The sequence below is a fragment of the Paraburkholderia sp. RL17-347-BIC-D genome, from assembly GCF_046027915.1.
Lineage (GTDB): Bacteria > Pseudomonadota > Gammaproteobacteria > Burkholderiales > Burkholderiaceae > Paraburkholderia.
The window spans coordinates 400,828-457,470 of the sequence record NZ_JARESS010000002.1 but is presented as its reverse complement, the minus strand read 5'-3'; the positions used below and the strand labels follow the sequence as shown (position 1 = coordinate 457,470).

At 62.9% G+C, this 56,643-nt stretch carries 51 protein-coding genes (2 of these 51 cut by a window edge); 25 read left to right on the top strand and 26 right to left on the bottom strand.

The window, feature by feature from the left end; genetic code table 11:
- Positions 1–308: the 5' portion of a hypothetical protein gene (locus P0D96_RS05425; protein ID WP_408312284.1), read on the bottom strand. It extends 118 nt beyond the left edge of the window; 308 of the gene's 426 nt are visible here — the first part of the coding sequence; its start codon is at positions 306–308; the stop codon falls past the left edge of the window.
- A gap of 25 nt (positions 309–333) precedes the next feature.
- A complete protein-coding gene (locus P0D96_RS05420; protein WP_408312281.1) occupies positions 334–702 on the bottom strand; it encodes a nuclear transport factor 2 family protein in 369 nt (122 codons plus the stop codon).
- Between the two features lie 274 nt (positions 703–976).
- On the opposite strand from P0D96_RS05420, the gene P0D96_RS05415 reads away from it, so the two are divergent.
- The 7 genes from P0D96_RS05415 (at position 977) to flhC (ending at position 6,121) form a co-directional block, all read left to right on the top strand.
- The gene (locus tag P0D96_RS05415) at positions 977–1,348 is read left to right on the top strand and encodes a type II toxin-antitoxin system RelE/ParE family toxin (protein WP_408312278.1); all 372 of its coding nucleotides are present in this window, start codon (positions 977–979) and stop codon (positions 1,346–1,348) included.
- On the top strand, positions 1,345–1,647 hold the full coding sequence (locus P0D96_RS05410) for an addiction module antidote protein (protein WP_132377695.1): 303 nt from the start codon (positions 1,345–1,347) through the stop codon (positions 1,645–1,647). Before P0D96_RS05415 ends, P0D96_RS05410 begins: the two co-directional genes overlap by 4 nt.
- Positions 1,648–1,811: 164 nt before the next feature.
- Positions 1,812–2,678 carry a helix-turn-helix domain-containing protein gene (locus tag P0D96_RS05405; protein WP_459252699.1) on the top strand — a complete coding sequence of 289 codons (867 nt, stop codon included), beginning with the start codon at positions 1,812–1,814 and terminating at the stop codon, positions 2,676–2,678.
- Between the two features lie 72 nt (positions 2,679–2,750).
- Positions 2,751–3,287, top strand: coding sequence for a GNAT family N-acetyltransferase (locus tag P0D96_RS05400; RefSeq protein ID WP_408281178.1), 537 nt, complete (start codon positions 2,751–2,753; stop codon positions 3,285–3,287).
- A gap of 173 nt (positions 3,288–3,460) precedes the next feature.
- Positions 3,461–4,684, top strand: a complete 1,224-nt coding sequence (locus P0D96_RS05395; RefSeq protein ID WP_408312272.1) for a YeeE/YedE family protein — start codon at positions 3,461–3,463, stop codon at positions 4,682–4,684.
- A 532-nt stretch (positions 4,685–5,216) separates the two neighbouring features.
- Complete coding sequence (gene flhD, locus P0D96_RS05390) at positions 5,217–5,537, top strand: flagellar transcriptional regulator FlhD (RefSeq protein WP_028194930.1); 321 nt, start codon at positions 5,217–5,219, stop codon at positions 5,535–5,537.
- A 14-nt stretch (positions 5,538–5,551) separates the two neighbouring features.
- Entirely contained in the window at positions 5,552–6,121 is a 570-nt protein-coding gene (flhC, locus tag P0D96_RS05385; RefSeq protein ID WP_281001627.1) for a flagellar transcriptional regulator FlhC, read from the top strand.
- A gap of 159 nt (positions 6,122–6,280) precedes the next feature.
- Here flhC and P0D96_RS05380 read toward each other — a convergent pair whose 3' ends face one another.
- From P0D96_RS05380 to P0D96_RS05325, 12 genes are all read right to left on the bottom strand, one after another.
- Positions 6,281–7,609 (bottom strand): Nramp family divalent metal transporter, encoded by a 1,329-nt coding sequence (locus tag P0D96_RS05380; protein ID WP_408249425.1) that lies wholly within the window; start codon positions 7,607–7,609, stop codon positions 6,281–6,283.
- A gap of 60 nt (positions 7,610–7,669) precedes the next feature.
- A complete protein-coding gene (locus tag P0D96_RS05375; protein WP_408312267.1) occupies positions 7,670–8,872 on the bottom strand; it encodes an acyl-CoA dehydrogenase family protein in 1,203 nt (400 codons plus the stop codon).
- A gap of 155 nt (positions 8,873–9,027) precedes the next feature.
- Positions 9,028–9,684 (bottom strand): methionine ABC transporter permease, encoded by a 657-nt coding sequence (locus P0D96_RS05370; protein WP_408312264.1) that lies wholly within the window; start codon positions 9,682–9,684, stop codon positions 9,028–9,030.
- Positions 9,677–10,837, bottom strand: coding sequence for a methionine ABC transporter ATP-binding protein (locus P0D96_RS05365; RefSeq protein WP_408312261.1), 1,161 nt, complete (start codon positions 10,835–10,837; stop codon positions 9,677–9,679). Before P0D96_RS05365 ends, P0D96_RS05370 begins: the two co-directional genes overlap by 8 nt.
- A gap of 15 nt (positions 10,838–10,852) precedes the next feature.
- Complete coding sequence (locus P0D96_RS05360) at positions 10,853–12,259, bottom strand: LLM class flavin-dependent oxidoreductase (RefSeq protein ID WP_408281168.1); 1,407 nt, start codon at positions 12,257–12,259, stop codon at positions 10,853–10,855.
- Between the two features lie 43 nt (positions 12,260–12,302).
- Complete coding sequence (locus tag P0D96_RS05355) at positions 12,303–13,142, bottom strand: MetQ/NlpA family ABC transporter substrate-binding protein (protein WP_408312258.1); 840 nt, start codon at positions 13,140–13,142, stop codon at positions 12,303–12,305.
- A 344-nt stretch (positions 13,143–13,486) separates the two neighbouring features.
- Complete coding sequence (locus tag P0D96_RS05350) at positions 13,487–14,089, bottom strand: PIN domain-containing protein (RefSeq protein ID WP_408174939.1); 603 nt, start codon at positions 14,087–14,089, stop codon at positions 13,487–13,489.
- Positions 14,089–14,556 carry a helix-turn-helix domain-containing protein gene (locus P0D96_RS05345; protein ID WP_408174940.1) on the bottom strand — a complete coding sequence of 156 codons (468 nt, stop codon included), beginning with the start codon at positions 14,554–14,556 and terminating at the stop codon, positions 14,089–14,091. The genes P0D96_RS05350 and P0D96_RS05345 overlap by 1 nt, the downstream gene beginning before the upstream one ends.
- Positions 14,557–14,746: 190 nt before the next feature.
- Entirely contained in the window at positions 14,747–16,354 is a 1,608-nt protein-coding gene (locus P0D96_RS05340; RefSeq protein ID WP_408312255.1) for an efflux transporter outer membrane subunit, read from the bottom strand.
- 13 nt (positions 16,355–16,367) lie between these two features.
- Positions 16,368–19,553 carry an efflux RND transporter permease subunit gene (locus tag P0D96_RS05335; protein WP_132377703.1) on the bottom strand — a complete coding sequence of 1,062 codons (3,186 nt, stop codon included), beginning with the start codon at positions 19,551–19,553 and terminating at the stop codon, positions 16,368–16,370.
- Between the two features lie 56 nt (positions 19,554–19,609).
- On the bottom strand, positions 19,610–20,866 hold the full coding sequence (locus P0D96_RS05330) for an efflux RND transporter periplasmic adaptor subunit (protein WP_408312252.1): 1,257 nt from the start codon (positions 20,864–20,866) through the stop codon (positions 19,610–19,612).
- 45 nt (positions 20,867–20,911) lie between these two features.
- Positions 20,912–21,766 carry an alpha/beta hydrolase gene (locus tag P0D96_RS05325; protein ID WP_408281156.1) on the bottom strand — a complete coding sequence of 285 codons (855 nt, stop codon included), beginning with the start codon at positions 21,764–21,766 and terminating at the stop codon, positions 20,912–20,914.
- 183 nt (positions 21,767–21,949) lie between these two features.
- On the opposite strand from P0D96_RS05325, the gene P0D96_RS05320 reads away from it, so the two are divergent.
- Together P0D96_RS05320 and P0D96_RS05315 are read left to right on the top strand one after the other, a co-directional pair.
- Positions 21,950–22,954: a LysR family transcriptional regulator gene (locus tag P0D96_RS05320; RefSeq protein WP_132377706.1), complete on the top strand. Its 1,005-nt coding sequence runs from the start codon at positions 21,950–21,952 to the stop codon at positions 22,952–22,954.
- Between the two features lie 234 nt (positions 22,955–23,188).
- The gene (locus P0D96_RS05315; RefSeq protein WP_408312249.1) at positions 23,189–23,497 is read left to right on the top strand and encodes a DUF4148 domain-containing protein; all 309 of its coding nucleotides are present in this window, start codon (positions 23,189–23,191) and stop codon (positions 23,495–23,497) included.
- Between the two features lie 222 nt (positions 23,498–23,719).
- On the opposite strand, the gene P0D96_RS05310 is transcribed toward P0D96_RS05315, so the two are convergent.
- A complete protein-coding gene (locus tag P0D96_RS05310) occupies positions 23,720–24,793 on the bottom strand; it encodes a purine-nucleoside phosphorylase (RefSeq protein WP_408174944.1) in 1,074 nt (357 codons plus the stop codon).
- Positions 24,794–25,030: 237 nt separating this feature from the next.
- Between P0D96_RS05310 and P0D96_RS05305 the strand changes: the two genes are divergently transcribed.
- Positions 25,031–26,011 (top strand): aldo/keto reductase, encoded by a 981-nt coding sequence (locus P0D96_RS05305; protein ID WP_132377709.1) that lies wholly within the window; start codon positions 25,031–25,033, stop codon positions 26,009–26,011.
- 16 nt (positions 26,012–26,027) lie between these two features.
- Here the strand turns inward: P0D96_RS05305 and P0D96_RS05300 are convergent, their stop codons facing one another.
- The 4 genes from P0D96_RS05300 to P0D96_RS05285 form a co-directional block, all read right to left on the bottom strand.
- Complete coding sequence (locus tag P0D96_RS05300) at positions 26,028–26,933, bottom strand: cation diffusion facilitator family transporter (RefSeq protein ID WP_408312245.1); 906 nt, start codon at positions 26,931–26,933, stop codon at positions 26,028–26,030.
- A gap of 155 nt (positions 26,934–27,088) precedes the next feature.
- Positions 27,089–31,930: an NAD-glutamate dehydrogenase gene (locus tag P0D96_RS05295; RefSeq protein ID WP_408312242.1), complete on the bottom strand. Its 4,842-nt coding sequence runs from the start codon at positions 31,928–31,930 to the stop codon at positions 27,089–27,091.
- 169 nt (positions 31,931–32,099) lie between these two features.
- Complete coding sequence (locus P0D96_RS05290; protein WP_408312239.1) at positions 32,100–32,900, bottom strand: alpha/beta fold hydrolase; 801 nt, start codon at positions 32,898–32,900, stop codon at positions 32,100–32,102.
- The gene (locus P0D96_RS05285) at positions 32,897–33,931 is read right to left on the bottom strand and encodes a M14 family zinc carboxypeptidase (RefSeq protein ID WP_408174950.1); all 1,035 of its coding nucleotides are present in this window, start codon (positions 33,929–33,931) and stop codon (positions 32,897–32,899) included. Before P0D96_RS05285 ends, P0D96_RS05290 begins: the two co-directional genes overlap by 4 nt.
- A 292-nt stretch (positions 33,932–34,223) precedes the next feature.
- Between P0D96_RS05285 and phnC the strand changes: the two genes are divergently transcribed.
- The 4 genes from phnC to P0D96_RS05265 all read left to right on the top strand — a co-directional run bounded on the left by phnC (position 34,224) and on the right by P0D96_RS05265 (position 38,091).
- Positions 34,224–35,129 carry a phosphonate ABC transporter ATP-binding protein gene (phnC, locus tag P0D96_RS05280; RefSeq protein ID WP_408174952.1) on the top strand — a complete coding sequence of 302 codons (906 nt, stop codon included), beginning with the start codon at positions 34,224–34,226 and terminating at the stop codon, positions 35,127–35,129.
- A gap of 41 nt (positions 35,130–35,170) precedes the next feature.
- On the top strand, positions 35,171–36,148 hold the full coding sequence (gene phnD, locus P0D96_RS05275; RefSeq protein ID WP_342960398.1) for a phosphonate ABC transporter substrate-binding protein: 978 nt from the start codon (positions 35,171–35,173) through the stop codon (positions 36,146–36,148).
- A complete protein-coding gene (gene phnE / locus P0D96_RS05270; RefSeq protein ID WP_408312235.1) occupies positions 36,145–36,987 on the top strand; it encodes a phosphonate ABC transporter, permease protein PhnE in 843 nt (280 codons plus the stop codon). The genes phnD and phnE overlap by 4 nt, the downstream gene beginning before the upstream one ends.
- A gap of 267 nt (positions 36,988–37,254) precedes the next feature.
- The gene (locus tag P0D96_RS05265; protein WP_408174955.1) at positions 37,255–38,091 is read left to right on the top strand and encodes an EamA family transporter; all 837 of its coding nucleotides are present in this window, start codon (positions 37,255–37,257) and stop codon (positions 38,089–38,091) included.
- Between the two features lie 10 nt (positions 38,092–38,101).
- Here P0D96_RS05265 and pdxR read toward each other — a convergent pair whose 3' ends face one another.
- Positions 38,102–39,607: a MocR-like pyridoxine biosynthesis transcription factor PdxR gene (gene pdxR, locus P0D96_RS05260; RefSeq protein WP_408281140.1), complete on the bottom strand. Its 1,506-nt coding sequence runs from the start codon at positions 39,605–39,607 to the stop codon at positions 38,102–38,104.
- 123 nt (positions 39,608–39,730) lie between these two features.
- On the opposite strand from pdxR, the gene P0D96_RS05255 reads away from it, so the two are divergent.
- The 3 genes from P0D96_RS05255 to P0D96_RS05245 all read left to right on the top strand — a co-directional run bounded on the left by P0D96_RS05255 (position 39,731) and on the right by P0D96_RS05245 (position 44,115).
- Positions 39,731–41,014: a 4-aminobutyrate--2-oxoglutarate transaminase gene (locus P0D96_RS05255; RefSeq protein WP_408312231.1), complete on the top strand. Its 1,284-nt coding sequence runs from the start codon at positions 39,731–39,733 to the stop codon at positions 41,012–41,014.
- A gap of 10 nt (positions 41,015–41,024) precedes the next feature.
- Positions 41,025–42,485: an NADP-dependent succinate-semialdehyde dehydrogenase gene (gene gabD / locus P0D96_RS05250; RefSeq protein ID WP_408312228.1), complete on the top strand. Its 1,461-nt coding sequence runs from the start codon at positions 41,025–41,027 to the stop codon at positions 42,483–42,485.
- A gap of 214 nt (positions 42,486–42,699) precedes the next feature.
- Positions 42,700–44,115 (top strand): aminotransferase-like domain-containing protein, encoded by a 1,416-nt coding sequence (locus P0D96_RS05245; protein WP_408312225.1) that lies wholly within the window; start codon positions 42,700–42,702, stop codon positions 44,113–44,115.
- A 32-nt stretch (positions 44,116–44,147) separates the two neighbouring features.
- Here the strand turns inward: P0D96_RS05245 and P0D96_RS05240 are convergent, their stop codons facing one another.
- Positions 44,148–44,336, bottom strand: coding sequence for a DUF2970 domain-containing protein (locus P0D96_RS05240; RefSeq protein ID WP_408174962.1), 189 nt, complete (start codon positions 44,334–44,336; stop codon positions 44,148–44,150).
- 325 nt (positions 44,337–44,661) lie between these two features.
- Between P0D96_RS05240 and P0D96_RS05235 the strand changes: the two genes are divergently transcribed.
- The 3 genes from P0D96_RS05235 to P0D96_RS05225 are packed head-to-tail and all read left to right on the top strand — an operon-like array spanning position 44,662 to position 47,337.
- Positions 44,662–46,452, top strand: coding sequence for a nitrite/sulfite reductase (locus P0D96_RS05235; protein WP_132377722.1), 1,791 nt, complete (start codon positions 44,662–44,664; stop codon positions 46,450–46,452).
- Positions 46,449–46,865, top strand: coding sequence for a DUF934 domain-containing protein (locus P0D96_RS05230; RefSeq protein WP_408312222.1), 417 nt, complete (start codon positions 46,449–46,451; stop codon positions 46,863–46,865). Before P0D96_RS05235 ends, P0D96_RS05230 begins: the two co-directional genes overlap by 4 nt.
- A complete protein-coding gene (locus P0D96_RS05225; RefSeq protein ID WP_408312219.1) occupies positions 46,810–47,337 on the top strand; it encodes a winged helix-turn-helix transcriptional regulator in 528 nt (175 codons plus the stop codon). The genes P0D96_RS05230 and P0D96_RS05225 overlap by 56 nt, the downstream gene beginning before the upstream one ends.
- Before the next feature lie 74 nt (positions 47,338–47,411).
- Here P0D96_RS05225 and P0D96_RS05220 read toward each other — a convergent pair whose 3' ends face one another.
- Entirely contained in the window at positions 47,412–47,738 is a 327-nt protein-coding gene (locus tag P0D96_RS05220; RefSeq protein WP_408174965.1) for a DUF4148 domain-containing protein, read from the bottom strand.
- A gap of 109 nt (positions 47,739–47,847) precedes the next feature.
- Positions 47,848–48,873, bottom strand: a complete 1,026-nt coding sequence (locus P0D96_RS05215) for a GlxA family transcriptional regulator (protein ID WP_408281129.1) — start codon at positions 48,871–48,873, stop codon at positions 47,848–47,850.
- Positions 48,874–49,219: 346 nt separating this feature from the next.
- On the opposite strand from P0D96_RS05215, the gene P0D96_RS05210 reads away from it, so the two are divergent.
- The 5 genes from P0D96_RS05210 to P0D96_RS05190 all read left to right on the top strand — a co-directional run bounded on the left by P0D96_RS05210 (position 49,220) and on the right by P0D96_RS05190 (position 53,845).
- Positions 49,220–50,176 (top strand): choline ABC transporter substrate-binding protein, encoded by a 957-nt coding sequence (locus P0D96_RS05210; protein ID WP_408174969.1) that lies wholly within the window; start codon positions 49,220–49,222, stop codon positions 50,174–50,176.
- A 40-nt stretch (positions 50,177–50,216) separates the two neighbouring features.
- Positions 50,217–51,146 (top strand): 3-dehydrocarnitine:acetyl-CoA trimethylamine transferase CdhC, encoded by a 930-nt coding sequence (cdhC, locus tag P0D96_RS05205; protein ID WP_408174970.1) that lies wholly within the window; start codon positions 50,217–50,219, stop codon positions 51,144–51,146.
- An 86-nt stretch (positions 51,147–51,232) separates the two neighbouring features.
- On the top strand, positions 51,233–52,198 hold the full coding sequence (locus P0D96_RS05200) for an L-carnitine dehydrogenase (RefSeq protein WP_408174972.1): 966 nt from the start codon (positions 51,233–51,235) through the stop codon (positions 52,196–52,198).
- Positions 52,199–52,380: 182 nt separating this feature from the next.
- Positions 52,381–52,890 carry a thioesterase family protein gene (locus tag P0D96_RS05195; RefSeq protein WP_408312214.1) on the top strand — a complete coding sequence of 170 codons (510 nt, stop codon included), beginning with the start codon at positions 52,381–52,383 and terminating at the stop codon, positions 52,888–52,890.
- On the top strand, positions 52,883–53,845 hold the full coding sequence (locus P0D96_RS05190; RefSeq protein ID WP_408174973.1) for an alpha/beta hydrolase: 963 nt from the start codon (positions 52,883–52,885) through the stop codon (positions 53,843–53,845). The genes P0D96_RS05195 and P0D96_RS05190 overlap by 8 nt, the downstream gene beginning before the upstream one ends.
- Before the next feature lie 60 nt (positions 53,846–53,905).
- On the opposite strand, the gene P0D96_RS05185 is transcribed toward P0D96_RS05190, so the two are convergent.
- From P0D96_RS05185 to P0D96_RS05175, 3 genes are all read right to left on the bottom strand, one after another.
- A complete protein-coding gene (locus tag P0D96_RS05185) occupies positions 53,906–55,342 on the bottom strand; it encodes a sensor histidine kinase (RefSeq protein WP_408312210.1) in 1,437 nt (478 codons plus the stop codon).
- Positions 55,343–55,365: 23 nt separating this feature from the next.
- Positions 55,366–56,328 carry a response regulator gene (locus P0D96_RS05180; protein WP_132377737.1) on the bottom strand — a complete coding sequence of 321 codons (963 nt, stop codon included), beginning with the start codon at positions 56,326–56,328 and terminating at the stop codon, positions 55,366–55,368.
- Between the two features lie 301 nt (positions 56,329–56,629).
- On the bottom strand, positions 56,630–56,643 hold the 3' portion of the coding sequence (locus P0D96_RS05175) for an HAD family hydrolase (RefSeq protein ID WP_132377739.1). Its footprint extends 661 nt past the window's final position; the window shows 14 of its 675 coding nt (coding positions 662–675); its start codon lies off the right edge, out of view; its stop codon occupies positions 56,630–56,632.

The following is a 56,643-nucleotide window of genomic DNA, read 5'->3' as shown; positions in this document are numbered from 1 at the left end:
GAGGGTGGCGCGTGGCGGCTGCACGTTGCGTTGCCGGAGCGAGTCGTCGGCCGGACGTTTCGCATCGCCGGTAGAGACTCGGCTGCGCCGCACTGCCAGCGCAGCCAGCCGACCACCGCCAGCAGCACGAGACCCGCGCCGCCCAACACCGGCTCGCGCCAGCCCAGCAGCGCGATGAACATGAAGGCACGCGCACCGGCGAGCAGCGCGAAGCCGGCGATTGCGCTGGACAGCGTGTCGACGGCGCCCGACAGGCGCGCCAACGCGATGGCCGTTTGGGGTGCCGTGGCAGCGGCGGGCTCGTGCATGATTGTCTCCGTAAAAAAACGGTGCTCAGGCGCCGTCCGGCACCTGGTCGAGGAAGCCGGTGACGGCCCGCAAGCGTCCATGCGGATCGACCACGCCGAAGTCGGATCCCTTCACGATCGCGTCGCCCGTGGGCGTGGTCAGTTCCCATGCGAAACGCAGCCGGTCGGCAAAGCCGTCGACCTGGCCCGTACGGCGAAACGTGTGATGCGGGAAGCGCTCGTGCACCGCGCGGATCATCGCGTCGATGCCGTCGTGGCCCGCGCCTGCCAGCAGCGGGTCGCGATAGTCGGCGTCGGCGCTCCATGTCGCGGCGATCAACTCGCGACGGCGCGCGCCGTCGGTTTCGTTCCAGGCGTCGAAATAACGGTCGATCAGATCGGTATGCGCGTTCATCTTGAGACTCCTTCGTTGGCATGACTGAGCACTACGCTCGGCAGACAGGTTGTATGCGGCGGGCTCGGAGTGAAGATTGACGGCTTGGGCGCGGTGCGTCGATTACGCGGGAGGTAAGCATTCGCGCGCGTTTCGTTGTCCGTCGAATTGGCCATCCGGCCGAGTCGTCAGCCGCGGCGGCAGCCGCTAACCTCGTGTGGCGAATGGGGCCGCGCGGCGCGGCGCGCGGCATACGACGTACTCGACCGACACGGACACGGGGGCGCTTTTCAATATGGTTTTCACACTTGCAAAACCGTATCCACACGGATACAATTCTCAACAGATCGGTTCACCACCTGTGTACACGGTCAACCGCACCGAGGAATTCGACACCTGGCTTGCACGGCTCGCGGATTTACGAGCGAGGGCAAAGATACTCGTGCGGATCCGGCGTGCGGAACGCGGGCATTTCGGCGACGTGAAATTGCTGGAAGACGGTGTATCCGAGATGTGCATCGACTGCGGACCGGGGTATCGGGTCTACTTCGCGCGTGAAGGGCGCATGGTGTATCTGCTGCTCTGCGGTGGTGACAAGTCCACCCAGCCGGCCGATATCAAGCATGCCAAAACAATGTGGGCAGCAATCAGAGAGGAACTGTCATGAGCAAGATCAAAACCGCGCGGTTCGACGCGTCGGACTACCTCGATAGCGAGGAAGCGATTGCCGAGTATCTCAACGCAGCGCTTGAAGACGGCGACGCCGACGTCCTGCTCGCCGCTATCGCCGACATCGCCAAAGCGCGCGGTATCGCCCGAGTCGCGGCAGACGCCGGACTCGGGCGCGAAAGCCTCTACAAAACGCTCGCGCCCGGTTCGAAACCGCGCATGGACACGGTGTTCAAATTGCTGCGCGCGCTCGGCGTCAAACTCAACGCGGTGCCGGAAGGTGCGGCGGCGGCCTGAATCGCGTTTGCCGTTCTGCCGGTGCCGCAGTTCACCAGTACGTTGGATTGCTTTGCTATCAGACGCGTTTCCGGGGTTTCGTAGGCGTGGCCGGGTGTATTCCGGGGTATTCCATTACCTCCCAGGTAATGGATCGCTGGCGCGGTTTGGCTATCATCGGTGGCATGAACACACTCTCTCTTGCGCAAACCGTCCCGTCGCATGCGCCGGCGGCCAGCCGCACAGTCGGCGATCTGCTGCGTGAATGGCGTCAGCGGCGAAGAATGAGCCAGTTGCTGCTTGCGGCTGAAGCCGATATTTCGACCCGGCATTTGAGCTTCGTCGAATCGGGCCGCGCGGTGCCGAGCCGGGAAATGGTCATGCATCTCGCTGAACGGCTCGACGTGCCGCTGCGAGCACGCAACGCGCTGCTGGTCGCGGCCGGTTACGCGCCGCTGTTCCGGGAGCGTCCACTATCGGATCCGCAATTGGCCGCCGCGCGCGAGGCCGTCGACCTGGTGCTGAAGGGACACGAGCCCTACCCGGCGCTCGCCATCGACCGGCACTGGACCATCATTGCCGCGAACAACGCGCTCGCGCCTCTGCTGACCGGCGCCAGTCCGGAACTGCTGAAGCCGCCGGTCAATGCGCTGCGCCTGAGCTTGCATCCGGAGGGCATCGCGGCGTCGATCGTCAATTGGCATGCCTGGCGCGAGCACATACTGGCTCGGCTGCAGCGGCAAATCGACGTGAGCGGCGACGACACGCTGAGCGCGCTGCGCGAGGAGCTGGCCACCTATCCCGCGCCGCCGGACGCGGAAGCGGCCGAGCACGACAACGCCGCCGTCAATCAGATCGCGGTGCCGCTGCGGCTGCGCACGCCGATCGGCGTGCTGTCGTTTTTCAGCACGACCACGGTGTTCGGCACACCGGTGGACGTGACACTCTCGGAGCTCGCCATTGAGGCTTTCTTTCCGGCCGATCAGCAAACCGCGGCGGCACTGCGCGAATTCGGCGAAAGCCAACGCGCCGAGGCAGCACGCCAACCGTAGCCCGACAGTAGAAGACGAGGCACACTCCTGCATCGAACCTTTGTCCTTTCACTCGCTGATTTACGCGGAGAGATGCACTTGAACGACAACGCCGTACTCGTACGCCAACTCGGTCCGAATGACCGCGACGACTACTTCCAGCTTCGCCTGCGTGGGTTGATGGCGCATCCGGATTCGTTCGGCCAGAGTTACGAGGAAGCGCTCGCCAAAGGTGCGTCACAACACGAGGCAATGCTGAAGGGCTCGCGTGCGGCCGAAGGCGATTTTTTGCTCGGCGCTTACGCATCGGCTGGAACACCATTGATCGGCGTGGTCGGCCTGATCCGCAACCCTAGCGAGAAGCAGCGGCACAAGGCCGCGGTGATCGGCATGTATGTCGCCCCGGAAGCCGCGGGCCGCGGCGTTGGGCGCGCGTTGCTCAACGAGTTGCTGGCGCGGGCCTCGCGCGTCGAAGGTCTACGGCAAATCCAGTTGCTGGTCGGCAGCCGCAACGAAGCTGCGAGAAAACTGTACGAGTCGTTCGGCTTTCGCAGATATGGCTGCGAGGTCGGCGCGCTGAATGTGGGCGGTGTGTTTCATGATGCGGATCTGATGGCGCTGTTTATCTAGTCGATACTGGGCGCGGCGGGTATCGCCCCTCGTCACTCTCATTCAACCGCCCTGCCGCAGCACGCGATCCGTGCTATCTTTTTTGACTACCTTTTCGCCATACCCGCCCCGACAGTGGCTATCCAGCCGTCATCGGGCTGCCTTCGACCCGTCGCTTGTCAGTCAACTCACACATGTCCGACCTCTCCACTTCGCTCCCGCGTGTGCCACGCCGTTTCGATATCAATCCGAAACCGCTCGGCGCCGCCCTCGTTCTGATCGCGCTCGGCGCCATTTATCTGGCGCAGACGGTCAGCGGCCGCCAGGCGGCGCTCTATCTTGTCGGCGCCCTGCTCGGCATGTCGCTTTACCATGCGGCATTCGGCTTCACGTCGGCGTGGCGGGTCTTTATCGCCGACGGCCGCGGCGCCGGCCTGCGCGCCCAGATGCTGATGCTCGCGCTCGGTGTGTTGCTGTTTTTTCCGGCGCTACAGGCCGGCACGCTGTTCGGCCATCCGGTCGTCGGGCTCGTCGCGCCGGCGGGCACGTCCGTGCTGGTCGGGGCGTTCATGTTCGGTATCGGCATGCAATTGGGCGGTGGCTGCGCGTCCGGCACGTTGTACACCGTGGGTGGCGGTAGCACCCGCATGATCGTTACGCTGGCGGCATTCGTTATCGGCTCGGTCGTCGCGACCGCGCACATGCCGTTCTGGACCGCCTTGCCGTCGCTCAAGCCGCTCTCATTGGTGACCGCGCTCGGCGCGGGCTGGGCCATCGCGCTGAACCTGGTCATGTTCGCGGCCATCGCGGCACTTACCGTTCTGATCGAACGGCGCCGTCATGGCCAACTGATCAATGAGCCGCCGCGCCAGCCGCATACGTCGCCGTGGCTGCACGGTCCGTGGCCGCTGTTCGTCGGCGCGATCGCGCTGGTTCTGCTCAACTTCGCGACGCTAGCGCTCTCCGGGCGCCCGTGGGGCGTGACGTCGGCGTTCGCGCTCTGGGGCGCCAAGTTCTTTGCCGTGCTCGGCATCGACGTGGCCAACTGGCCGTATTGGGCCGCTCACGCCAACGCGGGCTCCCTCGCCGCTCCTGTTACACACGACGTCACCTCGGTGATGGATATCGGCATCGTGCTCGGCGCGATGGCGGCCGCGGCGCTGGCCGGACGTTACGCACCGGTGTGGAAAGTGCCGGCGCGCTCACTGATTGCGGCGGTGGTCGGCGGCCTGATGCTGGGCTACGGAGCCCGTCTGGCCTACGGTTGTAACATCGGCGCCTACTTCAGCGGCATCGTGTCAGGCAGCTTGCACGGCTGGCTGTGGCTGGCCGCCGCCTTTGCCGGGAATGTGCTGGGCACACGCCTGCGGCCGGCGTTCGGTCTCGAAGTCGAACGCGTGCGCGCTAACGGCTGCTAGAAGTTACGCAAGAAGTTACAAATGCGGCTCCGTTTGTAACTGGGGTCGCTCCAACCTGTTACATCTCTGTTTTGTCCCCATAGCAGCGCTTTACAGCGGTATTTATTACTCTATATTGAGCTCGCTTTCTATTTCCTTTCTGCGCTAACCTGGAATTACCGACCGACTTGCGGGCAGCGCCGTTTGCTCATACGAATGAACGAAACGCCCGTCATACAAGGGTTTTCATGGATCAGACAAAAATCCTCGATGGCGGAAAATTCGCTAGGCATCGGCTATTACAGGACCGTGAAAGAGTTACCGAAATTTGATGTATCTTTTTGAGATATTTTTTTGAGAAGGGATTGATTTCTTGTTTTACCCTTCATACAATTCGTCCCAAGCTGTTACGAAATGTAACGCGATGTATCAAAAGGTCGCTGTCTGTATCAGGCGGTGACAGTAGCCGGAGGACAACGTTTCCGGCGAGGCACAAAAGACATAACGGCAAAAAATGCCGACATAGTAATTCGGGGCTTCGGAAAACACAGAAATGGACCGTAGCAGCGAGACGCTGGATTCAATCCGCGAGATCAACTTGTCTTACATCATGCTCGCGCAACGTATGTTGCGCGAGGACAAACCGGTCGGCATGTTCCGGCTGGGATTGTCGTCGGAACTGGCTGATTTGCTTGCCGGGCTGTCGCTCGCGCAGATCGTCAAGCTGGCCGCTTCCGATCAGCTTTTGTGCTTCTTCCGCTTCAACGACCACTCGATGTTGTCGGCGTTGACGCAAACGACGAAGCACGCCGCCGTTGCACCGACTCACGCGGCGATCCTGCTTGCAGGCCAGCCGGCTGAACAGTTCGCTTAATCGAGGTGACTGCGATGCTCAAGCGTAGCCTGACGGAAGACGCACAGGAAGTATTCCGCGCCATTGCGCTGATCGAACTGGGCGCACGCATGCAAGTGCTCGAGAGTGAATTGACGCTCTCGCGCGATCGCATGATCCGCCTGTATCGTGAGGTCAAGGGCGTATCGCCGCCCAAGGGCATGCTGCCGTTCTCGGCGGACTGGTATATGACGTGGCTGGCGAACATCCACGCGTCGTTGTTCTACAACACCTACCTGTTCCTGAAGAACGAAGCGCGCTGCTCGCATCTGGATGCGCTGACCAAAGGGTATCGGCTGTATCTGGAACATTGCCAGCACAGCGAAACCGAACCCGTGCTGGACTTGACGCGTGCGTGGACGCTGGTGCGTTTCTTCGACGCCGACATTCTGCAATTGACCAAATGCTGCCGCTGCACCGGCAAGTTCGTGGCGCACAAGCACGATCTGCAACACAACGTGGTGTGTGGCGCATGCCAGCCGCCGTCGCGTGCCGGCAAGACGAAGAAAGCCGCGGCGGCTCGCCAGGAAGCGCTCGAAGCAGCGCAGGTCGCGCAAGCAGCGTGATCACCTCGAAGAGGGCAGGTCCAGCCCGATTCGAACCGAAGCCTTGATTAGAAAGTCCGCCTCCGCGCGGACTTTTTTTTCGTCCCCTCTCCGCCGCGGCGGTCGGCAGCGGGCAACCAGCGGCCGGCGGCCGCACAAGGCACGCGTCGAAAGGCCGGATCAGCCGGCCAATCCCACCGTCTGCACCACCAGCCACAAATTCGCCGCACTGATCACCACGAACAGCGTCCACGCGACGAACCGCGTCAGCAGCGTGTTGGCGAATTCGCCCATCAACGAACGGTCGCTGGTCATGCGGATCAGCGGATAAAGCGCGAACGGCAATTGCAGGCTCAGCACGACCTGGCTGGCGACCAGCAGTTTGCCGACCGCGCCATTGCCCATCATCTGCACGCCGATCAGGGCGGGGATCAAGGCGAGTGCCCGCGTAATGAAGCGCCGTTGCCAGCACGGAATCTTCAGCTTCAGGAAGCCTTCCATGATGACCTGCCCCGCCACGGTGCCGGTGAAAGTCGAGCTTTGTCCCGAAGCGAGCAGGGTCACGGCGAACAACACCGCCGCGAAACCGGTGCCGACGATGGGCGCGAGCAGCTTGTAGGCATCTTCGATTTCGGTGACCTGATTGTGGCCGGTGGCATGGAACGCCGCGGCGGCAAGAATCAGGATCGCCATGTTGATCAGCAGCGCGAGCACCAGCGCGGCGATCGTGTCGATGCGCGACATGCTGATCGCCGAGCGGATGCTGGCGGGGTCGCGCTTCACCGCGCGTGTCTGCACAATCGACGAATGCAGATAGAGGTTATGCGGCATGACGGTCGCACCGAGAATGCCGATTGCCAGATACATGGGTTCGCGCGAACTCAAAGCCTGCCACGACGGAATCAGCCCCTGCGCGACCGACGGCCAATGCGGCTGCACCAGCGCGAGCTCGATGATGTATCCCACGCCGATGGTCGCGATCAGCCCGAGCATGATCGCTTCGAGGTCGCGAAAGTTCTTGCCCTTCAGGCCGAGCACGATCAGCGTATCGAACGCGGTCAGCAGGACGCCGGTGGTCAGCGAGCATTTGAATAGCAGGTGGAAGGCGAGCGCGCCGCCCAGTACTTCGGCCAGGTCGCACGCCACGATCGACAACTCCGCGAGCAGCCATTGAAAGCGCGCCACAGCCGGCGAATAACGCGCGCTCGACAAGGCCGCGAGATCACGTCCGGTCGCGATGCCGAGGCGCATGCTCAGGCATTGCAGCGCCATCGCCGCGAGACTCGACAGCATGACGACGAACAGCAGGCTGTAGCCATAGCGCGATCCGGCTTCGATGTCGGTGGCCCAGTTGCCCGGGTCCATATAGCCGATCGAGATCAGCAGGCCGGGCCCTGCGAACTGCAGGATTTTCTTCCAGAAAGGCGCGCCTTGCGAGACGGCCACCGAGCCTTGCACTTCGGATGGGCAAAACGGCGCCGTTGCGGTGGTCGGTAATTTGAACTGCAATCCGGGAATCTCTTGAAGGGGATCAAACACGGCGCCTCGTACAGGCCGCCGCGAACCGCCTCAAGTGTACAAAGAAACTTCCGGCAACGCGCCGGTGAGCGCGTACCGGCCGACGTCGCGCACCCGATAGTCGAGCGGATCATGCAGCGTATGCACACGGGCGTTGCGCCAGAAACGGTCGAGCGCGAGCGGCGCGTGCGTGGCGCGGGCGCCACAGGCATCGAACAGTTTTTCGCTGACGTCGAGCGCGGCGCGATGCGCGACGATCTTCGCCTCCGACGTGGCGAGCGCAACCTGCGCGCGTGTTTCAGCGCTAAGCGATGGGCCTTGTTGCCAGGCGTCCTCGAGCAACCAGGCCGCACGCGTGGCCAACGCTTCGGCGCTCACTGCCTGCAGGCGCATCTCGCCGAAACGCTGGATCAGGTAGGGATCGTCGGTGGCCTTGTCGACGCCGGAATAGATCCACGCCTTGCCGTGTTGCGTGACGTAAGCACGCGCTTCGTCGAGCGCGCCTTGCGCGATGCCCACGAACAGATTCGTCAGCACCTGCTGCGAGATCAGCGTGCGCAAACTCGCGTGCGGTGTGTCGGGCCGCACCATCACTTCATCGGGTTCGAGCTTGACCCGCACGAAGGACACGCTGCCGCTGTCGGTTTGCCGCTGGCCGATCGGATTCCAGTCCTCGTGAACGGTGATACCTTCGCGCGTGGTCGGCACCACGCCGAAGACCGGTTTGCCGGTGAGCGGATCGTGTGCGGAAACCGTCATCATGTGCGAGCCACGTGTGCCGGAGCAAAAGCCTTTCTGGCCGTCGAGCAGGTAGCCGCCGTCATCGGTTGCGCTTGCAACGAGTCGCGTGTCGAGCGGATTGACGGCGTTGCCCCACCACCATCGTTCTTTCACGGTGCCGCTTAGATAGCGAGCACGTTGTTCTGGATTGCCCCATACATTGACGCTGACCACCTGCAAGCAGGTGAAGCCCAACAGATGCGCGAGCGCGCTGTCCACTTGCGCAATCTTGCGGATCGTCTCGTAGATGTCAGGCCAACGCGCGCCGAGGCCGCCAAATTCGCGCGGCACCGCGAGCGTGAGCAGCCCCGCGTCGGCGATCCATTGTTTCTCCTGCGCGGCGTGGCCGCCATCGATATCGCGCTGCGCGGCACTGGCGTGCAACGCGTCGAGCAAACCCGTGAGATTGCCCACCTCCGGCGCAGCGAATGCCTGAGGCGTTTGCAACGCATCGGCATGACGAGGATCGTTCATGCAATTTCCACGTGAAAGGTTTTTTGGCGAGCGGCGGCAGGCGGCGCGCCTACGGCGGCGCTCAATGCCGTAGCTAGCATGATAGGCCGTGATGCGAGCGCCGCAAACGTGCACGGCTATTCTTCATGCAAATAGCGGCCGCGCAGTAAATGCCATCACGTCCGCTGCGCAAGCCGCCGCGCGAACCGGTCGCCGACGAACTGCACGGCCGTGACGATCGCGATCAGCAGCACGATCACCGTCACCATCACAGTCGTATCGAAACGCTGATAGCCGTAGCGGATTGCCAGATCTCCAAGGCCGCCGGCGCCGACCGCGCCCGCCATCGCCGACGAACCGATCATCGCCACCACGGTAATCGTGAAGCCGCCGAGAATGCCCGGCAGCGCCTCGGGCAAGAGCACATGCCAGATGATATGCCGGCGTTGCGCGCCCATGGCCTGCGCGGCTTCGATCAAACCGCGGTCCACTTCGCGCAGGCTCACTTCAGCCACACGCGCGAAAAACGGAATCGCCGCGATACTGAGCGGCACGATCGCGGCCCATACGCCGATCGTCGTGCCGATCAGCAAACGCGTGAGCGGCAGCAACGCAACCAGCAGAATGATGAAGGGCGTCGAGCGGAACGCGTTGACGAGCGCACCGAGCGTGCTATTCACCGCCCGCGTCTCGAAGATGCCGCCGCGCGTCGTCGTGACCAGCACCAGCGCCAGAGGAATGCCGACCAGCGCCGCGACGAATGCGGACACGCCAACCATGACGATGGTGTCGCGAATCGCGTCGGCTAGTTCGGAAAGCCACAACTCAGACATAGCCCAATACCTCGACATGGTTGGCGTACCGGCGCGCGCCTTCGAGCAGCGTCGCGATCTGTTTCTGCACGGTGCTGCCCGCGTTCGCACGAACTTGCGCCGACACGACAAGGCGCCCTTGCGCATGCCCCTGAATCCGGTCGATGCCGCCATGCACGAAACTCACGTTTCCGCCTTCGACACTCAACGCCGCGGCAAGGCCACCGAGATCGGGCTCACGCGCATCCACACCGGTGAAACGCACGTCCAGCAGAATCTGCGCATCCACTTGCGCGATGTCGTGCAGCGGCTTGACCCGCTCCGCAAGGTCCGGCGGCAAGTCATGCACCAAGGTCCGCAACAACGCGCGCGTCGCATCATGTTGCGGATCGCCGAACACGCGCCACACGGGGCCGGTCTCCACCACCTCGCCGCGCTCGATCACCGCAACCGTATCGCAGACCTCGCGAATCACCTGCATCTCGTGCGTGATCAATACGATAGTCAGGTTCAGGCGTTGATTGATACCGCGCAGCAGCGCGAGAATGGCTTGCGTCGTTTCCGGATCCAGTGCGGAGGTGGCCTCGTCGCAAAGCAAAATGTCCGGGTCGGTGACCAACGCGCGCGCAATGCCGACGCGCTGCTTCTGGCCGCCGGACAAACTCGCCGGATACGCGTCGCGTTTGGCGGACAATCCCACCAGTTCCAGCAGCGCATCCACCTTTTTATCGATCGCCGCTTTCGGCACACCGGCGATTTTCAGTGGCAACGCGATGTTCTCGCGCACCGTCTTCGCCGAAAGCAGATTGAAGTGCTGAAACACCATGCCGATGCGCCGGCGCAACGCCACGAGGCCGCGCTCGTCGAGTTCGCCGACGCTCACGCCCTTGACGCGCACCGCGCCTGAACTCGGTTTCTCCAGGCCGTTGACGAGCCGCAACAATGTCGACTTGCCCGCACCGCTGCGGCCGATGATGCCGAACACTTCGCCTTGCGCCACATTCAACGTGACGTTGGCGAGCGCCGCAGTCGACGCGCCGCGCGAGTTGGCGAACACTTTGCCGACATCGTCGAATATCACGGCGGCTTGCGTCGCTGTTTGATCCGAACCGGAATGCACAGCGAGAGACGGCGCGTCTTCGATGAATTGCGGCACGTCGAAAAGATTGGCCATGGTTTCGCTCCCCTCTTACGCTTCCGCGGTGGCCGGCGCGGCGGCTTGCACCCGGCGACGATGCTGCGCACCCGTATGTACGCCGGGCAGCCGGGCACGCCCGCTGCCGAACAGTTTCTCGCGCAGGGTCGGCGCAGGATCGTAATCCTCCTTGTACACGCCGCGATTCTGCAATTCCGGCACCACCAGATCGACAAAGTCTTCGAACGATTCAGGCATCACGGTGCGCGTCAGATTGAAGCCGTCGACGCCCGTTTCCTCGATCCACGACACCAGTTCATCCGCGATCTGCTGCGGCGAGCCGACCACCGGCTTCGCGCGGCCGCCGAGCGTCATCTGTTCGAGCACTTTGCGTTTGGTCCACACGCCGCTCACGCTCCTCTTCGAAATCGCCTCGACGGCCGATTGCATCGACTCGGTCTTCACGTAGGAGATCGGTTCGTCCAACTCGTATTGCGAGAAGTCAATGCCGGTCGAACTGGAGAAATGCGCGATGCCGCCTTCGGCGCTCGCATACCGGCGGTATTCCTCGAATTTTTCCTGCGCGGCCCGTTCTGTTTCACCGACTACAACGGTGATGCCCGCGAAGATCTTGATGTCGTCCGGTGCGCGGCCGAAACTCACCGCACGTGCGCGGATGTCATCGACAATCGAGCGCGTCAACTGCTTGTTCTGACCGCCGACGAACACGCATTCCGCGTGACGCGCCGCGAAATCGACGCCACGGCTCGACGAGCCCGCCTGATACAACACGGGCGTGCGTTGTGGCGACGGCTCGCTGAGATGAATCGCGTCGATCGAATAGTACGGACCGTCGTGCTTCACGCGATGCACCTTGTCCGGATGCGAGAAGATGCGCGCCGCGCGGTCGCGCACCACGGCGTCGTCTTCCCAGCTCTGTTCCCACAGCTTGTAGACCACGTCCATGTAATCGTCGGCGCGGTCGTAGCGGTCGTCGTGGCTGATCTGCTGCGCGAGGCCCATGCCGCGCGCCGCGCTGTCCAGATAGCCCGTCACGATGTTCCAGCCCACTCGGCCTTTGGTCAGATGGTCGAGCGTCGACATGCGACGCGCGAACAGATACGGCGGCTCGTAAGTCAGATTCGACGTGACGCCGAAACCGATGTGTTTCGTCACGTGCGCCATCGCGGGCACGATCAGCGACGGATCGTTGATCGGAATCTGCACTGATTCGCGCAGCGGCGTTTCCGGGCCGCCCTGATAAACGTCGTACACGCCAACGATATCCGCGAGAAAGATGCCGTCGAACTTGCCACGCTCCAGCGTTTGCGCGAGGCTCGTCCAATAGTCGAGATCGGTGTAATGCGCCGAACGGTCGCGCGGATGCGTCCACAACCCGTGATTGATGTGGCCGACCGCATTCATGTTGAAGGCGTTCAGCAGGATCTTTTTCTTGGCCATCGTGCGGCTCCTTTGGCTTTCCGGTTTCGGCTAACCGCGCGGGTTACCAGGCGACGGCGTAGAGATTGCCGAACGCCTTGTCGAGTGCGGCGCGCACTGCCGGTGAATGCTGATAGATCGAGATGAACTTGCGGATACGCGGATCGTTCGCGCTTTCCGGACGCACGACCCACTGGATCGCGTAGTTCTTGTTTTCCAGGCCGTCGAACAGCAGCGCGCTATTCGGATCGGTGGTGCCGGCGAGCTTGATGAAACTCGGGTAACCCTGTGCGAGATCGACGTCGTCGAGCGAACGCGCCAGTTGCGATGCTTCGAGCTGCACGATCTTCAGGTGCTTCGGGTTGTCGATGATGTCGAGCGTGGTCGCGCGATAGTCCATGCCCGCCTTCAGCTTGATGAGACCGGCGCGCTGCAGCAATAGCAGGCCACGTCCGCCGTTGACCGGATCGTTGGCGATCGCGACGGTGGCGCCGTCTTTCAATTCGTCGAAGCGTTTGATCTTCTTCGAATACAGGCCGATCTTCATGATCGTGCCCGGTGCGATCGCGACGAAGTTATAACCGCCTTGCTTCTTTGCATTCTCGAGAAACGGAATGTGCTGGAAGTAGTTGACGTCGATGTCCTTGTTCGCGAGCGCCGCGTTCGGCGTGTTCCAGTCGGTGAATTCGATGATCTTCACGTCGAGGCCCTGTTCTTTCGCTTCGCGCGCGGCGATTTTGAGCGCTTCGATTTGCGGACTGGTCGCGGTGCCGATTTTCAGCGTGGGCGAGTCGGCCGCTGAAGCGGGCACGGCCTGCAACGCGAGTGCGAGACCGAACGCACTGATGAGCGAGACAGCCGGTGTGTGGAAAAAGCGCTGCACGGTGGATAGAAAAATGCGCATGGTGAACTCGTGAGTTTCGGGCGTGGTTCGATTCGAGGCGAGCCGATCCAGCGGCATGCGCCGAAGCGTCTACAAAGGGAGTTCCTTCGAGGCGCAATCAGGCTTGCCGGATAGGTCGGGCAACGGAAAATCCACTACGTGCGGCTTAAACCGCGCGTGGCAGCGACAGGACGCGCAATCGGGTCAGCGCGGACAGCGGAAGGTCGGACAAGTCATCGCCTCTCTCCAGATGAGGTGCGACTCATCATAGTGGGCGGCAAAGCGGCGGTCTACGAAGGGATTTTCGGAAGGAAAGCGGGAAAAATGATTTGGGCGTGACCGTGCGTCGTGGCCAGATGCCTAAGTTATAACAACGGCAGCACGTCTGCGCTGGACAACCATGCGCTGGTTTGAACCAGACCGGCGCGTATGAGCCGATCCAGCAATTCGTTGACCGACCACGGTGGTCGGCGCTTACGCGCTCGCAAGTCTCTGAACGCAGCCAACGCGCGCTTCTCATTCAAATCGATCAGATCGAGGATGAAGATATCAGGATGCTTCACTTCGATACGCAGGCTGGACTCCAACTGTTCCGCCGCGAAATCCTTCAGGTTGAAGGTGACAATCGCATCGGCGCGCGCCGCCACCGCGGTCATGACAACATGCCGGTCCTTCTTGTCGACGCCGAAAATTTCGCCGCTCTCCGGAAGCACCTGCGTGACCAGCGCGTCGGGAAACGTGCGGTCCATTGCATTGCGAATCGCGGCGATCTTCGGCGCGGCGTCGTTAGCCGCGCTTTTGTCCGCGAAACGGGCAGCGAGATTGCGCGTCCATTCTTCGTGAATGCGCGCCGACCACTTCGGTGCATAAAACTCGTGATCGGCGAAAGTCAGCAATACGTCGCGCACCACCATCGGAAATAGCGAACACGCATCCAGCACGACGGTAAAGCGATCGACCGACAGCATTACAGATCGTACCCGCCTATCGATTCGCTGTCGGCCACGATCTCGTCCAATGCGCTCTTGCGTGTTGCACGCATGGTTTCCTTGTAGCGCATCACGTCGTCCATCAGCATGCGGCGATGCCGCCCGACCTTGCGGAAAGGCAGTTCGCCGGCTTCAAGGCGAGCAATCAGAAACGGCCGCGAGACGCCGAGCACATCCGCCGCCTGCTTGGTGGTCAATTCGGTGTCTGCGGGATAAAGAACGAACACCTGCTCACTGGCCATCATAGCCAGCACACGCGAGAGCACCCGCAGCGTGGCGGGTGGAACCTCAATGCGGGCGAAGTCGCCGTCTGCGCCCTCCTCGACCAACGCGACGCTATGCGCGCGCGAGTGATCGAGCGCAGCGCCCATCAGGCGGCTCGCAGCGGACAGCACGGTTGCGTCGTCGTCCGACAAGATGATGCGATCGGGTGTAGCGGTGGTCATGTTCGACTCCAGATTACCTGCGAGTATAAGCCAACTCGCGATACAAACGCAATAAACGCAACGTGTGAAATATTCGCAACGCGTTCAGCACGGCACCTTCCCGCTTTTTCAAGCGATTCGGTTAACGAAAAAACGCCGGGCCGCGCTTTCGCGCGACCCGGCGTCTACCGCTCGTCTCTGACTCGAAAACTTACTGCTTCACCACCTGTTGCGCAGAAGCGGAAGCGAGCACAGGACCAGATGCAGCCACCGGCGCAACCGCACCGACCGCCGTATCCGACGCCTTCACATCACCCCAACCGCCGCCCAGCGCGCGAATCAGATTGACCGTCGCCACCGCTTGCGTACCAGACAGATGGCTCGCCTGCAGTTGCGAAGTCAGCACCTGCCGTTCACCATCGATCACATCCAGATAGCTCACCGCGCCCTCCGTGTACTGCGTACGCGACAAATGCGCCGCCCGTTGCGAGGCCTGAACCGCATCGTTCTGCTCGCGCATCTGATCGTCGAGCAGACGCAAATCAGCCAGGTTGTCCTCCACCTCACGGAACGCCACGAGCACCTGTTGACGATACTGCGCCACGTCCTCGTCATACTTCGAACGGGCCTGCGCGAGGTTCGCCTTGCGGCGGCCGCCGTCGAACAAAGGCAGCGTCAACGCCGTGCCGGCAAACGGCCCGAGAATGAACGCGCGGCTCGACCACTTGAACAGATCGCCGAGCGTCGCCGATTCAAAGCCTGCCGCGCCGGTGATATCGAGTTTCGGGAAGAACGCCGACTTCGCGAGACCGACACGCGCATTCGCCCCCTGCATCGCCCGCTCCGCCGCAGAAATATCCGGCCGGCGTTCAAGCAACGCCGAAGGCAAGCCCGGCGGCACACGCACCGTCACCGGCGCGAGCGGCGCTTCCGCGAACGAGAAATCCGCCGGCGGCTTGCCGAGCAGAATCGCGAGGCTATGTTCCGACGCCGCCCGCTGACGCGCCACACCCACGGCGTCCGCACGCGCACTGGCGAGTTCATTACGGGCCCGCGATACATCCAGCTCGCCGATATCGCCTTCCTTGAAACGCCGCTGGACCAGCTTCAGCGTGTCCTCGCGCAATGCTACGGTACGGCGGTACAGGTCCTGATCCGTATCGAGCTCACGCAACTGGAAGTAGTTCTGCGCGACGTCCGCCTGCAGCGACAGTTGCACCGAACGGAACAGCGCTTCGCTTTGCTGCTCGTCCGCCCGCGACGCGTTCACGTTCGAGCCGACCCGCCCGAACAGATCCGCTTCGTACGATACCGTGGTTTGCGCGCGCCAGATCGTGCCGGTGGTGCCACCCGCGCTATCCGGCTGGAATTGCGACGCTGCCGAAGCGCGCTCGCGCGTCGGGCCAAAGCCCGCGTCGAGCTTTGGGAACCAGTCGGACTTCGCCGCCTGCGTCACCGCACGCGCCTGCTGCACGCGCGCCGCGGCCGCCTTCAGGTCCTGATTCGCGGCAGCTGCCTGCTCCTCGAGCGCGTTGAGTTGCGGGTCGCCGAAAATCGTCCACCACTCGCCGCGATGCGCGTCGTCGGCGGGCTGGGCCTGCTTCCACGTGCCGTTGTCCGGCGCCGATGCACCCGGCGCAGCCGAAGGCGCTGAAGCAGCCGACGTTGCCGACGCCGCAGGCGTTTCCTTGAACGCAACCGGCGTATCCACCTCCGGCCGCTTATACGTAGGTTCCAGGGAGCAGGCGGCGAGCAACGCGACCAGCAAACCGCTGGCAGCCGCCCGGCCCCACCCGCTCAAAGATTCAAAGCGTTTCATTATTGTTTTCTCCTCAGGCGTCCGTCACCGGCGAGCCATAGTGCGGCGAATCTTTCTGCGCGACGTGAATCGTTCCACCCGCCAGCGTACGCAGCACCACATAGAACACAGGGGTCAGCATCAGGCCGAACAGCGTGACGCCGAGCATGCCGAAGAACACCGCGATCCCCATCGCATGACGCATCTCCGAGCCAGCTCCGCTCGACAACACCAGCGGCACCACGCCCATGATGAAAGCGATCGACGTCATCAGAATCGGCCGCAAACGCAAGCGGCTCGCCTCGATTGCCGCCGACAGCGGCGTATGCCCGTCATGCTCCAGTTCGCGAGCGAACTCGACGATCAGAATCGCGTTCTTCGCCGACAAGCCCACCAGCACCATCAAACCGATCTGCGTGAAGATGTTGTTATCACCCCCCGTGAGCCACACGCCGGTCAGCGCGGACAGCACGCTCATCGGCACGATCAGGATCACCGCGAGCGGCAGCGTCAGACTTTCATACAGTGCGGCGAGCACGAGGAACACGAGCAGCACGCTGATCGGGAACACCCACAAGCCCGCATTGCCGGCCAGAATCTGCTGATACGTCAGGTCGGTCCACTCGAGCTTCACACCGCGCGGCAAGACTTCCGCCGCCACGCGTTCGGCCGCGGCTTGCGCCTGCCCCGACGAGAAGCCCGGCGCCGGTCCACCGTTGATGTCGGCAGCCGTATAGCCGTTGTAGCGCACCACCATTTCCGGACCGAACGTCGGCGTCACCGTCACCAGCGACGACAGCGGCACCATATCGCCCGCGGCGTTGCGCGTCTTCAGTTGCAGGATGTCGTCGGCGCGTTGACGGAACGGCGCGTCCGCCTGCACCCGCACCTGATACACGCGGCCGAAGCGGTTGAAGTCGTTCACATACAGCGAGCCGAGATAAATCTGCATCGTGTTGAACACGTCCGTGACCGGCACGCCGAGTTGCTTGGCCTTCACACGATCCAGGTCGACGTTCAATTGCGGCACGTTGATCTGATAGCTCGAGAAGGTCGGGCCGAGTTCAGGCGTCTGCGCGGCCTTCTTCACGAACGCCTCCGCTGCCTTGTTCAACTCCGCGTAACCGAGCGCGCCGTGATCCTCCAGCTGCATCTTGAAGCCGCCGAGCGTGCCGAGACCGAGCACGGGTGGCGGTGGGAACACCGCGACGAACGAATCCTTGATCGCGCCGTATTGCTGGTTCAGCGCACCGGCAATCGCACCGGCCGAGAGTTTCTTGTTGCCACGATCCTTGAAGGGCTTGAGCGTGACGAACACGATGCCCGCGCTCGAGCTATTCGTGAAGCCATTCACCGACAGACCCGGGAACGCCACCGCGCTCTCCACGCCGGGCTGCTTCAGCGCAATCGAGCTCATGTCGCGAATCACTTTCTCCGTGCGATCCAGCGACGCACCGTTCGGCAATTGCGCGAAGGCAATCAGGTACTCCTTGTCCTGCGCCGGCACGAAGCCGCCCGGCACGACGCGCGAGATCAGCACGGTCGCGCCCAGCAGAATCGCGTACACCGCGAGCATCGCGCCCTTACGGCGCAGCACGCCGGTCACGCCGCGGCCATACTCCGTCGAACCGCGATGAAAGACCTTGTTGAAACGCTTGAAGAAACCGCCCAGCAGGCGATTCATCACACGCGTCAGGAAGTCTTCCTTGGCGCCGTGGCTGCGCAACAGCATCGCGGACAACGCCGGCGACAAGGTCAGCGAATTGAACGCCGAGATCACCGTCGAAATCGCGATGGTCATCGCAAACTGCTTGTAGAACTGGCCCGTCAAACCGGTCATGAACGCGAGCGGCACGAACACGGCGACGAGTGTCAGCGCGATGGCGATAATCGGCCCGCTCACTTCCTGCATCGCCTTATAGGTCGCGTCGCGCGCACTCAGCCCGTTTTCGATATTCCGCTCGACGTTCTCCACCACCACGATCGCATCGTCCACCACGATCCCGATGGCGAGCACCATGCCGAACAATGACAACGCGTTGATCGAAAACCCGAACGCGAGCAGCAACGAGAACGTCCCGACGATCGACACCGGCACCGCGATCAACGGAATGATCGAAGCACGCCACGTCTGCAGGAACACGATCACGACGATCACCACCAGCGCAATCGCTTCGAGCAGCGTATGCACGACCGCCTCGATACTCGAACGCACGAACTGCGTCGGGTCGTAGACGATCTTGTATTCGACGCCCGCCGGCATGTCTTCCGCGAGTTCCTTCATCGCGGAGCGTACCTGATCGGAAATCGCGAGCGAGTTCGCGCCCGGCGCCTGGTTGATGGCGAGCGCCACAGCCGGCTTGTTATCGAGCAGCGAACGCAGGCCGTATTCCGACGCCGCGAGTTCGATCCGCGCAATATCTTTCAGATAGGTCACGCCGCCGTCCGGCGTGGTCTTGACGATGATGTCGCCGAATTCGCCCTCGGTCCTCAGACGGCCACGCGCATTCACCGACAACTGCAATTGCGTGCCCGGCACCGAAGGCGATGCGCCGATCACACCGGCCGCCACCTGAATGTTCTGCTCACGGATCGCGTTGACCACTTCGGTCGCCGTCAAACCGCGTTGCGCCACTTTCTGCGGATCGAGCCAGACGCGCATCGCGTAGTCGCCCGAACCCCACAACTGCACTTCGCCGACGCCCTGAATCCGTGCAAGCCGGTCCTTGACGTTCAGCAGCGCGTAGTTGCGCAGATACGTCATGTCGTAGCGATTGTTCGGCGAGATCAGGTGGACCACCATGGTGAGCGTGGGCGAGCTCTTGATCGTCGTGACGCCGAGGCGCTGCACGTCTTCCGGCAGACGCGGCAGCGCCTGGTTGACGCGGTTCTGCACGAGCTGCGTCGCGAGGTCCGGATTGGTGCCGAGCTTGAAGGTCACTGTGAGCGTGAGATTGCCGTCGCTATTCGCCTGCGACTGCATGTACAGCATGTTCTCGACGCCGTTGATCTGCTCTTCGAGCGGCGCCGCGACCGCTTCGGCGATCACTTTCGGGTTGGCGCCCGGATATTGCGCGTGTACCACCACCGAAGGCGGGACCACTTCCGGGTACTCCGAAATCGGCAGCTTGAAGAGCGCAATGATGCCGCCCAGCAGGATCAATACCGACAACACGCCGGCAAAGATCGGCCGATCGATGAAGAATTTGGATATGTTCATGGGAAGCTCTTAACGTTGGAGCATGCGCCGCGCAGTCAGGCCGCAGCGCGCGAGGCTCACGAATTCTTGTCCGCTTTGGTGCGCGTCTGCGATTGGGCCTGCGATTGCGGCTGCGACTGCGGCTGCGTCTGCTTCTGTGCGAGCGGTGCGCTGTTCGGATCGTCATCGGTCGTCATCGGCACCATGTGCGCGCGCACCGAATCGCCCGGACGCACACGCTGGATGCCGTTCACGACGATCCGGTCAGTCGCTTTCAGGCCGCCCTTCACCACGCGCAGATTGCCCTGCATGCCGCCCACGTCGATCGAGCGATACACGACGTGATTGCCCTGATCGACCACCAGCACGAACTTCTTGTCCTGATCGGTGCCCACCGCTGCGTCGTCGATCAACAGCGCCGGATGCGGTTCGCTGCCGCCCACTTTCACGCGCGCATACAAGCCAGGAATCAGCGCGCCGTCCTGGTTATCGAAACGCGCACGCACGCGGATCGTGCCCGACGACGTGTCGAGGCGGTTGTCCACCGACTCGATCACGCCGCTGCGCGAGTAGCCGCTTTCGTCCGCGAGACCGAGTTCCACCGGCACCTTGCTGCCGTCTTTCGCGCGGCTCAGGTATTGCAGGTAGGTTTGTTCGTCCGCGTCGAACGATGCGTAGATCGGCGACACCGACACCAGCGTGGTCAGCGGCGCCGCGGTCGCGCCCGCCGAGATCACGTTGCCCACCGTGATTTCCGCGCGCGACACGCGGCCCGAAACCGGCGCGACAATCTTCGTGTAGCCGAGATTGATGCGGGCGGTTTCGAGCGCGGCTTGCGCGGCCTTCAGGTTGGCACTCGCTTCACGCGCGGCGTTCTGCTTCTCGTCATAGTCACGCTTGGCGATCGCGTTATCGGTGATAAGACGCTGTGCGCGCTCCCAATCGCTTTGCGTGTAGCCCGTGCGCGCCTGCGCGGCGGCGAGCTGCGCTTCGGCGCGATCCACTTCGGCGGCGTACGGACGCGGGTCGATTACGAACAGCGTGTCGCCTTTCTTCACGAGCGCACCGTCCTTGAAGTTGACGGACACGATCGTGCCCGGCACCTGCGAACGCACGTCCACTTTCTCGACGGCTTCGAGACGGCCCGAATAGCTCTGCCAATCGGTGATCGTTTTTTGCACCACTGTGGCCACATCGACTTCCGGCACGATGGTCGGCGCGGCGGGCGAGCTCGCGTCCACGCGAATCGCGCCGAACGTGCCCAGCCCGGCCACGACGATGACGGCGAGTGCGGCAATCGCCACACGGCGACGGGAAAGAGGAAGGATAGTCATGTGAAGCTCCCGAGATCGTTGATTAAAGTTCTGCTTATTTCTGTTTCAGCGATGGGCGCGCGCATCGAAGCGCCACTGAAAAAATCGCACCGCTTCCTGCAAAGCGGGCGGATGATCGGCCAACGCGGCATGCGAGACACTCGGATAGCGGACCACCTGGGTCAGCACGCCGGCGTCGATCAGACTGCTGGCGTATTTCTCCGCTTCCACATGCAGCACGTCGTTTTGCGCCGTCGCGATCAGCGTGGCCGGCAGGCCCGCGAGCCGCGACGATTCGAGCGGCGCGGCATACGGATGCATGCGCTGCGACGCTTGCGGCAGATACGCGCGATAACACGCCGCGCACTCTTTCGCGGTGATGTCCGAGCCGAGGCGCTTTTCGTCGCCCAGACGCGTGAGGCTCGGATCGAGCATCGGCCCGAACAGCGCCTGCGCGGAAATGCGCACGTCACCGCGATCCCGCGCGATGAAAGCGAGGCAATTGGCCAATTGCCCGCCCGCATCGTGGCCGGCTACGCCGACCTTCTTGCTGTTGCCGCCGAACGCACGCGCCCGCGTTTGCACCCACAGCGCCGCGCGGTGCGCGTCTTCAGGCGCGGCGGGAAACGGAAACTGCGGCGCCAGCGAGTAATCGACCGATACGACCAGGGCCGGTAAGTGTTCTGCGAAATACCGCGAGGCGAAGTCGGCCTGGTCGATCGATCCCTTCGTAAATCCACCACCGTGGAAATAAAGCAGTACCGGCAGTGCGGTTTTCTTTTCCTGCCGGTACAGACGCAACGTGATGTCCTGCGCGTGCCCTTCGATCTGCACGTCAGTGACTTCGAGTGCCGTGCTGTCGGCCTCTGCCGGGCTGCTGCCGGCGGGCACAAAGGAGTACGGCGGTTTAAATGCTTGCATGTCGAGCCGCGCAATGCGCATAGAACTTCAATGGTGCGAATTGTGGGTTCGGCAGACTCGTAAATAAATGCCTATAATCCGGCAACACAATTCGGCGCCCCTGAACAATCGAATGCGATTGTCTGCGGATTCGCGGTGGAGTCCATTCCTGCTCAGTGCGCCAGCCCCTATTGGAGGTCTGCAATGGACCGGCTTCAGGCCATGCAAGTGTTCACGCGTGTCGTCGACACCAACAGCTTTACCCGCGCAGCGGAAACGCTCGACCTGCCGCGCGCATCGGTCACCACGATTATTCAGAACCTCGAAGCGTTCCTCGGCACGCGTCTGATGCATCGGACCACGCGCCGTTTGTCGCTCACGCCGGACGGCGCGGCGTACTACGAACGCTGCGTGCGCATTCTCGCGGACGTCGAAGAGACCGAGGCCAGTTTTCAGAGCGGCAATAAAAAGCCGCACGGCAAGCTGCGCATCGACATGCCGGGGTCGATCGGCCGCTTGCTGGTGATTCCTTCGCTGTGTGAATTCCACACGCGCTATCCGGACATCGACCTGCAACTCGGCCTGACGGACCGGCCGGTTGACCTGCTGCAGGAAGGCGTGGATTGCGTAGTGCGGGTAGGCGCGCTACAGGATTCCTCGCTGGTGGCGCGTCGGATCGGTTTGTTCGAGGGCGTGACCTGCGCGGCCCCCGATTACATCGAGCGCGCGGGCATGCCGACTTCGCTCGACGACCTGGAGAATCACAAAGCAGTCAATTACTTTTCGAGCCGCACGGGGCGCACGATCGATTGGGCCTTCATGGTTGATGGCAAAGAAGTCGAAGTGAAAATGAAGAGCATCGTCTCGGTGAACGACGCGGACGCCTACGTGACTTGCGGGTTGGAAGGCTTCGGCCTGATTCAGCCTGCGCTCTTCATGGTGCTGCCGCATCTGCGTTCGGGCCAACTGGTGGAAGTACTGCCGGAGCTGAAACCTTTGCCGATGCCAATTTCCGCAGTCTATCCGCACAGCCGGCATCTGTCGCCTAAAGTCCGCGTTTTCGTAGACTGGATCGCGGAGCTGTTCGACCGTTGTCCGTTATTGAGTGGACGTGGCAGTCTCGACGCAACGTGTACGAAGCGCACTTTCGAAGAACGAGAGTCTGCTCCGATGCTCGACACGCCGGTAATAACGGAATGGGTCGCTTGATACGCGCGAGTTGAAGGACAGAATCTGGAACAGTGAATTCCAACCGCGGCTCTAATGCCGCGGTTTTCATTTGCGACAACGCCGGCAAGGCGTTTCACGAGGCGTTAGCGCGATTGTTCCGAAATCGCGACAATTCATTTCGCGAAAGCGCGATTTATCCACACTGCCTCAAAGTCTACATTTCACCCTGTCGCAGCGCCGCTCGTGCTGCAAACGAATCGACAGGAGTGAATCATGAAACGCAATCTCTTAGCAGGTCTGGCTCTTTCGCTGCTCGTGAGCGCACCGGTGTTTGCACAAAGCAGCAGCGGCGGCATTGGCCGCGCCGGCACTTATGAAACGCTGCCGACCCCGACCGCCAGCGCGAAGACGCGTGAAGAAGTGAAGGCCGAACTCGTCGCGGCCTATCGCGACGGCTCGCTGCCCGCACTGAATCGCACGACGTATCCGAACAAAGGCCTGATCGGTCAAACCCAGGCCGAACGCATCGCGCTGCAGGAAGATACGAGCGGCGACGTCACGCGTGTGGCCAACGGACAGTAAAACCAGCTTGCCGCAATGATTCGGTTTCCAAAAGAAATAGTCGTTGCGGCGCCATTCATGCACTCTTCAAAAAGGAGCTCATCATGACACCCTCGGAACTCGACCATTGGGATACCGACACCCCTGTGTGGACGCCGTACCGTGCGCCGCAACACTAAGTGTCGAAAGTAGCAGCAAGTGCCCGCGGACCCGGTCCGCGGGCACAGTCGCATTTGCAAAGACCTAGCGCCTCGGCACGCCGTCGCGCCACTCGCCCCAGTGTGTGGAGATATCCTGCACGAGCGGATTGCCCGAGAGAAACAGGTTCTGGATGGCGATCGTAAAGCCGCCTTGCGCGGCATAGTTCAGCAAGTTGTCCGCACTCGTCTGCCCGTCGTAGGGCCGGTCGAAATCGGAGCCCGCCCGCAACACGGCAACGCGATTCAAATCGACTTTATGGACTGAAGCCGCGCGCTTGAGCGCCTCGTAAGTGGCGTTGTCCTCCTGCTGCGTGGTGCAGTAGACGCCCTTTCCATCGGTCAGAATCTTGGTCCAGTCGCGGGCTCTCTGGCCGAGGAGCGTGCCTGACCACCACGTATCACCGGCCAGCGTATCGCATTGAATGACAGTCGGCGGCCGATTGGCTGGTGCGTACGAGTACTTCGCCCGTGCAGCCTGAGCCTGCGGGTTATCGGAAAGCGTCACGTTGCGAGACAAGGCGAACGCCGTATGCGCGAGCCGGGGGTTCAACTGGAACACTTCGGTGCGGTAGTCGAGCGGCGGCTTGGCCGAAGGACTCGTGGTGTTGATGCCAAGGTAGCCGGTATCCCAGCCGGGCGGAATCTCGCGCCCGTCGATCTCCCATTGAATCCCGAAGTCGACCAGATAATTCGCCCACGCGGCGGAGCCCACCGTGCCCTGCTGCGGATCGATCCCGGCAATGCCGGCGACCATGAAGTACGTATGCCGCAAATCGAAACGCGGCGAGAACGTCAGCGCCATGATCGACGCAGCGGCGTTGCTATGCCCCATGCCGGTGGTCATCACGCACACGTCCTGCTTGTTGCAATGGACGGTGGGGTAATCGGGCGACAAGCCGTCCACCGCAATCTCGCGCCAGGGTCCGAGGTTATCGAGCCATACCTGCCCCTCCGGCCCGAACATCGAAATGATCATCACCTTGACGGGCTGCCCGCGCGAGCCGCCGTCGCCGTGCGAGAAACCGTCGTTGTCGTCCGCACTGGCCGGTCCGGACGAAAAGGCCGCGCAAGCCGCGAGGGTAATGGCGCAGACGGCGCCGATTGAGCGAGTCAGCATCGTGATCTTCCTTTTTTTGCTTGTGATGCAGGTTGGGAGAAAGTGCTGCTTTCAAGCCGGAAGAAGTATAGGTGCGAAGAAATTATTTTCCACTACACGATGCGGTATCGATCGACGTTTCTGAACGCAGTAGGGCAAAACCATGCGAATCGGTTCAGCACGCTTTCTTCGGCGTTTTCTTATAATCGATAGTCCCCAGCGCACCGCCTTTGTGCACTTCACAACAGGAGCACCACGATGGACTATGTGAAACTCGGCCGCACCGGCCTTGATGTATCGCGTCTTTGTCTCGGTTGCATGAGCTACGGCGTGCCGTCTCGCGGCACGCATCCCTGGTCGCTCGACGATGAGGCCGCGCGCCCCTTCATCAAACAGGCGCTCGATCACGGCATCAATTTCTTCGACACCGCCAACGTCTATTCCGACGGTACGAGCGAGGAAATCGTCGGCCGGGCGCTCAAGGACTTTGCGAAGCGCGACGAGATCGTGCTGGCCACCAAGGTGAATAGCCGCATGCATCCGGGCCCGAACGGCGCCGGCCTGTCGCGCAAGGCGATCATGTCCGAGATCGACCACAGCCTCAGACGCCTCGGCACGGACTACGTGGACCTGTACCAGATCCATCGCTGGGACTACGGCACGCCGATCGAAGAAACCATGGAAGCGCTGCACGATGTCGTGAAGGCCGGCAAGGCGCGCTACATCGGTGCATCGTCCATGTATGCCTGGCAGTTCGCCAAGGCGTTGCATGTGGCTGAGAAGAACGGCTGGACGCGCTTCGTGACGATGCAGAACTACGTGAATCTGCTATATCGCGAAGAAGAGCGCGAAATGCTGCCGCTGTGCGAAAGCGAAGGTATCGGCGTGATTCCGTGGAGCCCGCTCGCGCGCGGCCGCCTGACGCGCGACTGGAACACCGAAAGCGCACGCTCCGAGACCGATGAATTCGGCCGCACGCTCTATGCGCAGACGGAAGACGCGGATCGGCGGATCGTCGAACGGGTCAGCCAGATCGCCAGGGAGCGCGGCGTGCCGCATGCCCAAGTGGCGCTGGCGTGGGTGTTGCAGAAGAAGCCGATCACCGCGCCAATCGTCGGAGCGACCAAGCTGCATCATCTCGACGACGCGGTGGCCGCGCTCTCCTTGAACCTGAGCGCGGACGAAATCCGCCAGCTTGAAGAACTGTACGTGCCGCACGCGGTGGCCGGGTTCCAGTAAGCGACGCACGTGCCGCTCAAATGCGCGGCACCTCGGGTTCGAAAAACACCCAGCGGACTTGCGGGAACGTGGCCTGCAAGTCCGCTTCGATCACGTTGATCGCATCGACCATCGCGCGGCCGCTCGCGTAGTCGATCATTTCCGCCTGCACGGCCACGACCACATGACGGCCCCATTGCAGCGTAATCATATTGATAATGCTGCGAATCTCGGTGCGCCCGCGCAGATGCGCCTCGATGGCGCGCCGCACTTCGGGGCTTGCCGATTCGCCGACGATCATCGACTTCACTTCACGCGCCACCAGCCACGCAATCAGCATCAGCAGCAAGCCGACGCCGATGGAACCCAACGCGTCGTAGACAGGATTGCCGGTCATCATGGTGAGCAGCACGGCCACGAAGGCCATCGCCAGGCCCGCCAGCGCGGCGATATCCTCGCCCGCTACCACCAGCAGTTCGGATTCGCGCGTCTCCCGAAACCAGCGCCACATGCTTTTGTCGGGATGCGTCTTGCGGATTTCCTTGACGGCGCCCCACAAGGAGAGCGCCTCGAGCACCACCGACACGCCGAGCACCACCAGCGCCACATAGGCATACTGCAACGGCTCGTGCACGAACAGACGATGCACGCCCTCATACACCGAGAACGCGCCGCCGACAAAGAACAGCAGAAGCGCGACCAGCAGCGAATAGAAGTTGATCTCGCGCCCGCCGCCCATGGGATGCAGCGGGCTCGCCGGCTTGCGCGCTTCACGCAGACCGAAGAGCAGCAGCAGTTGATTGCCGCAGTCGGCGGTCGAGTGGATAGCCTCGGCGAACATCGAGCCGGAACCGGTGAACGCGGCAGCCGCGAACTTGCAGATGGCGATGCCGAGGTTGGCGGCGAGCGCGTAGAAAATGGCTTTCGGCGATTCTTCTTTCATCGTCGTGGAAGGCGTCCGTGAGTTTGCAAAGAGCTTTCGGTGAGCAACAGCCCGTATTATGGCCATGCCGGGCGGCATGCGTCCAACCCGGATGTTGTTTGCACCGCGCTCCGCTTGCGCTCTACCTCGTTCGCCTTCCCTCGCCTTGCGCCGTGTTATGCCCTTTCGAGCGCCGCCATTTCACGCACGATCACCAGCAGCATCGACAGACTCGCGCCGCCGGTGGCCCGCAGATCGGCCAGGAGGCGCGCGTAGCGCTCCAGTTGCGCGGTGCGCTTCTCACGCCATGCCTCGACCAGTGCCTCGGGTGTGGATGCTTCGTCAGCGTTGGCCAATGCGCTCGTCGTCAACGCGCGTTTGAGACGCGCGATGTCGGCCAGTGCCGTCGCTCGCGCCAGCATGTCCCAGTGCGTGGGCGCCGGCAACGCGGCCGCGCGTTCACTGATCCAGCCGGAATTCAGCAGCGTGCCGAGAGCGAAATAGACCCCGGCCACCAGTTCGAGACTGCGCCCGGAGGTCGACGCCACTTCGGCGATATCGAGTAACGCAGCCGAAATCTCGCCGCTCGCGATCCGCACCGCCAATTCGCTATCCACGCCGGCGTCCGCGAACACGCGCTGCCGCTCGGAGAGCGCTTCGAGATCGGCGCTCGGCAAGAGTGCAGGCCATTGCGGCGCAAGGCGTTGCGCCGCGTCGCGGCAACGCGCGAGCAGGCCGGCCACGTCGCGGTCGCTGACCGCGCCCGACTGCAGTTGCCGCAGGAACCACAGCGCGGAACGCTCGACGAGCCGCGCGACTTCGACGAACATGCGCGCCTGGATGTCGTCGGCGACGCGGTTGTCGAGCGCGTCGATACTGCGCCAGACGTCGTCGAGATCGAACACGTCGCGCGCCATGATGCAGGCCCGCACGATGTCGCCGGGCTGCGCGTCGGTTTCCTCCATCAACCGGTGCACGAACTCGCAACCCACCCGATTCACCAACGCGTTGGTCAGATGCGTCGCGAGAATTTCGCGGCGCAGCGGGTGGCGCTGCATTGGCTCGCTGAAGCGCTGCCGCACCGGCTTCGGAAAGTATTCGACCAGCATGTCGCTGACGAGCGGGTCTTCCGGTATCGACGATTCGAGCAGCGCGTCGTACAGCCACATCTTGCTGTAGGCGAGCAGCACGGCGCGCTCCGGCGTGGTGAGCCCTTGTTTTGCGGCCTGCCGTTCGGCGACTTCTTCGTCGGTCGGCAGAAACTCGATCACGCGATTCAGACGCCCCGCACGTTCGAGGTAGCGCATCAGGCGCGCTTCCGCATCGAGCAATTCGACGCCGTAGCGGCCCGCAATCGACAGCGCCTGCGTCTGGTAGTAGTTGTCCTGCAACACGAGCAAGCCGACTTCGTCGGTCATTTCGGCGAGCAGTGCGTTGCGTTGCTTCTCCGTCATTTCGCCGTCGGAGACGACGAGCCCCAACAGAATCTTGATGTTGACCTCGTGGTCCGAGCAGTCCACACCCGCGGAGTTGTCGATCGCGTCGGTATTGATCCGGCCGCCGCGCTGCGCGAACTCAATGCGGCCGAGCTGCGTGAGGCCGAGATTGCCGCCTTCGGCCACGACCTTGCAATGCAGATCGGCGCCGTTGACACGGATCGCGTCGTTGGCGCGGTCGCCGACTTGCAGATGCGTTTCGCGGCTCGCCTTCACATAGGTGCCGATGCCGCCGTTGTATAGCAGATCGACCGGCGCCTGCAGTATCGCGCGCATCAATTCAGCGGGCGCGAGCGCCGGCGCGCTGATGCCGAGCACCGACTGCACCGCCGGCGAAAGAGGAATGGTCTTGGCGCTGCGCGGAAACACGCCGCCGCCCGCCGAGATCAGCGAAGGGTCGTAGTCGGCCCAACTCGAACGATCGAGAACGAACAGGCGCCCGCGCTCGGCAAGACTGGCCGCCGGATCGGGATTCGGATCGAGAAAGATATGCCGATGGTCGAACGCGGCCACCAGCTTGATATGCGGCGACAACAGCATGCCGTTGCCGAACACGTCGCCCGACATATCGCCCACGCCGACCACCGTGAAGTCCATGGTCTGCGTATCCACGCCCATTTCGCGGAAGTGCCGTTTGACCGACTCCCATGCACCGCGCGCGGTGATGGCCATTTTCTTGTGGTCATAGCCGACCGAGCCGCCCGATGCAAAAGCGTCGTCGAGCCAGAAACCGTATTCCTGCGAGATCGCGTTCGCGTAGTCGGAGAACGTGGCCGTGCCTTTGTCGGCGGCGACCACCAGATAGGGATCGTCGGGATCGTGGCGCACCACGTCGGGCGGCGGCACCACTCTCGTGACGGCAAGATTGTCGGTCAGGTCGAGCAGGCCGCGCAGGAAAGTCTGATAGCAGGCAATGCCTTCACGCATCCATGCGTCGCGTTCGGTTTGCGGCGGCGGATTCTTCACCACGAAGCCGCCCTTCGAACCGACCGGTACGATCACCACGTTCTTCACCATCTGCGCCTTCATCAGGCCGAGCACTTCCGTGCGGAAGTCCTCGCGCCGGTCCGACCAGCGCAGGCCGCCGCGCGCCACGCGTCCGCCGCGCAAATGCACGCCTTCCACGCGCGGCGAGTACACCCAGATTTCGAACATCGGTTTCGGCTCGGGCAAGCCGGGCACCTGCGCGGGATCGAACTTGAAGGACAGATACGGCTTTGGATGTCCGTCGGCATCGAAGCGATAGTAGTTCGTCCGCTTGGTGGCTTTGATGACGCCGAGAAATTGCCGCAGTATGCGGTCTTCGTCGAGATTCGGCACCTGGTCGAGTGCGCTGTCGATCGAGCGCAGCCAGCCGTCGACGCGCGCCTCGCGCGTCTCGCCCAATACCGGATCGAAGCGCGCGATGAACAGTTCCACCAGCATGCGCGCTATCGCCGGATTGCCGGTCACCGCGCGTTCGATGTACGCGTCGCTGAAGGTCGAGCCCACCTGCCGCAAATACTTCGCGTACGCGCGCAGGATCGTCACCTCGCGCGCATTCAATTGCGCGCGCAACACGAGCCGATTGAAATCGTCGCTTTCAATCGCGCCGGTCCACACCTGCTCGAACGCTTCTTCGAAGAGATCCTTCACGCGCTCGATGTCGAACTCCGCGTCGTCCGCGAGTTCGAGGCCGAAGTCGTGAATCCACGCGGGCGTCGCGCCCAGCGCCTCGATCAGATAGGGCCGCTCTTCATCGACACGCACGCCGAGATGTTCGAGCATCGGCAAACTGCGCGACAAGGCGATCGGCAAACCCGCGCGATACACCTTGAAGCGAAACGCGCGCGGGCCCGATTCGATCGGGCGGTACAGGTTCATGGCGAGCCGCTCGCTGCCTTGCACGCGTTCGATCAGTTCGATATCGCGCACCGCCGTGCGGGCGGGATAATCGTCGCGATAGCCGGCGGGAAACGAATCGCCGTAGTGTTGCAGCAGACGGTTGCCCTGCTCTTCGCCGAAGGCGTCGAGCAACGCGTCAGCGAGATCGTCCTGCCAGCGGCGTGCGACCTGCACGAGCCGCGCTTCCAGTTCGCGCGTATCGACGTTGGGCATGCCGCCCGGCTTCGCGTGCACGACGAAGTGAATGCGCGCCAGCGTGGACTCCGACAGCAGCGGCGTGAACTCGACACTCTCGCCGTTGAACGCGTCGGCCAGCAGATTGGCGATGCGCTGGCGCAGATCGGTGTTGTACTTGTCGCGCGGCACGAACACGAGGCACGAGACGAAACGATCGAAGCGGTCGCGCCGTACGAACAGCCGGGTGCGCTGATGCTCCTGCAATCGCAGCACGCCTAGCGCGATATCGTAGAGCTGATTCTCTTCGGCCTGAAAGAGTTCGTCGCGTGGATAGGTTTCCAGCACCGTGACCAGCGATTTCGCGAGATGACCTTTCGGCAGGAATCCGGCTCGTCTCACGATATTCGCGCATTTGCGCCGCACGATCGGAATCTCCGCGGCGGACACGAAATACGCCGTGGATGTATAGAGACCGATGAAACGCCGCTCGCCGGTCACCTTGCCGTCAGGGCCGGTCATCTTGATGCCGACATAGTCCAGATAGCCCGGCCGGTGCACGGTAGCCCGCGAATTGGCCTTGGTCAGAAAGATCGGCGACGAACCGGAAATGATCTCGGCCGCGGCCGGCGGCAAGGGTGTGATCTCGGCGGCGCCGGCGGGCCGCAATGCATCGCGCAGAATGCCCAGACCCGAACCCGGCACCGCGCGCAGGCCGTAGCCGATATCGTGCTGCACCAGTTCGTAATCGCGCTGGCCGAGAAAGGTGAAATGATCGGCCACCATCCATTCGAGGAACGCGCGTGCTTCCAGACCTTCTGGTCCGCCCTCGCCGGCTTTCATGCCTTTGATCGTGACGCGCGCGAGTTCGACGATCTTCGGCCAGTCTTCGACGGCCGCCCGCACGTCGCGCAACACCTTGGCGATTTCGTCACGCAGCGCGTCGAGTTTTGCGGCATCGCCGCAACGGTCCACCTCGAAGTGGATGAACGAGGTCAACTGCGAGCGCGTATCGGTCGCTTCTTCGGCACCCTGGATCAGCCGCGCGATACTGCCGTCGGGCGCACGCCAGATGCGAAACACCGGATGCACGACGGAATGCAGCGCGAGGCCCTGCCGGTTGACCGCCATCGAGACGGAATCGACCAGAAACGGCATGTCGTCGTTGACGATCTCGATCACCGTGTGATCGGAGTGCCAGCCGTGCTGTTCGAGAATTGGGTTATAGACGCGCAGCCGTTCGGCGCCGGGCACGAAGCGTTGCGCCGTTTGCCAGTGCGCGAGCGCCGCGCCGTAGAGATCGGCAATCGAGCGGCTTTGCAGATCGTCGGCGTCGACGAAATCGTAGTAGTGCCGCAGAAAGGTCTCGACGACCTTGAAGGTTGGCTCGGGCAGGCGCCCTCGCGCAAATTCGACGACATCGTTCAGCAAGTGCGTGACGGCTTCTTCGTTCTTTGCTTGCATGATCAACTCCCCCGGCTGGGCGGCAATGGCGGGTATCGCTTGATACTCGCTTGATTCGCATGCATCGTCTGAAGGGGAATTATGCACCTGCCGACCGGCATGCGACGGATGACCGCACTTAGGTTATACCCGCTGCCGCTGAATGCGCCGCCACGGCGCGTCCGGCCGTTTAAAGCACGGCTCCCGGAACCGCGTGCTCCTGCGCGAGCCACGCGCGAACCTGTTCGCTGGTCCACGCCGGGTCGTCGTGCGGCAGGTCGTGGCCGGCCCACGGATGCTCGCAATGCAGGGCGCCCCACGCCGCCGCGAGCTTCGCCGAGCACACGGGGTCGACCAGTTTGTCGGCCCGCGAAGAAAGAATCAGCAACGGGCACTCCGGTCGCGCCGCGTCCGCAGTGAAACGTGCCGCGGCCCAGAGTTGCCGTAGTGCATTGCCACGGCTCACGGGCGCGCTGCGGCGAATGCGGCTCCAGGTGTCGAGATCGTCGCCCAGCGTTTCCACGTTGTTACACGTCAGCCGATGAATGCCGTGTTCCGCGCGCGGCGCGTCGCGCCAGTGCGCGGCCACGCCGAGCAGGTCCGGCCATGCCGAAGGGCGCAAGCGCTCCTGCATCTGGCTGAACGGCCGCATGCTCGTGTTGATCAGCACCAGCCGTTCGATCTCGTAGGGATGCCGCTGCGCCCAGTCTGTCGCCACCATGCCGCCGAGCGACATCGCCAGCACGCAGTACGGCCCGGGCATGCCGCTTTGCAGAGCAGCATTTCGCACGAAGCCGACCATGTCGGCGACCGTCGACGGCGCGCGCAAGTGCGTGAATTCGCCGTTGCCCGGCAGATCGAGCAGCAGCAGACGGCCGGGCGCGCCCATGTGAAGGGCCGATTCATTGACCGCGCCATGCAGCAAGCCGGGCAAGCGGCCCCAGTGGCGGATTTCACGCGTGAGTCCGCGTAGCAGGATCCACGTACTCATACGCTTTCCGGTTTGTACCAATGGTCGATCGCGCTTTGCAGCAATTGCTCGCGACGATTGCCTTGCGGCAGCCAGCGTTGCGACGAGAAGGCCGCACGCGCCAGAAAGTCGAGCAGGTTCGCATGACGCCGCAGCACCCGCGCCGTGCGATGCGCCTTCACCGGATTGAACATGCCCTGACGCGAAAACAACTGGCGCGGATTCTTCTTGATCCACAGCCAGGAGCCGAGTTCGAGGGTCATCGGCAGAAAGACGTTGGGCGCGGGCGTGCGGTCGTAAGCGAAGTCCCACAGATCGCCGTGCAACAGATATTGATGGCTCTGCGGTTCGAATGCGTAGCCATGGTGGGGATGCGCGCGTTCGAACATGGTCTTCAGCACGTACATTTCCGGCAAATGCGGCATCACTTTGCGGGTGCGTGCGTACGGAAACCAGATACTGTCGCTCCAGCCGTAGCCCGAATGGCAATCGAGCGCGATGCTCAATGGCCGCGTGGCCAGTTCGGTTTCGACCACCCGCAGGAGCGCGGAAGCCTCGGGTTCCATCGGCGCGCCCTCGCGGCCGCGATACCACGGCAGCCACGCGCCCACGCGCTGGCCGCCGGCGAGCAGCGGCACGCGTTCGTCGGCGTTCTGCGGCGCGTTGCGCATCAGGTCCACGCCGTTCGGGTTGGCGCGCGTGGCCGCCCACATTCCGCCCGGATTGACGATCGGCATAAAGATCAGACGAATCGACTGCAATTGGCGCACCAGCAGTTCGTCCCATTCGAGCCGCGCAAGCAGCGCGCGCATATAGTCGAGCACGAGTTGCGAGCCGATCCGCTCGAGCCCGTGAATGCCGGCAAAAAAGCCGATTGCCGGCGCTTGTGGATCGGTCGAACCGATGCTCGCGGTCTGAACGGCGAATGGCCGGCCGCGCACCGTCGTCTCGCAGACGGTGCGGATCGCGAAGCTCGCGCTGCCTTGCTCGAGGATCGTCCTGAGATCTTCGTACTCCGCAAAACTGTCGGGAAGGAAGCTCAGAGGCTGCATGACGATGTCGCGAGCAATTGCAAGGTTAATGGGGACGGCACGCCGATTCACGCAATATAGCCTGGCCGGGCGCCAACATGCTGAAGTGGCGAGGGCCGATGCGAATCATGTCACACCCATGTCATTTTCCATTCGAACGGATGACTCCAATTTGTCTTTCCGCCGACGCAAAAAAAGACACGAGAAGATATAGTCGTCTAGACGTTGCGATGCCTTCACTCAACCGTCACAGACGCTTTCTAGAATGAGCCCCACACATGCCGGCAGCGGCCGGATGCATCAAGGGGTATTCATGGAAGCAATTCGGGAAGCAATTCGTATCGAACGGTTGAGCAAGACGTTCAGCAACGGCCGCAAGGCGCTGGACGAAATCGATCTGCGCGTCGAACCGGGCGAAATGGTTGCGTTGATCGGCGCCTCCGGCTCGGGCAAGTCGACGCTGCTGCGCCATATCGCGGGCTTCACGGCGTCCGACGCGCAGCCGTCGCAGATCGCGATTCTGGGCCGGCCGATTCAGCAGAACGGCCGCATCGTGCGGGAAGTGCGCAGCATTCGCCGCGACATCGGCTTCGTATTTCAGCAATTCAATCTGGTGAACCGCCTCACCGTCGAAACCAATGTGCTGATCGGCGCGCTCGCGCGGCTGCCTTGGTGGCGCCGTCTCAGCGGCCGTTTTCCGCGCGCCGAGCGGGCGTTGTCGATGGCCGCGTTGAACGAAGTCGGCATCGGCGAACATGCGCGCGAACGCGCCGCCAATCTCTCCGGCGGGCAGCAGCAACGCGCGGCGCTCGCCCGTGCGCTGGTGCAGCGCGCGCGCATCGTGCTCGCCGATGAACCGATCGCCTCGCTCGACCCCGAGTCGTCACGCCGCGTGATGGAGATGCTGCGCACGCTGAACATCGAGCATCAACTCACGGTGCTGGTGTCGCTGCATCAGGTCGATATCGCGATGCAGTACTGCCCGCGCACGATCGCGCTGCGCCGCGGCAAGGTGGTCTACGACGGCCCCTCCGCCGCGCTCACACCGGCCCTGCTCAAGAAACTCTACGGCGACGATGCCCGCGAATTACTCGATGAATCCGCTCAAAGCGCGGACGATATCGACGCAAAAAATGCCGCCGGCGGTACTCCGCTTCAGAACGCCGCATCTGCTTCGACGCGCTACGCGTTCGCTCTCAATCCGGCGCACTCGAACTGAGCGCGCCCATTCAGTCTGTCAACTCAACCGGATCTCAAACAATGAAATTCCTGCGTTCATTGATCACGCTGGCCGTCGGCGCGGCCGCTTTTGCTGCTGTCTCCACCGCGCAAGCCGAAGACCTCAACCTCGGCATCATCTCGACCGATTCCTCCTCCGTGCTGAAACAGCGCTGGGAGCCGCTGATTCAGGACATGAACAAGCAGACCGGCCTGAACGTCAAGGCGTTCTTCGCGACGGACTACGCCGGCATCATCGAAGGCATGCGCTTTAACAAGGTCCAGGTCGGCTATTTCGGCAATGCGTCGGCGATCGAGGCGGTGGACCGCGCGCAAGGCGAAGTGTTCGCGAAGATCCAGTATGCGAACGGCGATGCCGGTTACTACTCGGTGCTGATCACGAACGTGAACAGCCGCTTCAAGACGCTCGACGACGTGTTCAAGAATACGAAGGACGTCACGCTCGGTTTCGGCGATCCGAACTCCACCTCGGGCACGCTGATTCCCGGCTACTACCTGTTCGCCAAGCACAACACGCCGGTCAACACTTCGTTCAAGACCATGCTGCCGTCAAGCCACGAAGCGAATCTGCTGGCAGTGGTGAACAACAAGATCGACATCGCGACCAACAATACCGAGATGCTCGACACGCTGAAGAAAGAACACCCGGACAAGTTCGCGCAAGTGCGTGTGCTGTGGAAGTCGCCGCTGATTCCGTCGGATCCGCTGGTGTGGCGCAAGGATCTGCCGCAAGCCACCAAGGACAAGCTGCGCAACTTTTTCCTGAACTACGCGAAGACCGATCCGCACGAAAAAGCGGTGATGGCGGCGATTACCGGTTACAGCGGCTTCGCGGCATCGTCGGATGCGCAGTTGCTGCCGATCCGTCAGGTCGCCTTGTACCAGCAGAAGCAGAAGATCGAGAGCGACGCGCATCTCTCCGATGACGATCGCAAGACCCAATTGGCCGCACTCGACGCGAAGCTGAGCGCGCTGAACACCGCGCAATCGAAGCAATGAACACAGTCGATCTGATCACGTCGCCGGCGCGTGCGAGCGAAGCGCTCGACGCCCAGGCGGCGCGTCATCCCGCGCCTGCTGCCGGCAAGCGTAGCTGGCTGTCGCTGCTCGGCTGGATCGCGCTGCTTGCGGTGTTGGGCGGCGCATGGCATAGCGCCGACATGCGTCCGCTGGACCTGCTCAGCGACTCCGGCAACATGGGCCAGTTCGCCAAGGACTTCTTTCCGCCCGACTTCACCGAATGGCGCAGCTATCTGCACGAGATGGTCGTGACGCTCTCGGTGGCGGTATGGGGCACCGCTCTTTCGCTCGTGTGCGCGGTGCCGTGCGGACTGATGTCGGCTCACAACATGGCGCCGATGTGGATCGTGCAGCCCATGCGCCGCATGATGGACGCGTGCCGCGCGATCAATGAAATGGTCTTCGCCATGCTGTTCATCGTCGCGGTCGGCCTCGGTCCTTTTGCCGGCGTGCTGGCGCTGTGGGTGCACACCACCGGCGTGCTCGCCAAGCTGTTCGCCGAAGCGGTCGAGGCCATCGATCCGCGTCCGGCCGAAGGCGTGCGCGCCACCGGCGCAACCAGTCTCGACGAAATCATCTACGGCGTGCTGCCGCAAGTGCTGCCGTTGTGGATTTCGTACGCGTTGTATCGCTTCGAATCCAACGTGCGCTCGGCGATGGTGGTCGGCATGGTCGGCGCGGGCGGTATCGGCGTGGTGCTGTACGAAGCGATCCGCTCGTTCAACTATGCGCAGACGGCCGCGGTGATGATCATGGTGATCGTGGTCGTGACGGTGATCGATCTCGCGTCCGCGTGGCTGCGTGAGCGCGTGACCTGAAGCTGGCGGCCTGATTGCCCGGCGGGAAGTTTGACGAAGCGCGGCTTCGTCTGCTTTCCGCCGCGCGCCGTTGCGCTAGCGGTTCGATTCGCATTCGCCGGTTTTCGCCCGCCTTCAGCGTCTTTTTGACGCCACAAATCGCCTCAATTTTCCAAATAAAACCCCTTCATTCGAGTCGTCCACTCCTCTATTCCGGCGTTCTGCTGGAATAATCACGGGCTCATGGCCCGGACCTGGGCCTTCGCTTCTCCTCTCCCCTGGTCTTCGATGGACACCTTTGTCGTTTTGCTGGTGCTGCTCTCCGCGCTGCTTCACGCAACGTGGAACGCGTTTCTCCATCTTTCCGAAGATCGCGTCTGGCTGCTCGGCATGATGGCGATTCCGTATCTCGTCGTGAGCGCGGTCGGCGTGGTCGTGCTGCCCATGCCGGCGCCGGCGGCGTGGCCGTACATCGTTGCATCGGTGGTGCTGGAATTCGGTTATCTGCTGGCGCTGATCCGCGCCTACAAGAGCGGCGACTTCGGGCAGATCTATCCGATTGCGCGCGGCCTTTCGCCGATGCTCGTGTTCGCCGGCGCATTGGTGTTCGCGCACGAAGCGCTCAAGCCGCTCGCGGCGATCGGTGTGGCGCTGGTGTCGATCGGCATCGTCTCGCTGGCGTTTCGCCGCGGCATGCGCTTTTCGGGCGAGAGCGTGCCTTTCGCACTTCTCACCGGCTTCTTCATCTCGGCATATTCGGTTGTCGACGGAATCGGCGCGCGCCTGGCGGGCAATGGCCTGAGCTACGTCATGTGGGTCTATCTGATCTGGAACATTCCGCAGTTTCTGCTCGCCTGGCGTTGGCGCGGCGGCGCCAAAGGGCTGTTCATCGGCCGCGCGGTGGTGCTCAAGGGCATGGCGGCGGGCGTGCTCGCGTTGAGCGCCTACTGCCTGATCATCGAGGCCTACCGCTATCTGCCGATTGCGATGGTCTCCGCGCTGCGCGAGATGAGCTCGATCTTCGCGGTGGTGATCGGCTGGCTGTTCATGGGGGAGAAGCTGACCAGACGGCGGATCGTTGCGTGCGCGCTGGTGACGCTGGGGGCGGTTTTGATACGGGTTTGAGTCAGCCCCCTCACGCGAACTCCGGCAACGTCGCATCGATCGCATCGGCGAGCGTGTTGAAAGCCGGCGCGATCTCCTCATCCGGCACGCACGCGTAGCCGATCAGCAAACCGGAGGGCGCCAGGCCCGGTTGCGCGTAATACCCCGACAACGGCCGCACGACGATATTGCGCTCCAGCGCGGCGGCCGCCACCCGCCGGTCATCGCTGCCATCGGGCAACTGCATCACGAGATGCAAACCGGCGTCGCCGCCCACCGCCGGCAATGCGTCGCCATAGCGGTGCGCCGCGGCGTCGAGCAGCGTCTGGCGGCGCTGTCCGTAGAGCGTGCGCATCTTGCGAATATGCGACGTGAAATGCCCTTCGGCGATGAACTCCGCGAGCATCGCCTGCTGCAGCAACTGCCCCTCGCGATACAGCTCGGCGCTCGCGGTGGCAAAGCTCTCCGCCAGCGCTTCCGGCACGACGAGGTAGCCGATGCGCAAACCCGGAAACAGCGTCTTGCCGAAGCTGCCAACGTAAATCACCTGCCCCGACGTATCCAGACCTTGCAGCGATGCCAGCGGCCGGCTGCCGTAGCGGTATTCGCTGTCGTAGTCGTCCTCGATGATCCAGCACTGGTTCTGCCGCGCGTATTCGAGCAACATGCGGCGCCGCGCGAGACTCATCACCATGCCGAGCGGATATTGGTGCGAAGGCGTGACGAGCATCAGCTTCGGCGGCTGCGCGAGGTCGTCGGCGGATGGATTGATGCCTTCCTCGTCGACGGCGATTGGCCGCGATTCCAGGCCGGACACGTGCAGCACGCTGCGCACGCCCCAATAACAGGGGTCTTCGGTCCAGATTACGTCGCCCGGATCGGACAGCAGGCGCACGGCAAGGTCGACCGACTGGTGAATCCCGGTCGTGATGATGATCTGCTCCGGCGTGCAGCGCACCGAGCGCGAGGTGCGCAGATAGTCGGCCAGCGCGTGCCGCAGCGAGGCCAGGCCGCCGCCCGGCGCATACGTCAGCAGGTCCGGGCGCAGCCGGCGCCAATACTTGTTGTGCAGGCGGCTCCAGACGCGCGCCGGAAACTTCGTGACGTCCGGCACGCCGGGCATGAACGCGCCCCACTGCCGCTTGGACACGCCCGCACCCGCGATCAGCCGCGCGCCGCGCGTGGAAAGCGCGCGCCGCGCCTGCAGCGGCGCCGGCTCGGGCCGCGCGGCGGGCGCTTCGGCATCGGGCACGCCGACAATCTCGTCCGGCGCACTGTCGGCGACGAACGTGCCGCGCCCGGTCGCCGAACTCACGTAGCCTTCCAGCACGAGTTGCTCATACACCTGCGTAACGGTATTGCGCCCAATGCCTAACTCCTGCGCCAGCAAACGCGACGACGGCACCTTGCTGCCCGGCGGCAATTCGCGCGACAGGATCGCCTGCTGCAACAGCCGGTGCAGTTGGCGATAGATCGGCTGGCCGTTGCCGCGGTCGAGGCGCTGGGCCAGCCAGTCGGACAAAACGCTTGCGCGCATGATTGGCTCCTACATTTTTATTGAAATGGCTCTGAAGTTAAGAGCCAAATCTCATTATAGTCATTGCATGTGCTGCGCTGTGGGTGCGGCGTCCGCAAAAACCGAGGAGCGAAGGAGATGACCATGAAGAACGCAGAACTGAAAAGCCGCAAAGACGCCGCCACGCCGCGCGGTGTCGGGGTGATGTGCGATTTCTACGCCGAGCGCGCTGAAAACGCCGAACTGTGGGATGTCGAAGGCCGCCGTTTCATCGACTTCGCCGCCGGTATCGCCGTATGCAATACGGGCCACCGCCATCCGAAGATCCTCGCCGCGATCCGCGACCAGCTCGATCACTTCACCCACACGGCGTATCAGATCGTGCCGTACGCGTCGTATGTCGAACTGGCTGAGAAGCTCAACGAGCGCGCGCCGGGCGACCATCCGAAGAAAACCGCGTTCTTCACGACCGGCGCCGAAGCCGTCGAAAACGCGATCAAGATCGCCCGCGCCGCGACCGGCCGCCCGGGCGTGATCGCCTTTACCGGCGGCTTCCACGGCCGCACGCTGATGGGCATGGCGCTCACCGGCAAGGTTGCGCCGTACAAGATCGGCTTTGGCCCCTTCCCGTCGGACGTGTTCCACGCGCCGTTCCCGAATCCGCTCCACGGCGTGACCACGGCCGACTCGCTGAAGGCCATCGAATTCCTCTTCAAGGCCGATATCGATCCGAAGCGCGTGGCCGCGATCATCTTCGAACCGGTTCAGGGCGAAGGCGGCTTCTATCCGGCGCCGGCCGAATTCGTGCGCGCCTTGCGCAAGCTGTGCAACGAGCACGGCATTCTGCTGATCGCCGACGAAGTCCAGACGGGTTTTGCGCGTACCGGCAAGCTGTTCGCCATGCATCACTACGACGTGGTGCCCGATCTGATGACGGTCGCCAAGAGCCTCGCCGGCGGCATGCCGCTGTCGGGCGTGATCGGCCGTGCGGAAGTGATGGACGCCGCAGCGCCCGGCGGGCTCGGCGGCACGTACGCGGGCAATCCTTTGGCGGTTGCCGCCGCGCATGCGGTGCTCGATATCATCGACGAAGAGAAGCTCTGCGAGCGCGCCACGGTGCTGGGTGACCGCGTCAAGGCCAAGCTGATCGCGCTGCAAAGCGACGTGCCGCAAATCGCCGACGTGCGCGGCCCCGGCGGCATGGTTGCGGTCGAGTTCTGCAAGGCAGGCGGCACGGAGCCGGATGCGGAGTTCACCAAGCGCGTGCAGACGCGCGCGCTCGAACGCGGCTTGCTGCTGCTGGTGTGCGGCGTCTACTCGAATGTGGTGCGTTTCCTGTTCCCGCTCACGATTCAGGACGCGGTCTTCGACGAAGCCATGGCGATTCTCGAAGACGTGGTCAAGGACAGCGTCACCGTTGCGGCCTAAGGATACATACATGACCACGTTGAGCTTGAAAGACCCATCACTTCTGAAGACCCGCGCGTACATCGCGGGCGAATGGCAAGGCGCCGACGACGGCACCACCTTCGAAGTGAAGAACCCCGCCACGGGCGAAACGATCGCGACGGTGCCGCGCATGGGCACGGCGGAAACCCGCCGCGCCATCGACACGGCCAATGCGGCCTGGCCAGCCTGGCGCGCCACGACCGCGAAGCAGCGCGCCGTGATCCTGCGCAAATGGCATGACCTGATGATGGAGAACGCCGACGATCTGGCGAAGATCCTCACCACGGAACAGGGCAAGCCGCTCGCCGAAGCCAAGGGCGAAATCCAGTACGCGGCGTCGTTCCTCGAATGGTTCGCGGAAGAAGGCAAGCGTGTAAACGGCGACACCATTCCGACGCCGGCCAACGACAAACGCATCGTCGTGACGAAGGAGCCGATCGGCGTCTGCGCGGCCATCACGCCGTGGAACTTCCCGGCCGCGATGATCACCCGCAAAGTCGGTCCGGCACTCGCGGCGGGCTGCCCGATCATCGTCAAACCGGCTGAAGCCACGCCGCTCTCGGCGCTCGCACTGGCTGTGCTGGCTGAACGCGCGGGTGTGCCGCGCGGCGTGTTCAACGTCGTGACCGGCGAGCCGAAAGCCATCGGCGCGGAAATGACGGGCAATCCGATCGTGCGCAAGCTGTCGTTCACCGGCTCGACGCCGGTCGGCCGTTTGCTCATGGCGCAGTGCGCGCCGACGGTCAAGAAGGTGTCGCTCGAACTCGGCGGCAATGCGCCGTTCATCGTATTCGACGACGCGGATCTGGACGCCGCGGTGGCCGGCGCGATTGCTTCGAAGTATCGCAATAGCGGCCAGACCTGCGTGTGCACGAACCGTTTCTATGTGCACGACAAGGTCTACGACGCGTTCGCCGAGAAACTGCGCGTCGCCGTCGAACAGCTCAAAGTTGGCCGCGGCACCGAAGACGGCGTCACGCAGGGTCCGCTAATCAACGAAGCGGCCGTGCTCAAGGTCGAATCGCATATCGAAGACGCGCTCGTCAAAGGCGCGCGCATCGTCACCGGCGGCAAGCGTCATGCGCTCGGCCACGGCTTCTTCGAGCCGACCGTGCTGGCGGATGTCACGCCGGCCATGAAGGTGGCGCGCGATGAAACCTTCGGGCCGCTCGCGCCGCTGTTCCGCTTCTCGTCGGATGAGGAAGTGATCCGTCTTGCCAACGACACCGAGTTCGGCCTCGCGTCGTATTTCTATAGCCGCGACATCGGCCGCGTCTGGCGTGTCGCCGAAGCGCTCGAGTACGGCATGGTCGGCATCAACACGGGCCTCATCTCGAACGAAGTCGCGCCGTTCGGCGGCGTCAAGCAATCGGGCCTGGGCCGCGAAGGCTCGCATTACGGCATCGACGATTACGTGGTCATCAAGTACATGTGCGTCGGCGGAATCTGAACGCAAAGCTTGAAGTAAGAAACGGCCGCGTCGGCATGTCCGGCGTGGCCGTTTCTTCGTTGGGTCGGCGGAAACTGACGCGCTGTGTGGTGACAACGCTTGCACTTCCGCCGGGAACCACAACGGATTCCTATTCTGCCGCGTCCTGTCGTTAAACTGCTGGCACAATTGCGGCTGTTGACCGCAGCGCACGCAGCCGAATAACGACCGTTAAATGAAACGCTTCGAAATGCTGGCCAACACCATGGCCGATGAAATTCGCTCGGGCAGCCGTCCGGTCGGCACCCGCATGCCATCTTTGCGGCACCTCACCACACAGCACGGCGTCAGCCAGTCCACCGTGTTTCGCGCCTACTACCTTCTCGAAGAGTGGGGTTTGATTCGAGCACGTGAACGCTCCGGCTACTATGTGGCGCCGGGCGCCGCGCTCAAGCAGCAACCGGCGCCCCGCCCTCAAATCGCGCTGGAATCCGCCAAGGTCGAGATCAGCGATCTTGTCTTCTCGGTGCTCGAAGTCGCGAAGCATCCCAACGTGGTTCCGTTCGGTTCGGCCTTTCCGTCGCCGCAGTTGTTTCCCCTTCAGCGTCTTGCCAGGTCGCTCGGGCATTCGAGCCGTCTGATCAGTCCGTGGAGCACCGTCGTCGATCTTCCGCCGGGCAATGAGCCATTGCGTCGCCAGATCTCGTTGCGTTACATGGGGATGGGCGTTGCTCAACCGATGGAGCAGCTTGTCGTCACCAATGGCGCGCTGGAAGCCCTGAACCTGTGTTTGATGGCCGTGACGCGTCCCGGCGACGTGGTCGCGATCGAATCGCCCGGTTTTTACGCGGCACTGCAGGCGATCGAGCGGCTCGATCTGCGAGCCGTGGAGATTCCAGTCGATCCCGTTTCGGGCATCGATTTGCAAGCGCTCTCGGATGCGCTCGACAAGCACCCGATCCGCGCATGCTGGTTCATGACCAACTATCAGAATCCGACCGGCGCGGCGATGCCGCAGGACAAGAAGAAAGCGCTGGTCGAACTGCTCGCCCGGCATGACGTGCCGCTCATCGAAGACGACGTGTACGGCGAACTGCATCATGCGGCGACCTACCCGCTGCCCGCCATCGCCTTCGACACAAAAGGGCTGGTGATGCACTGCAGTTCATTTTCAAAGACGCTCGCACCAGGATACCGCATTGGCTGGGTCGCGGCGGGACGTTTTGCCGAGAAGGTGCAGCGCCTGAAGTTGATGACCACGTTGTCGGCGAGCATTCCCGCCCAGGCAGCCATAGCGGACTATCTTCAGCACGGCGGGTACGACAAGCATCTGCGGAAACTGCGCGGCGCGTTCCGCAATCAGCTCGCCTCGATGGACACCGCGCTGCGCCGCTGCATGCCGTCCGATTCGCATTGGACGCTGCCGTCCGGCGGCTATTTTCTGTGGCTCCGGCTGCCGTCGCATGTCGACGCGATGCAGTTGCACCGCCTTGCGATAGAGAACGGCATCAGCATTGCGCCCGGTCCGATTTTCTCCGCGCGGCACGAATTCCGGAACCATATCCGGTTGAACTTCGGTCATCCGTGGAGCGACAGCACGGAAAACGCTGTCCTAACGCTGGGTTCGCTGCTCGATCAGGCGAGCCGATAAACCACGCTCTTCCCGCGAATGCACCGCAAGCCTCAATGCGCCACGTTGACCGCAAGCTTCGCGAGTGCAAACAGTGTCGCGCCGAATCCGGCAGCGAGGACTACCGCGACTAGCGGCAACAGGGGCAGCTTGACGCCCGCCATATCGGCCTGATGCGAGGCGCCACGGCGGATGCCGAAAAAACTCCACAGCACGATTCGCGTCATCTTCAAGAGGTTCATGGCATCACCTTCAAGGCAGGGTTGTTGTATCTCACGCGACAGTTTGAGCCCGTCAGGTCACGCAAAACAGTAGCAGTTGCGATCAATTCCAGCGCAGCAGTCTTGCGCGACCGACCGTCCGCCGGGGCGCCGGTTCACTCACCATCTGCTAGCGTGTTTTCAGTGGCATCTGCTGCTTTTCAGCGTCCACCATTGCCTCTATCGTTCGCCAGAAGCCCTCGGGGCAAGCGCGGCACAGCAGGTGCCGCCGATGCGACCACGGCTCCTTCCACGAAACCGACGCTCAGCCAGACTGCGCCATCTAGGGCGGTAGTCGCACCGGACCATGTACCAATACACCGAGTTTGACAAATCATTCGTGCGCAGCCGCGCTGCGCAGTTTCGCGACCAGATCGAACGCTGGCAGTCCGGCAAGCTGAGTGAGGACGACTTTCGTCCGCTGCGTCTTCAGAACGGCTGGTATGTGCAACGGCATGCGCCGATGCTGCGCGTGGCGATCCCATACGGAGAGTTGTCGAGCAGGCAGTTGCGCATGCTCGCCCGGATTGCGCGCGAATACGATGAACCGGAGGCCGAGGTCTACCGGCTCGCCAGCGAAGCGCAGCGTAAGCTCGGCACCGTCCGCTTGCCCACTAACTATGCGCATTTCACGACGCGCACCAACGTGCAGTTCAACTGGATTCCGCTCTCGAAGGCCGCGGACGTGATGGACTTGCTCGCCAGCGTCGACATGCATGGCATTCAGACGAGCGGCAACTGCATTCGCAACATTTCCTGCGACGAACGCGCGGGTGTCGCACCTGATGAAATTGCCGACCCGCGTCCGTTCGCCGAAATCATGCGGCAGTGGACGACCCTGCATCCCGAGTTCGCCTTCCTGCCGCGCAAGTTCAAGATCGCGGTCACCGGTGCGAGCGAAGACCGCGCCGCGACGGACTGGCATGACGTCGGCCTTCGTCTGCTGCGTAACGAGGCGGGCGAACTGGGATTTCGCGTCACGGTGGGCGGCGGGATGGGCCGCACTCCTGTTATCGGCACCGTGCTGCGTGAGTTTTTGCCGTGGCAGCACATCATGAATTACATCGAGGCGGTGGTGCGCGTCTACAACCAGTACGGCCGCCGCGACAATAAGTACAAGGCGCGCATCAAGATCCTGGTGAAGGCAGAAGGTCAACGTTACATCGACGGCGTCGAGGAAGAGTTCCGCCAGATCGTCGAGCTCGACGGCGGCCCTCACACTATTCCGCTGGCCGAACTCGAGCGCGTCAGCGCGTGCTTCGCTCTACCCCAACTGCCTTCCGTGGATGCGCCGGTCGACCTCGAAGCGATCGCAACGTCAAACGACGTGGCCCTCGAGACGCCGCAATTCGAGCGCTGGCTCGAGCGCAATGTCGCGCCGCACAGGAACCAGCGCTTGCGGATTGTCACGCTGTCGTTCAAACGCCTTCTGCAAGCGCCCGGCGACGCATCGGCGCAACAGCTCGACCGCGTAGCCGACCTGGCCGAGCGGTTCTCGGCGGGCGAAGCGCGTGTCACGCACACGCAGAATGTCGTGCTGCCCTGGGTGCATGTCAACGACCTCCTGCCGCTCTGGGAAGCCGCGCGCGAGGCAGGACTCGCAAGCGCCAACGTGAATTTGCTGACGGACATGATCGCTTGCCCGGGTGGCGATTTCTGTGCGCTCGCCAATGCCCGCTCCATTCCGGTTGCTGAGGCCATTACCGAGCGCTATCAGGATCTGGACGAACTCAACGATATCGGCGAAATCGATCTGCATATCAGCGGCTGCATCAATTCGTGCGGCCATCACCATAGCGGGCATATTGGCATCCTCGGTGTCGACAAGGATGGCAAGGAGTGGTACCAGGTGACGTTGGGCGGCTCGGACGGTTCGAGCGCCAGTGGCCGCGCGCAAGCGGGCAAGGTCATCGGCCCGTCGTTTTCCGCCGTCGAGGTGCCCGAGGTCATCGACGCGCTGCTGTCCGCTTACCTCGACATGCGAGCGACGGTTGGCGAGAGGCGCGAGTCGTTCATCGAAACGGTTCGACGGGCAGGCATCGAACCGTTCAGGACAGCCGCGGATCGCGTGCGCACGCTCATGGAGAAAACGGCATGAACGGCATGACACGTATCAGGCTGCTCACGTTGCCCGAGCATGCATCGGACCCGTCCCGGCAGGTTGTCTCTCTGACAAACGACGCGGACCCGGCCGAGCAAAAAGACGCAATCGCGACTGCTGCGCGCGTGGAGTTGCACTTCCCTAGTTTCACCGACGGTCGGGCATACAGCCAGGCGTATCTCCTGCGCCGCCGCTTGGGTTTCAAAGGCGATCTGCGAGCAACAGGCGACGTGCTCGTCGATCAGTTGATTCAGATGGAGCGAACCGGCTTCTCAAGTGCGGTACTCAAAGACGGTGTCGATCCAGAGGACGCGCAGCGCCAACTCGACCGCTTCCCGGCGTTTTATCAGGGCGATGTTATTCACGATGCGCCCTTTGTGCGACCAGGTGCCGGGAACAAGGATGAGTGACGGTGCAAGAGACATGCGGGTGGTATCTACAAGCACCGCAATATCTGGGGACTACTGCGTAAAGCAAGTCGTGTCGCGAGATGGTGAATCGCCGCCAGATGCATTTTCGGGAGTTTGTCCGTCCCGACTCGCTCTCGCACGCCTCGGTCAAAAGTGGACCGTATTGGCGATGATCGCATTGCGTGAGAAGCCTCTGCGCTTTGCCGAGATCAGACGTCGATTAGACGGTGTCTCCGACAAAATGCTTTCTCAGACGCTGAGATCGATGGAAAGAGATGGGCTTGTCGAGCGATACGTCGACGACCAGCATCCGGCGCGTATCGAGTATCGCTTAAGTCCGCTCGCTCGCACCGTGCTGCCGATCGTCACCGAGTTGAAGCGATGGGCCGAATGTTCCATCGACTCCATCGAGGCCAGTAATCACGCGTATGACCATAAGATCGGACGGTCCACGTGTCAGGCCGTTTCATAGGCGCCGGACATATCACGGTTGGCATGCCAATCAATCCAGCGCCCTGCTACAGCAACTACACACTACGCGATCGATTAACGACCGTAATTCACAACCGGAGCCGAGTACGAACTGTTCGTCGTGTCCGAACCGCCGCCTGCCTGCGACGAACCATTGGTGGCCGAACCGTAACCGCTCGTCTGAGCAGCGCTCTTTTGTGCGGCGACACGTGCTTCAGCAGCCTGAATGTTCGCCGGATAATCTTCGTCGTTTGCGGTGCCCGGGTTGTAGCCCGCCTTTTCCAGCTGGATCAGTTCCGCACGCACCTGAGCGCGCGTAACCGGCTGATTCGATTGAGCAAAAGCGGCGAGCGGAGCGGAAATGAGAGCGGCGATAACAACAGCTTCGATCAGGGATTTCATGATACCTACCTCCAGAGATTGTTTTTTGCCATGCTGCGAACCTGTGTCCGCAGCGTATGGATACAGTCTAGGAGTCAATGTATATAGGGTAAACCCCAAATCACCTAATTCACTGTTGCGACAATCGCGCTAATTGGGGTGCGGCAGCGAGGTTTCGGACCTGTGACGGCGCCAGTTCACCAGCATTTCGGCCGCCCGTCGCCTGCCGGTCGCTTCGCGGACTCGCGCCGAAACGTGCGCGATACGTCCGCGAAAAATGCGAGGGCGACTCGAACCCGCACGCCACGCAAATCGACGTAATCGACATGTCGGTCTGTTGCAGCAACTCGCGCGCACGCGTGAGGCGCAACTGCAGATAGAAATGCGTCGGCGTGTCCTTCAGCGAGGCACAGAACAACCGCTCCAGTTGCCGGCGCGTCACGCCGATTTCCTGCGCGAGTTGGTCCGGAGCGAGCGGCTCCTCCATGTGCTGTTCCATCACGCCGATCACCTGAATCAGCTTGCGGTTGTGCACGCCGTAACGCGCCGCGATCTCCATGCGCTGATGGTCCGAGCGCTGCCGGATACGGCTCACCACGAATTGCTCCGAAACGGCGGAGGCCAGCGCGGCGCCATGCTCGCGGCCGATCAGGTCGAGCATCATGTCGATCGACGCCGTGCCGCCCGCACACGTAATGCGGCGCGCGCCGATCTCGAACAGTTCCTGGCTCGCATCGAGCGACGGATAGCGCTCGCGGAACGCCGACAGCGCTTCCCAATGCACGGTCACACTGTCCGCGCCGCCGAGCAGCCCGGCTTCCGCGAGCACGAAACTGCCGGTGTCGATCCCACCGAGCGTCGTACCCGCGCGCTCGAGGCGCTTCAGACAATCACCCAACGCGCGCGTGTAGCAGGCGAGCGGCTCGAAGCCCGCGACGACAAAGAGCGTCCGCGCCGCGTCGATGTCGCCGATGGCGGCATCCGCGTTGATCGAAATGCCGTTGCTGGCGGCCACCGGCGCGCCGTCGAGACTCAGAATGCGCCAGCGGTACAGGTCGCCGCGAAAGCGGTTCGCCACGCGCAACGGCTCCACCGCCGACATGAAACCGATCGCCGAAAAGCCCGGCAGCAACAGGAACGACATATCTTCGGGCATCGTACTCAGACTCGATCAGGAGACAAAAAACGCGGGCGCGGGCGGTTCCCGGCGAGCGTAGCAAGCAGCGGCCGGCCCGGCAAGGCACGCCAAAATTCGCGCTTGACTCGATGTTGCATCGCAAGGCGGGCGACGCAGGTTTTCCCTCATTGTCGCGTGGAAGCAAGAACGGGTCGCTGACGGTCGCTTTGGTTGGAATATGGGGCATTAACGTTACGTCATTCGTGCAGTTCAGGCATCACAGGCCCTATCGCATGTCCGGGGGCCGCTTCGCCTGGTTTTGTTTGCTCAGGCGAAGCGGCCCGGTTCGAAACACGCTATCACCCGTGTCAGAAGAGGGAACGCCATGAAGTTACGCATCAAAGCCCTGCTCGCCCATCTTGCGTGCGTCGCGGCCGCCGCCGTTACCGCGCTACCGGCGTTCGCTCAGGATCCCGCTGCCTGCCGCGCGGTGCATTTCGCCGACATCGGCTGGACCGATATCACCTCGACCACCGCGCTCGCGTCGACCGTGTTCGAAGGACTCGGCTATCAGCCGGTGACGACGGTCGCCTCCGTGCCCATCTCGTTCGCCGGCCTGAAGAGCAAACAGCTCGACGTGTCGCTCGGCTACTGGTGGCCGGTGCAGGAAAAGGCGATCGCACCGTTCGTCGATTCGAAATCGATCCAGGTGCTGCAGCCACCTAACCTCACCGGCGCCAAGGCCACGTTCGCCGTGCCGAGCTATGAATACGACGCGGGCCTGAAGACTTTCGCCGACATCGCCAAACACCGCGATCAGCTCGACGGCAAGATCTACGGCATCGAACCCGGCAGCAGCGCGAACGCGGCGATCCTGAAGATGATCGCCAACAATCAGTTCGGCCTCGGCGGCTTCAAGCTGATCGAATCGAGTGAAGCGGGCATGCTGGTCTCGGTCGATCGCGCGATCCGCGAGAAGAAATGGGTGGTCTTTCTGGGTTGGGAACCTCATCCGATGAACATCCAGATCGACATGAAATATCTCACCGGCAGCGATGGCGTATTCGGCCCGAACGACGGCGAAGCACGCGTTTATACGCTGACGTCCCCCGACTTTCTGACGCGCTGCCCGAACGCCGGCAAGCTCGTGAGCAATCTGCGCTTTTCGACGCAGCTCGAAAACGTGGTGATGCAATCGGTCATGAACAAGGAAAAGCCCGCCGATGCCGCCAAGGCGTATCTGAAGAAAAACCCGCAAGTACTCGATGCCTGGCTTGCCGGCGTGAAGACCTACGACGGCAAGGAAGGCTTGCCCGCGGTCAAGGCCTATCTGGGTCTCTGATCCCGAGCGTTGCGCATTTCATCCACAGGAACCAGTTCGCATGAATCATGAAGTCATCGTGACCTGCGCGGTCACCGGCGCAGGCGATACCGTCGGCAAGCATCCGGCCATTCCCGTCACGCCGAAGCAGATTGCCGAGGCCGCCATCGAAGCCGCGAAGGCCGGCGCCACCGTTGCGCATTGCCATGTGCGCGATCCGAAAACGGGACGCGGCAGCCGCGATCCGCACCTGTATCGCGAGGTGGTCGACCGGATTCGCTCGTCGGGCACGGACGTGATCATCAACCTGACGGCCGGCATGGGCGGCGATCTGGAGATCGGTCCCGGCGAAGACCCGATGCGCTTCGGCGCGAACACGGATCTGGTCGGGGGTCTCACGCGCCTCGCGCATGTCGAGGAATTGCTGCCGGAAATCTGCACGCTCGATTGCGGCACGCTCAATTTCGGCGACGGCGACTACATCTATGTATCGACGCCCGCGCAATTGCGAGCCGGCGCGCAGCGTATCCAGAAACTCGGCGTCAAGCCTGAGTTGGAGATCTTCGATACCGGCCATTTGTGGTTCGCCAAACAATTGCTCAAGGAAGGTCTGCTCGACGCGCCGCCGCTGTTTCAGATTTGCCTTGGCATTCCCTGGGGTGCGCCCGCCGACACCACGACCATGAAAGCGATGGCCGACAACCTGCCGCCCGGCGCGCAATGGGCCGGCTTCGGCATCGGCCGCATGCAGATGCCGATGGTCGCCCAGGCGATGCTGCTCGGCGGCCACGTGCGCGTCGGCCTCGAAGACAACATCTGGCTCGACAAAGGTGTGCCCGCAACGAACGGCACGCTGGTGCAACGCGCGGTGGAAATCATCGAACGGCTCGGCGCACGCGCGCTGACGCCCGCCGAAGGACGCCGCAAGCTCGGTCTGCCCGCGCGTGGCGAGCGTCAATTGGAGCGGCGCGCGGTGGGACAGTACGCTTAGTCGATTGCGAGAGTCGCACCGCGCGTTCGATGCAACGCGCTTCTTTCTGAACCAGACAACACACAGGCAAAAAGGAAACGTCAGCAATGGCAGTGATCGTCGATATCAAAACATTCGCGGCAATCGGCGTGGGCGTGATCGGCAGCGGCTGGGTGGCGCGCGCGCTCGCGCACGGGCTCGATGTCATCGCGTGGGATCCCGCGCCGGGCGCCGAGAAGCAGTTGCGCGAGAACGTCGCGAACGCATGGCCGGCGCTGCTGCGCGTGGGGCTTGCCGAGGGTGCGTCGCCCGAGCGATTGCGCTTCGTCGATACGATCGAGGCCTGCGTCGGACAGGCGGATTTCATTCAGGAAAGCGCGCCTGAGCGCGAGGAGTTGAAGCTCGCCTTGCACGAGCAGATCAGCCGCGCGGCGAAACCGGATGCGATCATCGCTTCGTCGACGTCGGGTCTGTTACCGAGCGATTTTTACGCGCGGGCGGTGAATCCGCAGCGTTGCATCGTCGGGCATCCGTTCAATCCGGTGTATCTGCTGCCGCTCGTCGAAGTGCTGGGCGGCGAAAGCACCGCGCCGGAAACCATCGACGCCGCGCTGCGGGTGTATCGTGCGCTGTCGATGCGGCCGCTGCGCGTTCGCAAGGAAGTGCCGGGCTTTATCGCCGACCGCCTGCTCGAAGCGCTGTGGCGCGAGGCATTGCATCTGGTCAACGAAGGCGTCGCGACCACCGGCGAAATCGACGACGCGATCCGCTTCGGCGCGGGCATCCGCTGGTCGTTCATGGGCACGTTCCTGACGTACACGCTGGCGGGCGGCGATGCGGGCATGCGCCACTTCATGCAGCAATTCGGACCCGCGCTGGAGCTGCCCTGGACTAAACTGGTAGCACCGAAACTGACGGACGAGCTGATCGACCGGGTCGTAGACGGCACGGCCGAGCAGGTCGGGCCGCGGTCGATCAAACAGCTCGAACGTTACCGCGACGATTGCATTACGAGCGTGCTGGCGGCGATTGCGGAGGCGAAGGCGCGGCATGGAATGCTGCCGGCTGACTGAGGGGGACCGCGCGGAAGGACCGGAAGGCGCGCAAGGACCAAAGAGCACGGAAACGGCGGAAGGGCCGCGCGTACTCAAGGGCGCGGAAGCCACAGATGGCGCGCCACCCGCGCTAAGCGTCAGCGACGCATGACCCCGCCCCCAGCCACCGCCATTGAAACGAATAACGGAGACGATTGCCGATGCCGCAACCCGCAGCCCTGCCTAGCTATCGCGACACGGTGCGCGCCGAATGGGTCGATTACAACGGCCATTTGCGCGACGCGTTCTACATGCTGATCTTCAGCTTCGCGACTGACGTCCTGATCGACCTGATCGGTTTGCCGGACGCAGTGCGCAAAGAACGCCAGCGTTCGATCTACACGCTCGAAGCGCATATCAACTATCTGCACGAGATCAAGGAAGGCGCGCAAGTGCGCGTCGACATGCGCTTGCTCGGGCACGATGCGAAACGGCTGCATCTGTACCTCGAGATGTTTGCCGACGATGGCGACGAACCGGTGGCAGCAGGCGAACAGATGTTGCTGCACGTGGATACCAGCGGCCCGCGCGCCGCCGCATTCGATCCGGACGTCGCGGCGCACGTGCGGGCATTGGCCGACGCGCATGCCGCATTGCCGCCCGCCGCGTTTGCCGGCCGCGTGATCGGCTTGCCCGCGAGGACAAAGCCCATTGGGAGTGGACATGCTTGAGCCAGAGATTGCCGCGTTCATCGAAAGAACCGCCGCGATTTATCCGGGGCATTCGACTTCGTTGACGCCGGCTGAACAGCGCAAGATTTACGACCGCTACGCCGCGGCACTCACGCCTGCGTTGCCGGATGAAGTCGTGACGCAGGACGCCGAATTCCAAACCGGCGCGGGCCATTCGATCGCGCTGCGGCTGTACCGCAACCGTGCAAGGCATCAGGAGGCGTCGCGTGGCGCCGTGCTGTATTTTCACGGCGGCGGCTTCGTGCTCGGCTCGCTGGACAGCCATCAGATCGTGACCGCGCGCCTTGCCGCGGACACCGGTCTCGATGTGATCGCAGTCGACTACCGGCTAGCCCCCGAACACCCCGCGCCGGCCGCGCACGACGATTGCATGGAGGTCACGCTCGCCGCTTTGGCAGGGCGCTTGCCGTTCGATCTGCATGCCGGCGCGCCGCTGCAACTGGCAGGCGACAGCGCCGGCGCCACGCTCGCAGCCAGCGCGGCGATGCGGCTGCGCGACGAGGCCATTCAAGGCGTAAGCGGCCTCGCTCTCGTCTATCCGATGCTCGGCACCGAACCGCAACTGCCCGCACGCGAAACCGAAGCGCAGGCGCCGATGCTCAAGCTGGCCGACGTTCATGCGTTCCGCGATCACTATTGGGGCACCCATCCGCCCTACCCCGCGTGGACGATCCCTCTCGATGCGACGCGCTACGACCGCCTGCCGCCGACGCTGGCGATCGGCGTCGAACATGATCCGTTGAGGGACGACGCGCGCGTGTTTGTCGAGCGTATCAACGCGGCCGGTGGCGAGGCGCGGCTCCTGATCGGCGCCGGGCTCGTGCACGGATGCTGGCGCGCCATCGAATCGAGCCCCGGCGTCCAGAGGTTCCACGAAGAGGTATGCCGTTTTCTGTCCACCCATGCGACGCCGGCGTCGTCCGCGGCTCATTAATTCGAGTTCAGGCCACCCGATAGTCGGTCGCAACGGCCACCGCTTTCAACTCATGGACTATCAGTTTGGACGGCGGCGTGGCGAGCGTGCGGGCGCCTTGCGCAGTGCGCGATCGGCGGGCGTGTCCGGTGCCGGCAACCGCACGGTGAAGGTCGTGTGAATGCCTCGTATCGAACTGCACTCGATGCTCCCGCCCAGCAGCTCCGTCGCGCGCCGGCAGAACGCGAGTCCCATGCCAGCGCCACTGCCATGCCGCTTAGTGGTGAAGAAGGCGTCGAAGATATACGGCAGGACATCAGGCGCGATGCCCGGTCCGGTGTCGCGGAATTGCAGCACGCAGAAGTCCTGATCCTGAACGGCGCTGATCGTGATCTCGCCATCGCCACCCACGCGAATGGCATGCAACGCGTTTTTCAGCAGGTTGAACAGCACGTAAACCACGACCGTATCCGAGCCCGAAAAAGACATGGCGGGATCGATGGGTATCACCGTGACACGCTCACGCTCGCCGCCGCTGAACGGATACCGCTCCAGCGCCGACATCACGCACTGGTGCACGGAATGCCGGCTGAAGCCGCCGCGGTCCAGTCGATCGAGCGTGAAAGACGCGAGCGCCATTTCGACCATCGCGCTGGTGCCGGAGACTTCGCGCCGGATCGCCGTCGCAAGCTGGCCGATGCGCTCGGATTGTCCGGACTCGTCGTGATCGTCATACAGCCCATGCGTAACGGCCGTCCGGTAGCCCTTGAACACGTGGCCCCATACGCTGGCGATTTCGTCGGCGTGCATGCCGATGGTCGCGAGCGGCGTCGAGATCTCGTGCGCGATGGTCGCCGCCACGGCATACGGGTGAATCAGGTGATACCGGACGATGGTGATCGCCAGCAGCCCAAGGCTCAGGCCGATGAACAGGACGCCCGGCGGATAGAACCCGAAGCCGTAGTTGACCGCGTAATCCATCGCGGCAAACGAGTACAGGCAAAGGCTCGCCAGGCACAGATCGAAACGCCGGCGCGCGTCGCCCTCCGCCTTCTGGCGCGCGGCGAGCAGAAGCTGCGCGCTGCGCCCGGCCAGCAAGACGGTTTGCACGACATGCACGGGATGCAGCGGCCCCGCGACCGGATAGTAGCCGAAGAAGAAGTGCTGATAGCCGGCCACCACTTCGTTACCGGGCAGCAGTATCGCGAGAACGAAACACAGACCGTACGACGCGAGCAATATCGGCCGCTCACGGCGCTGCGCCGCCACCTCCGTCACGAAGTGGTAGAACGTTGTCGGCAGAAAGAGAATGAAGAGATAGCCGAATCTGACCAGCAGGTCCGCGGTCTGCGGGTTTTCAGTCTGAAACAGCAGCGTCCATGCGCCTTGCCAGGCGAAGGTCGCGACGCACATCAGGATGAACGGCGTGAATAGACGCGTCGCGCCCTGCGTAATCAGAACGTACAGTGCGAACACCACGAACATCGCGGACACGAAGGCAGGCGGAATGGCGTACATGTGGCTCAACGTGTCGGCAAACTTTAGCGGGTCCGCTCATTCCGCCATTGCGCGAAGGTCACGAGGTCGAGGCCCACGTCGGCCCTGTCGATCGGGGTCCAGCAATAGAAAACGTCATCCCAGCCCGGAATGGTCCGCGGCGTCAGCGTCCTGACGGTCATGCCGGAGCGATACGCCAGGTTCGGCCAGAAGATCGGCATCACCTCGCGCACCGCCATTTGCTTCAGGAGTTCGGCCGGGCCGTCCTCGTCCGCGACGATTTCGCCTTGGGAAATCCAGTCGTTCTCAGCCCACGCGACGAAAACGCTCGGGTTGCCGGCGCGATCGAACATCAGAATGGCGTCCTGTTCCGGGCGCCAGTAGTACTCGACGATACCGTTCGCGGCCACCACCTCGTCGATGACCTTGCGCGTTCGCGAGTCGCAATACGTCATGCCGTTCTCGCCCAAGGCCAGCCAGCCGCCTTCCGAACAATGCCGGATTTTGGCGTCCTTCAGGAAATGGGCCAGCCGGTTAGCGGAGTCGGTATCCGTCTTTCTCAGGTATAAATCGACGATTCCCGCGTTAAAGGCTTTGACTGCGACGGTTTCGTCCGCGACTCCGGTCAGCAGCACTTTCGCGCAGCGCAGATTGGAGATGGACGAGAGGAATTCCACGCCGTTCATGCCGGGCATGTCGAAATCCACGACCACCGCTGCTACTTCCGCGAAACGGGAGCGGCGGGCCAGGATGTCCCGTTCCGCGGCGGTTTCCATGTAGCGCTCAAAACCCGTCTCGCTCACGCATGCCGACGCCGGCGCGAACTCCAGCGAATTTTCGCGAGCATGCTGACGGATGAAGGCAAGCGCGGTTTGCGGCCGCGTAAAAAACAGATTGGTGGCGGTGTCCGGAAAGAAACGCCGCAGGGCGTCGAGGTAGCTGTCGTTGTCATCCACGAAAACAACCGTCGACGGATAGATAACAGGTGGTCGGATAAAATTGTTCATATTTTCACGTGGTTCGTCACGCCCCCGCTGGAGGACAACCGCGGCAGGCCGCCCGCCGTAGGGTCACAGCAACCCGCACGGCAGCGCCCTATTTGCCGCCTCCGGTTCCCGCATGTTCGCATATGGAACATTCCGGCGCGCCTCGGACCTGCTTATAGGCAGAATTCTCTCACGCCGGTCGCCAAGGCGGTTTTCCGCTGAACAATATAGTACAGGGCCTTGACACCGATCGTGCGAACTCGCCACGGCGATCAACGGCAGCGCTTATGCGTTCTGGGAATCCGCGATAAAGAGCCGCCCTTTACGGCCGCGACG

Excerpts from the sequence above, each read along its gene's own strand:
- P0D96_RS05420 (WP_408312281.1), bottom strand. The coding sequence starts at position 702 with ATGAACGCGCATACCGATCTGATCGACCGTTATTTCGACGCCTGGAAC.
- P0D96_RS05415 (WP_408312278.1), top strand. The coding sequence starts at position 977 with ATGGTTTTCACACTTGCAAAACCGTATCCACACGGATACAATTCTCAA.
- P0D96_RS05410 (WP_132377695.1), top strand. The coding sequence starts at position 1,345 with ATGAGCAAGATCAAAACCGCGCGGTTCGACGCGTCGGACTACCTCGAT.
- P0D96_RS05405 (WP_459252699.1), top strand. The coding sequence starts at position 1,812 with ATGAACACACTCTCTCTTGCGCAAACCGTCCCGTCGCATGCGCCGGCG.
- P0D96_RS05400 (WP_408281178.1), top strand. The coding sequence starts at position 2,751 with ATGCACTTGAACGACAACGCCGTACTCGTACGCCAACTCGGTCCGAAT.
- P0D96_RS05395 (WP_408312272.1), top strand. The coding sequence starts at position 3,461 with ATGTCCGACCTCTCCACTTCGCTCCCGCGTGTGCCACGCCGTTTCGAT.
- flhD (WP_028194930.1), top strand. The coding sequence starts at position 5,217 with ATGGACCGTAGCAGCGAGACGCTGGATTCAATCCGCGAGATCAACTTG.
- flhC (WP_281001627.1), top strand. The coding sequence starts at position 5,552 with ATGCTCAAGCGTAGCCTGACGGAAGACGCACAGGAAGTATTCCGCGCC.
- P0D96_RS05375 (WP_408312267.1), bottom strand. The coding sequence starts at position 8,872 with ATGAACGATCCTCGTCATGCCGATGCGTTGCAAACGCCTCAGGCATTC.
- P0D96_RS05370 (WP_408312264.1), bottom strand. The coding sequence starts at position 9,684 with ATGTCTGAGTTGTGGCTTTCCGAACTAGCCGACGCGATTCGCGACACC.
- P0D96_RS05365 (WP_408312261.1), bottom strand. The coding sequence starts at position 10,837 with ATGGCCAATCTTTTCGACGTGCCGCAATTCATCGAAGACGCGCCGTCT.
- P0D96_RS05360 (WP_408281168.1), bottom strand. The coding sequence starts at position 12,259 with ATGGCCAAGAAAAAGATCCTGCTGAACGCCTTCAACATGAATGCGGTC.
- P0D96_RS05355 (WP_408312258.1), bottom strand. The coding sequence starts at position 13,142 with ATGCGCATTTTTCTATCCACCGTGCAGCGCTTTTTCCACACACCGGCT.
- P0D96_RS05350 (WP_408174939.1), bottom strand. The coding sequence starts at position 14,089 with ATGCTGTCGGTCGATCGCTTTACCGTCGTGCTGGATGCGTGTTCGCTA.
- P0D96_RS05345 (WP_408174940.1), bottom strand. The coding sequence starts at position 14,556 with ATGACCACCGCTACACCCGATCGCATCATCTTGTCGGACGACGACGCA.
- P0D96_RS05340 (WP_408312255.1), bottom strand. The coding sequence starts at position 16,354 with ATGAAACGCTTTGAATCTTTGAGCGGGTGGGGCCGGGCGGCTGCCAGC.
- P0D96_RS05335 (WP_132377703.1), bottom strand. The coding sequence starts at position 19,553 with ATGAACATATCCAAATTCTTCATCGATCGGCCGATCTTTGCCGGCGTG.
- P0D96_RS05330 (WP_408312252.1), bottom strand. The coding sequence starts at position 20,866 with ATGACTATCCTTCCTCTTTCCCGTCGCCGTGTGGCGATTGCCGCACTC.
- P0D96_RS05325 (WP_408281156.1), bottom strand. The coding sequence starts at position 21,766 with ATGCAAGCATTTAAACCGCCGTACTCCTTTGTGCCCGCCGGCAGCAGC.
- P0D96_RS05320 (WP_132377706.1), top strand. The coding sequence starts at position 21,950 with ATGGACCGGCTTCAGGCCATGCAAGTGTTCACGCGTGTCGTCGACACC.
- P0D96_RS05315 (WP_408312249.1), top strand. The coding sequence starts at position 23,189 with ATGAAACGCAATCTCTTAGCAGGTCTGGCTCTTTCGCTGCTCGTGAGC.
- P0D96_RS05310 (WP_408174944.1), bottom strand. The coding sequence starts at position 24,793 with ATGCTGACTCGCTCAATCGGCGCCGTCTGCGCCATTACCCTCGCGGCT.
- P0D96_RS05305 (WP_132377709.1), top strand. The coding sequence starts at position 25,031 with ATGGACTATGTGAAACTCGGCCGCACCGGCCTTGATGTATCGCGTCTT.
- P0D96_RS05300 (WP_408312245.1), bottom strand. The coding sequence starts at position 26,933 with ATGAAAGAAGAATCGCCGAAAGCCATTTTCTACGCGCTCGCCGCCAAC.
- P0D96_RS05295 (WP_408312242.1), bottom strand. The coding sequence starts at position 31,930 with ATGCAAGCAAAGAACGAAGAAGCCGTCACGCACTTGCTGAACGATGTC.
- P0D96_RS05290 (WP_408312239.1), bottom strand. The coding sequence starts at position 32,900 with ATGAGTACGTGGATCCTGCTACGCGGACTCACGCGTGAAATCCGCCAC.
- P0D96_RS05285 (WP_408174950.1), bottom strand. The coding sequence starts at position 33,931 with ATGCAGCCTCTGAGCTTCCTTCCCGACAGTTTTGCGGAGTACGAAGAT.
- phnC (WP_408174952.1), top strand. The coding sequence starts at position 34,224 with ATGGAAGCAATTCGGGAAGCAATTCGTATCGAACGGTTGAGCAAGACG.
- phnD (WP_342960398.1), top strand. The coding sequence starts at position 35,171 with ATGAAATTCCTGCGTTCATTGATCACGCTGGCCGTCGGCGCGGCCGCT.
- phnE (WP_408312235.1), top strand. The coding sequence starts at position 36,145 with ATGAACACAGTCGATCTGATCACGTCGCCGGCGCGTGCGAGCGAAGCG.
- P0D96_RS05265 (WP_408174955.1), top strand. The coding sequence starts at position 37,255 with ATGGACACCTTTGTCGTTTTGCTGGTGCTGCTCTCCGCGCTGCTTCAC.
- pdxR (WP_408281140.1), bottom strand. The coding sequence starts at position 39,607 with ATGCGCGCAAGCGTTTTGTCCGACTGGCTGGCCCAGCGCCTCGACCGC.
- P0D96_RS05255 (WP_408312231.1), top strand. The coding sequence starts at position 39,731 with ATGAAGAACGCAGAACTGAAAAGCCGCAAAGACGCCGCCACGCCGCGC.
- gabD (WP_408312228.1), top strand. The coding sequence starts at position 41,025 with ATGACCACGTTGAGCTTGAAAGACCCATCACTTCTGAAGACCCGCGCG.
- P0D96_RS05245 (WP_408312225.1), top strand. The coding sequence starts at position 42,700 with ATGAAACGCTTCGAAATGCTGGCCAACACCATGGCCGATGAAATTCGC.
- P0D96_RS05240 (WP_408174962.1), bottom strand. The coding sequence starts at position 44,336 with ATGAACCTCTTGAAGATGACGCGAATCGTGCTGTGGAGTTTTTTCGGC.
- P0D96_RS05235 (WP_132377722.1), top strand. The coding sequence starts at position 44,662 with ATGTACCAATACACCGAGTTTGACAAATCATTCGTGCGCAGCCGCGCT.
- P0D96_RS05230 (WP_408312222.1), top strand. The coding sequence starts at position 46,449 with ATGAACGGCATGACACGTATCAGGCTGCTCACGTTGCCCGAGCATGCA.
- P0D96_RS05225 (WP_408312219.1), top strand. The coding sequence starts at position 46,810 with ATGTTATTCACGATGCGCCCTTTGTGCGACCAGGTGCCGGGAACAAGG.
- P0D96_RS05220 (WP_408174965.1), bottom strand. The coding sequence starts at position 47,738 with ATGAAATCCCTGATCGAAGCTGTTGTTATCGCCGCTCTCATTTCCGCT.
- P0D96_RS05215 (WP_408281129.1), bottom strand. The coding sequence starts at position 48,873 with ATGCCCGAAGATATGTCGTTCCTGTTGCTGCCGGGCTTTTCGGCGATC.
- P0D96_RS05210 (WP_408174969.1), top strand. The coding sequence starts at position 49,220 with ATGAAGTTACGCATCAAAGCCCTGCTCGCCCATCTTGCGTGCGTCGCG.
- cdhC (WP_408174970.1), top strand. The coding sequence starts at position 50,217 with ATGAATCATGAAGTCATCGTGACCTGCGCGGTCACCGGCGCAGGCGAT.
- P0D96_RS05200 (WP_408174972.1), top strand. The coding sequence starts at position 51,233 with ATGGCAGTGATCGTCGATATCAAAACATTCGCGGCAATCGGCGTGGGC.
- P0D96_RS05195 (WP_408312214.1), top strand. The coding sequence starts at position 52,381 with ATGCCGCAACCCGCAGCCCTGCCTAGCTATCGCGACACGGTGCGCGCC.
- P0D96_RS05190 (WP_408174973.1), top strand. The coding sequence starts at position 52,883 with ATGCTTGAGCCAGAGATTGCCGCGTTCATCGAAAGAACCGCCGCGATT.
- P0D96_RS05185 (WP_408312210.1), bottom strand. The coding sequence starts at position 55,342 with ATGTACGCCATTCCGCCTGCCTTCGTGTCCGCGATGTTCGTGGTGTTC.
- P0D96_RS05180 (WP_132377737.1), bottom strand. The coding sequence starts at position 56,328 with ATGAACAATTTTATCCGACCACCTGTTATCTATCCGTCGACGGTTGTT.